Below are 55,660 nucleotides of genomic sequence, written 5' to 3' on the forward strand. Positions count from 1 at the left end.
ACCGGTCCCCGCGACCGACGCCGAAGACCTCAGAAAGGTGGACCACGCCGTGGACGCCCGCTTCACCGAACTGCTGACGCCCTACCTCCCCTACCTGGGGGACCGCGAACTGACGGCCGACACCCCGCTGCGCGAGTACGGCCTGGACTCGATGCAGGCCATCGAGCTGATGCTGTCCGTGGAGGACACCTACGGGGTGGAACTGCCGGACGAGCAGCTGACCGAGGAGACCTTCAGCACCGCGGGCAAGCTGTGGGACGCGCTCTCCGGCCAGCTCGGCGGCCAGGGCTCCGACACCGCCCCGGCGGCGGACGCCGTATGAGCGGCGCCACCGGGCAGGGCCCCCGTACGGACCTCCTCCCGGCCGTCGAACAGGTCCGCGCCCTGGCCGCGAAGCACGCCGAGGAGACCGACGAGGCCGCGCGCTTCCCGGTCGCCGTGCTGGACGAACTGCGCACCACCGGACTGCTCGGGCTGCTGGTGCCTGCCGAGTACGGCGGGCTCGGCGGCGGCCTGGACGAGCTGCTGGACATCACCATGGAGCTCGGCCGGGCCGATATGTCGGTCGCGATGATCTTCTCGATGCACTGCCAGCAGGTGGCGGGCGTCGTGCACCACGCCGGACCCCGGCTCGCGGGCGAACTGCTGCCGCTGGTCGCTGCCGGGCGGATGTACCTGGCCTCGGTGACCACCGAGGCGGGCAAGGGCGGCCATCTGCTGACCGCCACCGCCGGACTCACCGCCGAGGACGACGGGCTGGACATCGACCGGTTCGCACCGATCGTCACCGGTGGCGAGCACGCCGATGGCTTCCTCATCACCATGCGCAGCCCCGAGGCCCGCTCCGCGGGCGACGTCTCGCTCGTGTACGCCCACCGCGACCAGCTCACCATCACCCCCTCCGGCGACTGGAACCCGCTGGGCATGCGGGCCAGCCACAGCACCGCGCTCCGGCTCACCGGCCGCATCCCCGAGCACCAGGTGGTCGGCGAGCACGGGCAGTTCCGCGCGGTCGTGCTCAACACCTTCGGCCCGCTGGCCCACCTGGGCTGGGCGGCCAGCTGGCTGGGCACCGCGAGCGGCGCCCTGTCCCGGGTGCTGCGGCTGCTGCGCAGCCCGGACGGCCGCAAGGGCGCCAACCTCGACTCCGAACTGCTGATGACCCGGCTCTCGCGGTCCCGGCAGCGGCTGGAGACCGTGCACGCCCTGATGCGGCACACCGCCGAGGTCGTGACCCGGGTGCGCGCCGAGGGCGACGACCTGTCCCGGCCCCGCTACCAGATGCTGATCAACAGCCTCAAGATCACCGCATCGGAGGAGTGCCACCGGGCGGTCGAGGACCTGATCGACGCCGTCGGCCTGCGCCACGGCTACCTCAAGGGCTCGCCCACCGGCCTCGAACGGGCCCTGCGCGACCTGCGTTCGGCCGCCCTGAACTACAGCAACGACCGGCTCCACCTGGCCGACGGCAAGCTCGCGCTGCTGGACGCGGAGGTCCGCTTTGCCTGACGCGCAGACCCGGCCGCTGCCCGGCCCTCCGGCGTCCGGCCCTCCGGTGCCCGCACCCGCGGTGCCCGGCGCCGACGCCCGGCAGGCCGTGGCGGAGCTGGCCGGGGCCGGGGCGCTCACCGAGCTGTACGGGCCCCGGCCGACCGGCCGGGTGGACCCGAGGACCCTGCGGCGGCTGCTGGCCGACGCCGCCGCGCGCGGCCCGCAGGGCACGGTGCTCGCCCTGCTGGTCCAGCTCGCCACCGCCCTGCCCCTGCTGACCGAGACGGCCCAGGCCCCCACCGCCACCGCGGTGCGGGACGCCGCGCTGGGAGGCCGGGCGCTGCTCGCGCTCGCCGCCACCGACGAACAGGCCGGATCGGACCTCACCGCGCTCACCACCACCGTGGACCTCGACGGCGGCCCCGACGGCGACCAGGTGACCGTGAACGGGACCAAGCGCTGGGTCACCTCGGCCCTCACCGCCGACCACGCCCTGGTGCTGGCCCGCCACCGGCCCGGCCGCCACTTCACCAACTTCACCTGGGTGCTGGTCCCGCTCACCGCGCCCGGCGTCACCGTCCGCCCCGCCGCCACCGAGCTGTTCGAGGGCTCCGGCGTCGGCCACCTCGAGCTGTCCGGCGTCGTGCTCTCCCGCGACCACCTCCTCGGCCGCACCGGCCGCGGACTCGCCCTCTTCGCCCGCCACATGGCCGTCGAGCGGCTGGCCTCCGCGGCCTGGGCCATCGAGCTGTGCCGCGGCGCCATCGCCGACACCGACCGGCGGCTGCGCGCGCGGCAGGTGGACGACACCCCGCTGCGGGAGTCGGCGAGCGTGCGCCAGCGGCTGGCCGACTGCGCCGTCCAGGTCAGCTCGCTGCACGCACTGTGGACGGCCTCGTGCGACCGGATCGCCGACGGCCACGACGCCACCGCCGCCGCCGTCCTCAAGGCCGCCTCCGGCACCACCGTGGAACGCGTGATGACCACCTGCGCCCAGCTCCAGGGGGCCGATGGCTTCGGCACCGGGGGAATCCAGCAACTGCGCGCCGAGTCCGCCGTGTTCGCCATCGGCGGCGGCGCCACCGAGGTCGTCCTCGACACCGTCGCGGGCCGACTCGACTTGGTACTGAACGAACTGACCCCATGACCCGGGCGCCCGGCGGGGCCCGCCGCACACCGAACCACCAGGAGGCCACATGAGCGAGCCATGGGAGCTGAGCTGCTACACCGCGAACCTGGCGGCCTATCTGCGGCCCCAGGCCCCCGGCATCGCCACGGACCTCGCGGCCGCCATCCGGCTGTCGGTGCGCACCGATCCCCCCGGCGGCGGGCTCGCGTTCTCCCACCACACCCGGGTGGACATCGATGCCGACGGCCACGGCCTGGCCTACCGGGGCGCCGACGACTGGGACCAGGCGCGGGACGCGCTCGCCGCCGAACTGCGGCGCGGCGGCCGGGTGCTGGCCGTCGGCAACACCCGGCACATCCCGTGGTCACCGGCCCATGAGCAGGCCGAGACCCCGCACTGGGTGCTGCTCTGCGGCCTCTCCGACGGCAAGTGGTCCGTACGCGACGACTTCGCGGCCCTCACCCCGCACGGCGAACACGCCCCGCACGCCGGGCTGCTGGACGACCACGAGCTGCGCGGGCTGCTGACCCCGCTCGCGGACATCACCCCGGTGGCCGTCAACCGGGACCGCTACGCGCTGGGGGAGCGCACCGCCCTGCCGCCCACCACCGGCTACCGCTGGCTGGAGCACACCGCGCTGCCGCCCCGCACCGACGAGGCCGACGAGCCCGAGGGCAGCTGGATCCACGGCGTGGCCCCCGCCCTGCGCGCGGTCGCGGAGCGGGTGTGCGGCGACGACGAGGCGCTGGCCCGGCACGCCGACGACCTGTGGACGGCCGCCCGCCACCAGCGCTTCCGGCTCGCCCAGCGCACCCCCGGCGATGCCGCCGCGCGGGCCGAGGCCGCCACCGCCTGGGAGGAACTGCCGCGCGCCGCACGGTTCGCCGTGGCCTCCGCCGCCCGGGGCAGGCCCCGCCACGCCCTGGTCGACAAGGCGTTCGCCCGGCTGCTGGACACCGTCGAACGGCTCGGGGACGGGAACGATGACGACTGACCGCAGCCTGTACGCGTGGTTCGCGGACACGGCGCGGCGCCACCCCGACGCGGTGGCGCTCGAAGTGGCGGACACCGCGCACACCTACGCGGGGCTACGGGAGCTGGCCGAGCGGCTGGCGCGGCGGCTGACCGCCGAGGCCGGTGGCGCCCCGCCCGCCCGCGTCGGTCTGCTGGCGGGCCGTACCCTCACCGCGTACGCCGGATACCTCGCCGTCCAGCGTCTCGGCGCCACCGTGGTGCCCCTCGGGACCGGCTTCCCCGTCGCGCGCAACGCCGCGATCGCCGAGGCCGCCGCCCTCGACCTGGTGCTGGCCGAACCCGGGTGCGACACCGCCGGACTGCCGGTGCCGGCGGTGACCGCCGACCCGGCCGTCCTGCCGCCCGCCCCCGCCACCGGCGCCGAACCGCCGCTCCCCGAGGGCGCACCGGACCCCGAGGACATCGCCTACATCCTGTTCACCTCGGGATCGACCGGCACCCCCAAGGGCGTTCCGGTGCGCCACCGCAACGTGGCCGCCTACCTCACCCATGTGATCGACCGCTATGGGCTCGCCCCCGGCGACCGGCTGTCCCAGACCTTCGACCTCACCTTCGACCTGTCGGTGTACGACCTGTTCGCAGCCTGGGGCGCGGGCGCCACCCTCGTCGTCCCGCACGACAACGACCTGGTGGCGCCGGTGCGCTACGTCAACCGGGAGCGGATCACCCACTGGTTCTCGGTGCCCTCCGTCGTCTCGTTCGCGATGCGGCTGCGCAACCTCGCCCCCGGCAGCATGCCGACCCTGCGCCGGAGCCTGTTCTGCGGCGAACCGCTCACCGCCGCCCAGGCCCGGGCGTGGCAGGCCGCCGCCCCCGGCAGCGTGCTGGAGAACCTGTACGGGCCCACCGAACTCACCCTGAGCTGCACCCAGTACCGCTTCGACGCCACCGCGGACCTGGGGGAGGGCGACACCGTGCCCATCGGGGAGCCGTACCCGGGCCTGGACACGCTGGTGATCGACGAGGACGGCCACGCCGCCACCGAGGGCGAGCTCTGCGTACGGGGCGTCCAGCGCTTCCCCGGCTACCTCGACCCCCGGGACAACGCGGGCCGGTTCGTCGAGCACACCGGCGGCCGCGCCACCGTCGTCGCCGACTGCCCGGCACCCGGCGAGGAGCTGTGGTACCGCACCGGCGACCGGGTGCGCCGCGACCCCGCCCACGGCCTGGTCCACCTCGGACGGCTGGACCAGCAGGTCAAGGTGCGCGGCTACCGCGTCGAACTCGGCGAGATCGAGGCCGTGCTGCGCTCCCGCCCCGAAGTGCGGGACGCCGTCGTGGTCGCCGTCCCGGGCCCCCGCGGGGAGTCCCGGCTGGTGGCCGCGTTCACCGGTGACACTGCCGAGCCGGGCCCGCTGCTGGACGCGGTGCGCGGCCGCCTGCCCGGCTACATGGTCCCCGACGCCGTCACCCGCTTCGAGTCCTTCCCCCTCAACACCAACGGGAAGATCGACCGCCGCGCCATCGGCCAGGTGCTCGCGCCCGCCCGGCGCCCGGCCCGCCCCCTCACGCCCACCCACGAGTGAAGAGAGCAGCCTTGGACAGCCACGCGCCTTCCCCGGGCCCCGCCACCCCGTCACCCGCAGACACCCTTGGAGCCGACCCCACCGCAGGGGGGCCGCTCGTCCACGACCTGCTGGACGAGGCCGTGGCCCAGGCCCCCGACGCGCCCGCCGTCCGGGACGCGGTCGGCGCCTGGACCTACCGCGAACTGGCCGCGCACAGCCACGCGTTCGCCGCCTGGCTGCGCGACCAGGGCATCGGCCGCGGCGACCGGGTCCTGCTCCAGCTGCCCAGCAGCCGCGAGATGGTGGCCATGTTCCACGGCGCCGCGCGGCGCGGCGCCGTCTTCGTACCGCTGAACCCGGCCATGAAGCCGTTCCACCTGCGCTCGGTGGTGCGCGACGCGGAACCGAAACTGGTCATCGGGAACGCCGCGACGGCCGAGCAGCTGCGCGCCATCGCCGACGCCCCCGTCCACGACCTGGCCGAGCTGTGGGCCGAGGTGCGCAAGGGCTACGAGGCCGGGGCGCGCCCCGAGCCGGAGCCGGTCGAGCCCGACGACCTCGCCGCCCTGATCTACACCTCCGGGTCCACCGCCGCCCCCAAGGCCGTGATCAGCCCGCACCGCCAGGTGACGTTCGCCACCCGGGCGCTGACCGCGGCGCTGGGCTACCGGCCGGACGACGTGGTCTTCTGCCGCTTCCCGATGTCCTGGGACTACGGCCTGTACAAGGTCCTGATGACCTGCGCCGCGCGCTGCGCGATCGTGCTGGCCGACGGCGAGTCCGACTTCGTGCTGCTCAAGCGGATGCGCGAGACCGGCGTCACGGTCGTCCCCATCGTGCCCTCCCTCGCCACGATGATCGTCTCGCTGGCGGGCCGGGACCGCCGGGAGCCGCCGCCGGTGCGCATGTTCACCAACACCGGCGCCGCACTGCCCCAGGCCACCATCGACGCGCTGCGCGCACACTTCCCCGGCGCCCGGGTGGTGCGCCAGTACGGCCAGACGGAGGCCAAGCGCATCACCGTGATGCCGCCCGAGGAGGACACCGAGCGGCCGAACTCCGTCGGCCTGCCGCTGCCCGGCACCCGGGTGCTGGTCCTGGACCCCGAAGGGCAGCCGGTGCCCACCGGCGAGGTAGGCGAGATCGTCGCGGTCGGCCCCCATGTGATGGGCGGCTACTGGCGCAACCCCGAGGTCACCGCGCGCACCTTCCGCCCCGACCCGGAGACCGGCGAGCCCCGCCTGCACACCGGCGACTACGGAAGCCTCGACGCCGACGGCTACCTCTACTTCGAGGGCCGCCGCGACGACATGTTCAAGCGCAAGGGCTTCCGGATGTCCACGCTGGAGATCGAAAGCGCCGCGATGGACATCCCCGGCGTCCGCGCCGCCGCCGCACTGCCCCCGAGCGACCGGCACGACCTGGCGCTGTTCGTGGAGAGCGACCTCGACGCGCAGACCCTCACCGACGAGCTGATGCAGCGCCTGGACCACACCAGGATGCCGGCCGTCTGCCGGGTGCTCTCCGAGTTCCCCTTCACCCTGCACGGCAAGAACGCCCGCCAGGAGCTGGAGGCCCTGCTGGAGAAGGACGAGACGTGAGCCGGTACGAGACGCTGGAAGAACTCGCCGGGCGGTACGGCACCCCGCTGTACGTCTACGACCTGGACCGGATCGACGCCGCCCGGCGCGACCTGTTCGGCTGGCTGCCCGAGGGCGTCGAGGTCTACTACGCCTTCAAGGCCAACCCGCACGTCGACCTGGTGCGCGCCCTGCGCGAGGGCGACGGCCCGGCCTGCAAGGCCGAGATCAGCTCGACCGGTGAGCTGGCCGCCGCCCTGGACGGCGGATACACCGGCGCCGACATCCTCTATACCGGGCCCGGCAAGACCCCTGGGGAGCTGCGCGAGGCCATCGCCCGCGGAGTGCGGACGTTCTCCGCCGAATCGCTGGGCGACCTGGAGCACATCGGTCAGGCCGCCCTTGCCCACGGCGTGGTCGCCGACTGCCTGCTGCGCGTCAACAGCGCCACCGCGAGCGCCAGCACCGGCATCCGCATGACCGGCAAGCCCACACAGTTCGGCATCGACAGCGAGACGGTGGCCGAGCTGGCGCCGCACCTGCGCTCCGTACCCGGCACGTCCCTCGCCGGTCTGCACCTGTTCTCGCAGAGCAACGCCAAGGACGAGGACGCCCTGATCGAGGAGTTCCGGCACACCATCGAGGTGGCCGCCCAGGTCGAGGCCGACCTGGGGGTGGCCCTGCGGCTGCTGGACATCGGCGGCGGCTTCTCCGTGCCGTACGGACGCCACGGCGCCCGCGACGCCTACCCCAAGCTGCGCGGCGAGCTGGAGGCCGCCCTGGACCTGCGGTTCCCCCGCTGGCGGCAGGGAGATCTGCGGATCGCCGTGGAGTCCGGCCGCTATCTGGTCGGGGACAGCGGCACCCTGCTGGCCTCGGTGAGCAACGTCAAGACCAGCCGGGACCGCCGGTTCGTCATCCTCGACGCGGGCATCAACACCTTCGGCGGCATGTCCGGGCTCGGCCGGATCCTGCCGGTGTCGGTGCGGGTCGAGGGGGACGCCGAGGTGACCGGCAAGGGCACCCTGGCCGGACCGCTGTGCACCCCCGGCGATCTGCTGGCCCGCGAGATCGACCTGCCGGAGCTGGACGAGGGCGACGTCGTCGCCATCCCCAACACCGGCGCCTACGGGCCCACCGCGAGCCTGCTGATGTTCCTCGGCCGCCCCGCGCCCGCCGAGGCCGTGGTCCGCGGCGGCGAGGTCCTCTCCGTCTCGCGCATCGAGCACATCCGCTCCCCGCTGCCCCTGGAAGGCCGATGAGCGGGGGCGGGCCGACGAGCGGGGGCGGGCCGACGAGCGGGGGCGGGCCGACGAGCGGGGCGCCGGACACCACCGGGGGCCGGGCGCCGGACCACGCCCCCCGGACCGTCGTCGTGACCTCGATGGCCTCGGACGCGCACACCTGGAACCTGGTGTTCCTGCAACTGCTGATCGAGGAACTGGGGTACCGGGTGGTCAACCTCGGCCCCTGCGTCCCCGACGAGGTCCTGGTCGAGGAGTGCCGTGACCTCCGCCCCGCGATGGTCGTGATCAGCAGCGTCAACGGCCACGGCTACCAGGACGGCATGCGGGTCATCCGGCGGCTGCGCGCCGCCGACCCGCTCGCCACCACCCCGGTGGTGGTCGGCGGGAAGCTGGGCGTCACCGGGGACGAGGACAGCGAACGGGTCGCCGAGCTGATGGCGGCGGGCTTCGACGCGGTCTTCGACGACGGCGCCGACCCCGCCGCCGCCCTGCGCGGCTTCGTCCACTCCCTCCAGGCGGGCCCGCCCGCCCTCGCGGGCCGGGCCGCGGCCGGATGAGCGAGGGGTTCGGCGCGTTCGTCCGCGCCCACGGGGGAGACGGCCGCCTGGTGGTCCAGCCGCGCATGGGCTTCGGCGACCCGCACCGGATGCGGGAGGGCCTGGCGGCCACCAGAGCCGCCGACGCTCTCACCGTGGGAACCATCACACTCGACGCCCACACCCGGGTCGGCCACCTCCAGGCGGTCGAACGCGCGCTGCGCGACGGCAGCGACCTCAACGGCTACCCCATCGTCAGCCATGAGGAATCCGTCACCCGCTGGGTGCTCTCGGCCGCGGACGGCACCGGCTTCCCCGTCCAGGTGCGGCACGGCTCCGCCGCCCCGGCCGACATCTTCCGCACCCTGACCCGGCTGGGACTCGGCGCCAGCGAGGGCGGCCCGGTGTCGTACTGCCTGCCCTACGGACGGACCCCGCTGGCCGAGTCCGTACGGAACTGGCGGGAGAGCTGCGAGGTGTTCGCAGGGCTGCGCGAACGGGGCGTGGAACCGCACCTGGAGACCTTCGGCGGCTGCATGCTGGGCCAGCTGTGCCCGCCCAGCCAGCTCATCGCCATCAGCGTGCTGGAAGCCCTCTTCTTCATCCGGCACGGGGTGCGCAGCGTGTCCGTGAGCTACGCCCAGCAGACCCACCCCGGGCAGGACCGGGAGGCGGTGGCGGCGCTGCGCCGGCTGTGCGGCGAACTGCTGCCCACCGACGACTGGCACGTGGTGGTGTACGCCTACATGGGGCTGTACCCGGTGACCGAGCACGGCGCCTACCGCCTGCTGGGGCAGGCGGCCGAGCTGGCGGCGGCGAGCGGGGCCGAGCGGCTGATCGTCAAGACGGTGGCCGAGTCCCGGCGCATCCCCACCATCGAGGAGAACGTGGCGGCGCTGGAGTACGCGGACCGGGCGGCGGCCCTGACCGGCCGGGCGCCCGACCCCGGGGCCGACAGCCAGACCTACCGGGAGGCCGCCGCCCTCACCGAGGCGGTGCTGAACCTCCACCCGGATATAGGGGAGGCCCTGCTGCGCGCCTTCCGCGCGGGCTACCTGGACATTCCGTACTGTCTGCACCCGGACAACCGGGGCGAGACCCGCGGTCGCATCGGCGACGACGGACGGCTGTTGTGGGAGCGGACCGGGGCGCTGCCGATCGGGCGGATCGCCGGTTCGCACCGGGCCCGTCCGGTCACTTCCGCCGGGCTGCTGGAGGATCTGTCGTACATGCGCAGAAGGTTCGACGAAGTGGCCGTGGAGCACCGCACGCCCCTGCCGGTCCCCGGCACACCGGGAACCGGAGCAGGCTAGGGTGAGGTCTCCTAGGGTGTGGCCCTGATCTGCCTCGCGACGTCTGGGGAATAGGTGCGTGAATACCTGCTGACTCTGTGCATCGTGGCCGCGGTGACGTATCTGCTCACCGGGCCGGTGCGGAAGTTCGCCATCGCCGCTGGTGCGATGCCGGAGATCCGGGCCCGCGATGTGCACCGTGAGCCCACTCCGCGGCTCGGAGGCATCGCCATGTTCGGCGGTCTCTGCGCGGGGTTGCTGGTGGCCGCTCACCTCACCAACCTCAAGGACGTCTTCGAAACGTCCAACGAGCCGCGCGCGCTGCTCTCCGGCGCCGGGCTGATCTGGCTGCTCGGGGTGCTGGACGACAAGTGGGGCGTGGACGCGCTCATCAAGCTGGGCGGCCAGATGATCGCCGCCGGTGTGATGGTGCTCCAGGGTCTGACCATCCTGTGGCTGCCGGTGCCCGGTGTGGGACCGGTCTCCCTGACGCCCTGGCAGGGCACGCTGCTGACGGTGGCTCTGGTCGTCATCACCATCAACGCGGTCAACTTCGTTGACGGGCTGGACGGTTTGGCGTCCGGCATGGTGTGCATCGCCGCCGCCGCGTTCTTCATGTACGCGTACCGCATCTGGTTCGGCTACGGACTGGAGGCCGCTGCCCCCGCGACCCTGTTCGCCGCCGTCCTCATGGGCATGTGCCTGGGCTTCCTGCCGCACAACGCCCACCCCGCGCGGATCTTCATGGGGGACTCGGGCTCGATGCTCATCGGGCTGGTGCTCGCGGCGGGCGCCATCTCCATCACGGGCCAGGTGGACCCGGACGCGATGAAGCTGTTCGCCGGTTCCGAGACGGCGGCGGTGCACGCCACCGTGCCGGTCTACATCCCGCTGCTGCTGCCGCTCACCGTCATCGCGGTGCCCTTCGCGGACCTGGTGCTCGCCATCGTCCGGCGCACCTGGCGGGGCCAGTCGCCGTTCGCGGCGGACCGCGGCCATCTGCACCACCGGCTGCTGGAGATCGGCCACTCGCACAGCCGGGCCGTGCTGATCATGTACTTCTGGTCGGCGCTGATCGCCTTCGGGGCGGTCGCGTACTCGGTGAACTCGGCCGGTGTGTGGTTCGTGCTCGCGATCGTGGCGCTGAGCGCGGTGGGTCTGGTGCTGTTGCTGCTGCCGCGGTTCACCCCGCGCGTGCCGGAGTGGGCGGAGCAGTTCGTACCGCCCCGCTACCGGCGCCGGGCCGCGACCGCCCAGGCGGCCGAGCCCGTCCGGTCCGCCGAGGTTGCCCAGGCGGCCTCGCCGGAGAAGTCGGACCAGCCCGAGAAGTCCGCCCCGGAACCGCTGCCGGCCGGTCTCAACGGCGCCACCGCGATCGGCGACCGGTCGCGTTTCCCCCACCGCAGGAAGATCGGATCCCCTCAGTAGTAACGACACGGCGCGTCAAACTCATACACGCTCTGTAACTCACACGTGTGACGTGCAGCACATCAGGTGGGTAAAGACCTCATCAAATAGTTTGTGATACCGTTCACTAAACCCGGTGCTTAGAGCCGAGGGGCCGTAGTGCGACGGCTCTTCGTCGCGAGGTTCCCTCTGTCCCCGGGGATACGCTCGTCCACGACGAATCGTTGCTTCCGACTCTTGCCGGAGAAACCCTTCATGCAGTCCAACGACGCCAGAACGCTGCCCAGTTGCGCCGTGCCCACCGCCGTGGTCGGGGTGGTCGCTGTCGCCGTCAGTTCTGTGCTCGCCGGTGGAAAGGGCGCGATCGGAGCCGCCTTCGGGACGCTCCTCGTAGTCGCGGTCATGACGATCGACCTGATCGTGCTCGAGCGCACCGCGAAGTATCTTCCGCAGCTGTTCCAGATGATGGGGCTCGCCCTCTACATGGTGCAGTTCCTGCTCATCGCGGTGCTGCTGGCCGTCTTCAAGGACACCACCCTCTTCAGCACCCGGGCGTTCGCGTTCTCCCTGCTTGCTGCGACACTGACGTGGATCGCGGCGCAGACCCGGGCTCATATGAAGGCCAAGATTCTCTACGTGCAACCGGAAGCCGAGGACGAACGGAAGCCGGCGAGGGAGAAGGAGACCTCCCCAGCCGGGTCCGCATCGTGATCTGTAGGGCCGGTATAAAGGCGCCTGCGCTCACCTGCTATCGTCCGGTGCCATCTGAGGCACAGCGGGCGCAGGCGGCTGAACCCCCGGATTCCACGGGACGGAATCTGCGGCCCATGCAGCTGCTGCCCGTGAGCCCATCGGCCTTGTGTACACAAGCCGCCCCCACATTCGTAAGAACCAGTCCAGTGCCGTTCCGTGGCCATGCGCCGCGCCGACACATCGAGGTTGCCGTACCCATGCGCCACGCTGAAGGAGCTCGCGGTGAGTCCTGACCAGACGCTCGCCTTCGAGACCGATTGCCACATCTTCGACGGGTGCGGCTTCCCGGCCCCAGGGCTTCACTCGTTCACGTTCCAGCCGATCGCCACCATTGGCGGCATCGAGTTCAACAAGCCGATGCTGCTGGCTCTGCTGGGCACCGTCGTCGTGGTCGTGTTCTTCTGGGCCGCTTTCGGGAGGGCCAAGGTCGTTCCCGGCAAGCTCCAGATGGTCGGTGAGGCGGGCTACGACTTCGTGCGCCGCGGCATCGTCTACGAGGCCCTGGGGAAGAAGGAGGGCGACAAGTACGTCCCCCTCATGGTCTCCCTGTTCTTCTTCATCTGGATCATGAACCTGTGGTCCGTGATTCCGCTGGCCCAGTTCCCGGCGACGTCGATCATCGCCTTCCCGGCGGGACTCGCCGCGATCGTCTACATCCTGTGGGTGAGCCTCACCTTCAAGAAGCACGGCTTCGTCGGCGGCTGGAAGAACATCTCCGGTTACGACAAGTCGCTCGGCGGCGTCCTGCCGCTGGTCATGGTCCTGGAGCTGTTCTCCAACCTGCTCATCCGGCCGTTCACCCACGCCGTCCGGCTCTTTGCCAACATGTTCGCCGGACACGTCCTGCTGCTGATCTTCACGATCGCCAGCTGGTACCTGCTGAACGGCATCGGGATCGCGTACGCGAGCATCTCGTTCGTGATGGTCATCCTGCTGACCGCCTTCGAGCTCTTCATTCAGGCCCTTCAGGCATACGTCTTCGTCCTGCTGGCCTGTAGCTACATTCAGGGCGCTCTCGCCGAGCACCACTGAGCACCCTGTCCCAGTCCGCAAGACATCCGGTGGCCAACCCCCACCGGCCCATGAAACAGAAGGAAGAACCGGCATGTCCGCTCTCCAGTCCCTGGCTGCTGAAACTGTGCACGGCTCCGTCGGCTCGATCGGCTACGGCCTCGCCGCCATCGGCCCGGGCGTCGGCGTCGGCATCATCTTCGGTAACGGCACCCAGGCCATGGCCCGCCAGCCCGAGGCGGCCGGTCTGATCCGTGCCAACCAGATCCTCGGCTTCGTGCTCTGTGAGGCGCTCGCCCTGATCGGTCTGGTCATGCCGTTCGTCTACGGCCCGTGATCACCTGCCGATAGCTGTTGCGACGAAAGGTACTGATGTGAACGCCCTGGACTTCCTGGCAGAGGAGGAGCAGAACCCGCTCCTCCCGCCGCTCCCAGAGCTTGTCATCGGCCTGATCGCCTTCGCCATCGTTTTCATCTTCTTCGCCAAGAAGCTGCTCCCGAACATCAACCGTGTTCTGGATGAGCGCCGCGCGGCGATCGAGGGCGGAATGGAGAAGGCCGAGGCAACTCAGGCCGAGGCCCAGCAGGTCCTCGAGGACTACCGCGCCCAGCTGGCGGACGCCCGCCACGAGGCCGCGCGACTGCGCCAGGAGGCGCAGGAGCAGGGCGCCGCGCTCATCGCGGAGATGCGTGCGGAGGGGCAGCGGCAGCGCGAGGAGATCATCGCGGCCGGTCACGCCCAGATCGAGGCCGAGCGCAAGCAGGCCGGTACGGCGCTGCGCCAGGACGTGGGCAAGCTCGCCACCGACCTGGCCGGCAAGATCGTCGGCGAGTCCCTGGAGGACGTCGCCCGGCAGAGCCGCACCATCGACCGCTTCCTCGACGACCTCGAGGCCAAGGCGGCCGACGGCTCGAAGGCCGAGGCCGGACGATGAACGGAGCGAGCAGGGAGGCACTGGCTGCCGCGCGCGAGCGCTTCGACGCGCTGACGGACAACACGTCCGTCGATGCGGCGAAGCTCGCCGACGAGCTGGCCGCCGTCACCGCGCTGCTCGACCGTGAGGTCTCGCTGCGCCGGGTGCTCACCGACCCGGCGCAGCCCGGCGAGGCCAAGGCCGAGCTGGCCCAGCGCCTGCTGAGCGGGCAGGTCGGCGGCGAGGTCCTGGACCTGGTCTCCGGCATGGTCCGCTCCCGCTGGTCGCGCTCGCGCGACCTGGCGGACGCGGTCGAGGAGCTGGCGAGCAGCGCCGACCTGGTGGCGGCCCAGCGGGTCGGCACCCTGGACAACGTAGAGGACGAGCTGTTCCGGTTCGGCCGGATCATCTCCTCCTCGTCCGAGCTGCGGTCGGCGCTGGCCGACCGGCGCGCGAACGGCACGGCCAAGGCCGGGCTGGTCCGCGAGCTGCTGGGCGGCCGGGCCGACCGGGTGACCGAGCGGCTCGTCGTGCGTCTTGTGACCCAGCCGCGCGGACGTAGCCTGGAGGCGGGTCTCGACGAGCTGTCGAAGCTCGCCGCGGCGCGCCGGGACCGGATGGTCGCGGTCGTCACCTCGGCGGTGCCGCTCAGCGACCGGCAGAAGGAGCGCCTCGGCGCCGCCCTCGCCTCGCTGTACGGACACCAGGTGCACCTCAACCTCGACGTGGACCCGGAGGTCCTCGGCGGGGTCGTGGTACGCATCGGCGACGAGGTCGTCAACGGGACCATCGCGGACCGTCTCGAAGAGGCGAGCCGACGGATGGCCGGCTGACCCAGCCACCAACTCAACAAGCATGTAAGCGGCCCGAGTTGGGCCGTAGTCACTTACTTCGGGCCCAACAAGGAGAGCAGGGAACCCAGATGGCGGAGCTCACGATCCGGCCGGAGGAGATCCGGGACGCGCTGGAGAACTTTGTCCAGGCGTACAAGCCGGACGCGGCCTCGCGCGAGGAGGTCGGTACGGTCAGCGTTGCCGGCGACGGCATCGCGAGGGTCGAGGGTCTTCCCTCGGCCATGGCGAACGAACTGCTGAAGTTCGAGGACGGCACCCTCGGCCTCGCCCTCAACCTCGAGGAGCGCGAGATCGGTGCCGTTGTCCTCGGCGAGTTCAGCGGCATCGAGGAGGGCCAGCAGGTGCACCGCACCGGCGAGGTTCTCTCGGTGGCTGTCGGCGAGGGCTACCTCGGCCGTGTCGTCGACCCGCTGGGCAACCCGATCGACGGCCTCGGCGAGATCGAGACCGAGGGCCGCCGCGCCCTCGAGCTTCAGGCCCCCACGGTCATGCAGCGCAAGTCGGTGCACGAGCCGATGGAGACCGGCTACAAGGCCGTCGACGCCATGACCCCGATCGGCCGCGGCCAGCGTCAGCTGGTCATCGGCGACCGGCAGACCGGCAAGACCGCGCTGTGCGTCGACACGATCATCAACCAGCGTGACAACTGGCGCTCCGGCGACCCGAAGAAGCAGGTCCGCTGCATCTACGTCGCCGTCGGCCAGAAGGGCTCCACCATCGCGTCCGTGCGCGGCGCGCTGGAGGAGGCCGGTGCGCTGGAGTACACGACGATCGTCGCCGCCCCGGCGTCCGACCCGGCGGGCTTCAAGTACCTCGCGCCCTACACCGGCTCGGCCATCGGCCAGCACTGGATGTACGAGGGCAAGCACGTCCTGATCGTCTTCGACGACCTGTCCAAGCAGGCCGACGCGTACCGCGCCGTGTCGCTGCTGCTGCGCCGCCCGCCGGGCCGTGAGGCCTACCCGGGTGACGTCTTCTACCTGCACTCCCGGCTGCTGGAGCGCTGCGCCAAGCTCTCCGACGAGATGGGCTCCGGCTCGATGACCGGTCTGCCGATCGTCGAGACCAAGGCGAACGACGTGTCGGCGTTCATTCCGACCAACGTCATCTCCATCACCGACGGTCAGTGCTTCCTCGAGTCCGACCTGTTCAACGCCAACCAGCGGCCGGCCCTCAACGTCGGTATCTCGGTCTCCCGAGTCGGTGGTTCCGCCCAGCACAAGGCGATGCGCCAGGTCTCCGGCCGACTCCGCGTGGACCTCGCCCAGTACCGCGAGCTGGAGGCGTTCGCCGCCTTCGGTTCCGACCTGGACGCGGCCTCGAAGGCGTCGCTGGAGCGCGGTGCGCGCATGGTCGAGCTGCTGAAGCAGGGCCAGTACGCCCCGTACTCCACCGAGGACGAGATCGTCTCCATCTGGTCCGGCACCAACGGCAAGATGGACGACGTGCCCGTCGAGGACGTCCGCCGCTTCGAGCGTGAGCTGCTGGACTACCTCCACCGTGAGCACAAGGGGCTGCTGACCAGCATCGTCGAGGGCGGCAAGATGTCCGACGACACGATCGCGGCGCTGGGCGAGGCCGTCGACAGCTTCAAGAAGCAGTTCGAGACCTCGGACGGCAAGCTGCTGGGCGAGGGCTGAGTATGGGTGCCCAGGTCAAGGTCTACAAGAGGCGGATCAAGTCCGTCTCCGCGACCAAGAAGATCACCAAGGCGATGGAGATGATCGCCGCCTCGCGCGTCGTCAAGGCGCAGCGCCAGGTGGCCGCGTCGACTCCGTACGCCACCGAGCTGACCCGTGCGGTGGGCGCGGTGGCCAAGGGCTCCACCACCCAGCACGCGCTGACCACGGAGGCCAAGAACCCGACCCGCGCCGCGGTGCTGCTCATCACGAGCGACCGCGGGCTCGCGGGCGGCTACTCCTCCAACGTCATCAAGGCGGCCGAGCAGCTCACCGAGCGGCTCACCGGCGAGGGCAAGGAGGTCGACACCTACCTCGTCGGCCGCAAGGGCGTCGCCTACTACACCTTCCGTGAGCGCAAGGTCACGGAGTCGTGGACGGGCTTCACCGACAACCCGACCTACGCCGACGCCAAGAAGATCGCCGGACCGCTGATCGAGGCCGTGCTCCAGGAGACGGCCGACGGCGGCGTGGACGAGCTGCACATCGTGTTCACCGAGTTCGTCTCGATGCTGACGCAGACCCCGGTCCAGGACCGGCTGCTGCCGCTCAGCCTCGAGGAGAAGGCGGAGGAGCAGGAGAAGAAGGGCGAGATCCTCCCGCTCTTCGAGTTCGAGCCGTCCGCCGAGGACGTCCTGGACGCCCTGCTGCCGCGGTACGTCGAGGCTCGTATCTACAACGCCCTGCTCCAGGCCGCCGCCTCCAAGCACGCGGCCACCCGGCGGGCGATGAAGTCGGCGACCGACAATGCCGATGAGCTCATCAAGTCGCTCACGCGGCTTGCCAACGCGGCCCGCCAGGCCGACATCACCCAGGAAATCAGCGAGATCGTCGGTGGCGCGAGCGCTCTGGCCGACGCCTCTGCGGGGAGTGACTGACAACTATGACCACCACTGTTGAGACGGCCACGGCGACGGGCCGCGTCGCGCGGGTCATCGGCCCGGTCGTCGACGTGGAGTTCCCCGTCGACGCGATGCCGGAGATCTACAACGCCCTCACCGTCGAGGTCGCCGACCCGTCCGAGGACGGGGCGAAGAAGACCCTGACCCTCGAGGTCGCGCAGCACCTGGGCGAGGGCCTGGTGCGCTCCATCTCCATGCAGCCCACCGACGGCCTGGTCCGCCAGGCCCCGGTGACCGACACCGGCGCCGGTATCACCGTGCCCGTCGGCGACGTCACCAAGGGCCGTGTGTTCAACACCCTCGGCGAGATCCTGAACGAGCCCGAGGCCGAGTCCGAGGTCACCGAGCGCTGGTCCATCCACCGCAAGGCCCCGGCGTTCGACCAGCTCGAGTCCAAGACCGAGATGTTCGAGACCGGCCTGAAGGTCGTCGACCTGCTGACCCCGTACGTCAAGGGCGGCAAGATCGGTCTGTTCGGCGGCGCGGGCGTCGGCAAGACCGTCCTCATCCAGGAAATGATCATGCGTGTGGCCAAGCTGCACGAGGGCGTTTCCGTGTTCGCCGGTGTCGGCGAGCGCACCCGTGAGGGCAACGACCTGATCGAGGAGATGGCCGAGTCCGGCGTGCTCCCGCAGACCGCGCTGGTCTTCGGCCAGATGGACGAGCCCCCGGGCACCCGTCTGCGCGTCGCCCTGGCCGGTCTGACCATGGCGGAGTACTTCCGCGATGTGCAGAAGCAGGACGTGCTGTTCTTCATCGACAACATCTTCCGCTTCACCCAGGCCGGTTCCGAGGTCTCGACCCTGCTCGGCCGCATGCCCTCCGCGGTGGGCTACCAGCCGAACCTGGCCGACGAGATGGGCATCCTCCAGGAGCGCATCACCTCGACCCGCGGTCACTCGATCACCTCGATGCAGGCGATCTACGTCCCCGCGGACGACCTCACCGACCCGGCCCCGGCGACCACCTTCGCGCACCTCGACGCGACCACGGTGCTCTCCCGGCCGATCTCGGAGAAGGGCATCTACCCGGCGGTGGACCCGCTGGACTCGACGTCCCGGATCCTGGACCCGCGCTACATCTCGCAGGACCACTACGACTGCGCCTCGCGCGTGAAGTCGATCCTCCAGAAGTACAAGGACCTCCAGGACATCATCAATATCCTGGGCATCGACGAGCTCGGCGAGGAGGACAAGCTCACCGTCTTCCGCGCCCGCCGCATCGAGCGCTTCCTGTCGCAGAACACCCACGCGGCGAAGCAGTTCACCGGTCTCGACGGATCGGACGTGCCGCTGGACGAGTCGATCGCCGCGTTCAACGCGATCGCCGACGGTGAGTACGACCACTTCCCGGAGCAGGCGTTCTTCATGTGCGGTGGCCTGGACGACCTGAAGGCCAAGGCCAAGGAGCTGGGCGTCTCCTGAGCTCCGTAGCTTAAGGAGAGGGGTGGGCCCGGTCCCGCCCCTCTCCGCACGCCCGTTATTCTTTGACGAAAGCCCTGTCGTTCCCGGCAGGTTTCAGACCCGAGGAGCCACGTTGGCTGCTGAGCTGCACGTCGAGATGGTCGCGGCGGACCGTAGTGTCTGGTCCGGCACGGCCACCTTGGTCATCGCGCGCACCACATCGGGTGACATCGGCGTCATGCCCGGCCACCAGCCGCTGCTCGGTGTGCTGGAGTCCGGCCCGGTGACCATCCGTACGAGCGACGGCGGGACGGTCGTCGCCGCGGTGCACGGCGGGTTCATCTCGTTCTCGGATGACAAGCTCTCGCTGCTGGCCGAGGTCGCGGAGCTGTCCGACGAGATCGATGTCAAGCGCGCGGAGCGGGCGCTGGAGCGTGCCAAGTCGGAGGCGGACGCCGCCGCCGAGCGGCGCGCCGACGTCCGGCTGCGTGCGGTGGCGGGAGTGCACTGAGCCTGTCACGTTACGGTCGTAAAGCCTCAGCCGCGGACCTCGCTGGAGTTCCTCTTCAGCGGTCCGCGGCTGAGGCGATGCAGGTGCGGTTTTTCCGGATGAGGCGAGGAGGTCGGTGAAGATGGTCCTCGCTCTGCTCGTGAGCGGCGTGGTCGTCGCGCTGGTGGTGGCGGGACTCTTCGTCTTCGGACTGCGGCGGCGGCTGATCCAGCGGTCCGGCGGCACCTTCGACTGTTCGATGCGCTGGGGCGCGCCCGGACCCGAGGCGGAGCCCAGCGGCAAGGGGTGGGTGTACGGGATCGCCCGCTACGACGGTGACCGGATCGAGTGGTTCCGGGTCTTCTCGTACGCGTTCCGCCCCCGACGGACCCTGGAGCGCGCCTCGATCGAGGTGCTGGAGCGGCGTACGCCCAAGGGCGAGGAAGAGCTGGCCCTGCTCTCCGACGCGGTGATCCTGGCCTGTCGGCACAGCGGTACGCGGCTGGAGCTGGCGATGAGCGACGACGCCCTCACCGGCTTCCTGGCCTGGCTGGAGGCCGCCCCGCCCGGCCAGCGCGTCAACGTCGCATAGCGGCGCCTTTTTTATATCCGCAGCCGTACGCGCCCCCAGCCTTACCCCCAGCCTTTGCCCCCTGGCTCTTATACGCCCAACTCCTGCGCCAGGACGGCCGCCTGGACCCGGCTGCGCAGCTCCAGCTTGCCGAGCAGCCGGCTGACATGGGTCTTCACCGTCGCCTCCGCCATCGTCAGATGCGTCGCGATCTGTGCGTTCGACATCCCCTGGCCCAGACAGCCCAGCACCTCCCGCTCGCGCGGGGTGAGCGCGGCGAGCACCGACGGATCGGCCGCCGTCGCGGCCCCCGACCGGGCGAACTCCGCGATCAGCCGACGGGTCACCGCGGGCGCGATCTGCCCCTCGCCGCGCGCGACCGTGCGCACCGCCTCGACCAGCCGTGCCGCGTCGCTGTCCTTGAGCAGAAACCCGGCCGCCCCGGCGCGCAGCGCCCCGAAGACGTACTCGTCCAGGTCGAAGGTGGTCAGCACCAGCACATCGGCCAGCCCCTCGGCGACCACCTGCCGGGTCGCGGAGACCCCGTCGAGCCGGGGCATCTGCACGTCCATCAGCACCACGTCGGGCCGCAGCGCCCGGGCCCGCTCCACGGCCTGCTCGCCGTCGGCGGCCTCGCCGACCACCTCGATGCCGGGCGCCGACCGCAGGATGAGCACGAGCCCGGAACGCACCGAGGCCTGGTCCTCGGCGACGAGCACCCGGATGGGCGCGGGCGTCGTCTCCGGCGTGGGCTGTCGCTGGTGCACCGCGGCTCCTGTGGGGGCTGTGTCGGTCATGGCTGTCAGGCCCCGTCACCCAGCGGCAGGGCGGCCCGGACCCGCCACACCGTGCCGGAGGGACCGGGGACGGGGCCCGCGTCGAGGGTGCCGCCGAGCAGCGTGACGCGCTCCCGCATCCCGATCAGCCCGGTCCCGGACCCGGGCACCGGCGGGGTGGGGCGGTCGCCGCCGTACGGGCTGGTCACGCTGACCTCCAGCGCGCCGTCCGCACCGCCCGTGGGGTGCGTCAGCGTCACGTCCACCCGGCCGGGCCCGGCGTGCTTGAGGGCGTTGGTCAGGGACTCCTGGACGATGCGGTACGCGGCGAGTTCGACCGGCGCGGGCAGCGGGGCGGAGCCCGCCGGGCGCTCGTCGTACAGGACGAAGTCCTGGCCGCCGGGCCCGCTGCTGCTCCTGGCCTGCTCCAGCAGGGAGTCCAGGGCGCCGAGGGTGGGCGCGGCGTACGGCTGCTCCTCGTCCCGCGCGTCGCGCAGCAGCCCGATCAGCCGCCGCATCTCGGCGAGCCCGCGCACGCTGTTCTCCCGGATGACCCCGAGCGCCTCCTCCGTCGCGGCCGGGTCCTTGAGGGACTGGGCGGCGGTGGAGTGGATGGCGATCGCGGAGAGGTGGTTGGCCACCATGTCGTGCAGCTCGCGCGCCATCCGGGCCCGCTCGGCGGTGACCGCCTCCCGGCGGTCCAGCTCGGCCAGCAGCGCGACGCGTTCGGCCTCCAGACGGGCGGCCGCGGCCTCCTCGCGGTGGTTGCGGACCAGCACGCCGGTCCATGCCGGGCTGATGGTGAACACCGCGACGAGCATGCCGACCAGCAGCGCCCAGGGCTCGCGCACGACCGCCAGCGGCACCGCCGTCGCCACCGCCGTGACCAGCACGCACAGCCGGGGGAGACGGCGGGCGGTGGCGGGGCTGCCGTACATGACGCACGCGTAGATCAGGTCCGTGTACATCAGGAGCGTCGCGGCGAGCCCGCCGCTGCACAGGTCCAGGGCCACCGCGGCGGTCCCGATGCCGAGCCCCGTGACCGGCGCCGTACGCCGCAGCAGCTCCGCCCCCGAGATGACGACCAGGGCGACCAGCCCCAGCCACTGGGGCGTACCGAAGAACGGCGGATTGTTGTGCAGCCCCAGCGTCCACAGCAGGGCCCCGCCGAGCACCCCGGCGAGGCCGATCAGCACGTCGTCGCGGTGGGGGCGCGGCAGGCGGGACGGGCGGGACGGCATGCCCCCATCACAGCACGCGGCACGGGGTGCGGACCTCCCCTCCGGGTCGGTCCTTCCGGTGCGGGGCGTACATCGAAGGATGCAGCCGGGTTTCGTCGCCCGCGACGAGGCGGGCGCCCGGATCGCACGGAACGGTGAGGGAGGAGAAACCGAGAGGAGCGAACCGTGATCGTCACGCTGATCATCGCCTGTGAGGTCGGCTTCTGGGTGCTGCTGGCCGTGGGGCTCGCGCTGCGGTACGTGGCGAAGATGCCGCGCGCGGGCGTCGCCGTGCTGCTGTGCGAACCCGTGCTGGAGCTGGTCCTGTTCGTGGCGACCGCGATCGACCTCAAGAACGGTGCCGAGCCGGACATGAAGCACGGGATCGCCGCGGCCTACATCGGCTTCTCGGTCGCCCTGGGCCATCAGACGATCAAGTGGGTCGACGCCCGCGTGGCCCACCGGTTCTTCGGCGGGCCACCGCCGGTCAAGCCGCCGAAGTACGGCGTGGCGCGAGCGATACACGAGTGGAAGACCGCCGCCCGCTGGGTGCTGGCGGCGGTCATCGCGATGGCGCTGCTCCAGGGAGCCATCTGGTACGTCGGCGACGACGGCGACATCGGCTCGCTGCGCGAGTGGCAGACGAGGATGCTGTTCATGATCGGCATCAACGTCGTCATCGCGCTGAGCTACACGCTCTGGCCGAAGCGCGAGCCCTCCGGCTCCGCCACGCGGTAGCCCCCACCCCGCCCCTCCCCGAACCGGGGGAAACCCCCGGCCCCCGGGGTCTGGCAGGGCTGCGCCCCGGCCTCCCGCTCTGGGGCTGCGCCCCCGGTTTCCGGGGCCTGGTTGGGTCTCGCCCCAGGGCCCCGGCAGGGCTGCGCTGCGCCTCGGGCCCCGCTGGGGTGGCGTTTCCGGGGCACGGTTGGGGTTTCGCCCCCGGCCCCGCTGGGGCTTTGCCCCGGGCCCCGGCGGGGGCTGTGCCCCGGGGCCTCGGGTCCGGTCGCGCTTTCGAGTCGCCGCTGGCGCTGCGCCGCCCGCGCAGGTGTGCAGCGGCCTCGTTCCGGGGTCCGGGGCCGGCCCCGGTTCGGGAAGGGGCGGGGTGGGGAAAGGCCCGCGTCAGCGGTTCTCGCCGGGCACCCACAGCACGTCGCCGACCTCCTTGTTGGCCGAGCGGGCCAGGATGAAGAGCAGGTCGGACAGGCGGTTGAGGTAGGTCGCGGTGAGCGGGTTCATGGAGTCGCCGTGCTCGGCGAAGGCCGCCCACGTCGCGCGCTCGGCACGCCGTACGACCGTGCACGCCTGGTGCAGCAGGGCCGCGCCCGGTGTGCCGCCGGGGAGGATGAAGCTGCGCAGCTTCTCCAGGTCCTCAAGGAAGCGGTCGCAGTCCGCCTCCAGCTTGTCGATGTAGCCCTGCTCGACCCGCAGCGGCGGATGCTCGGGGTTCTCGACCACCGGCGTGGACAGGTCGGCGCCCACGTCGAACAGGTCGTTCTGGACCCGGACCAGGACGTCGGTGATCTCGGCCGGCAGCGAGCCCAGCGCGATGGCCACGCCGATCGCCGCGTTCGCCTCGTTCGCGTCGGCGTACGCGGCGATCCGCAGGTCGGTCTTGTCGGTGCGGCTCATGTCGCCGAGGGACGTGGTGCCCTTGTCCCCGGTACGCGTGTAGATGCGGGTGAGATTGACCATGGGTCCGAGCCTACGCGCAGCGGCTAGGGGTGACTTTCGGATCAGCCCGCGAGCCCGGCATGATCCGGGAGCCACCCCTTACGCCCCGGCCTGCCGGAAGAGCCGGGTGCCGAGGGTGACGGCGACGGCGGCGAGCCCGGTGGCGACCAGGCAGGCGAGCCCGATCTTGCCGTCCCCGTAGTCCCCGGCGAAGGCGGCCCGTACGCCGTCCACGAGGTAGCGGAACGGCACGAAGTGCGAGGTGATGTCGAGCCAGCGCGGGCCGAGCGACATCGGCAGCAGGATGCCGGAGAGCAGCATCGCGGGCATGGTGACGGAGTTGATGACGGGGGCGAAGCCCTGCGGCGACTCCACGCGCATGGCCAGCGCGTACGAGAGCGAGGCCAGGGAGACGGTGAGCGCGGCGACGAAGCCGAAGCCGATCAGGATGCCCGGCAGCGGCGCGCGCAGCCCCATGGCGACGGCGACGAGCACGACCACCACGGACTGGAGCAGCAGCTGGACGACGTCCTTGAGCACCCGGCCCATGAGCAGGGCCAGTCGGCTGACCGGGGTGACCCGCATCCGTTCGATGACGCCCATGCGCTTTTCGAAGATGATGCCGATCCCGGCGAACGAGGCGCTGAACATGCCGAGCTGGACGAGGATGCCGGGGACGATGGTCTGCCAGGAGTCGCCCTCGCCGCCCAGCGGTATGTCGGTGAGCAGCGGGCCGAAGAAGACCAGGAACAGCAGCGGCTGGACGAGGCCGAAGACCATGGCGGGCTTGGAGCGCAGGGTCTGGCGGAGGTGGCGGCGGAAGATCAGGGCCGTATCGGCGATGACGTGGGGCATGGGGGCTCCTTCCGGGTTCAGACGGTGAGCGGGGCGGGGTCGCGCGGCGCGGTGCGGCGCCCGGTGACGGCGATGAAGGTGTCCTGGAGTGTGGCGTCCGGCGAGCCGCCGTACTCGGTCTTGAGCCGCTCCGCCGTGCCCTCGGCGGCGACCCGGCCCTGGTCGACGATGACGAGCCGGTCGGCGAGCGCGTCGGCCTCGTCGAGGTAGTGGGTGGTCAGGAAGACGGTCATGCCGTGCTCGGCGCGCAGCCTCCGGATCAGCTCCCACAGGTCCGCGCGCCCGGCCGGGTCAAGACCGGTCGTCGGCTCGTCCAGGAACAGGATCTCGGGCCGGTGGACGAGGCCCAGCGCGATGTCCAGCCGCCGCCGCTGCCCGCCGGAGAGGGCGGCGCAGGGGCGGTCCAGCAGCTCGGTCAGGTCCAGCTCGCGGGCCAGTTCGTCGGCGCGGGCCAGCGCCTCGGGCTGGGGGAGCCGGTAGAGCCGCCCCTGGGTGACGAGTTCCTCCCGTACGGAGACGGTGGGGTCGACCCCGCCGGACTGGGCGACGTACCCGATGCGGCGGCGCACCCCGGCCGGGTCGGCGGCGAGGTCGTGGCCCGCGACGGTCGCGGTGCCGCCGGTGGGCGGGAGCAGCGTGGTGAGCATGCGGAGCGTGGTGGTCTTGCCCGCCCCGTTGGGGCCCAGGAAGCCCAGGATCTCCCCGGCTTCGACGGTCAGGTCGATGCCGCGGACGGCTTCCACGGGGCCGTGCTTGGTCCGGAAGGTGCGGGTGAGCCCGCTCGTGGTGATGACTGGCATGCCCCCAAGAAAAGCAGGGTCACTTAATTTTTGCAATGACCCCAAAGATTAAGCTGGTCCAGCGAAGCTAGGATGAGGACATGGCGGAAGGGCTCAGGGAGCGGAAGAAGCGGCAGACCAGGCAGCACATCTCGGATGTCGCGACCGGGCTGTTCATGGCGCGCGGCTTCGAGGCGGTCACGATCGCGGAGATCGCCGAGGCGGCCGAGGTCTCCGTGAACACGGTCTACAACTACTTCCCGACCAAGGAGGACCTCTTCGTCGACCGCGAGGAGGAGATCGTCGACCGCCCCTCCCGGCTCGTACGGGAGCGTGCTGTCGGCCAGTCGGCGGCGCGGGCGATCGTGGAGCAGTTGCGCCATGACATCCGGGAGCGGCACGCGTATGTCGGGCTGAGCGAGGGCTACGACCGGTTCCGCCAGGTCATGACCGACTCGCCCACCCTGATGGCCAGGCTGTTCACCATCCAGGGCAAGGCGGTCAACCAGCTCGGTGTCACGCTGCGCGAGGAGGCGGCCGCGGCTCCGGAGGACCCGACCCCCGAGTTCGTCGCCCACCAACTGGTCGGCCTTCAGAACGCCGTTCAGCGGTGCGTCATCCGCGGTCTCGCGGAGGGCGGTGGCGTGGACGAGGTCGCCGAGGACACCCTCCGGAAAGTCGACGTCATGGAGTCGCTCCTCAGCGATACGGTCCTCAACTATGCGGTGAAGAACACACCGTGACGCGCCTTACTAGGGGCTGCCCCAAGGGGTGAACGGGCGTTAAGGTCCACGCACACCGAACGTCGACGAAAGGGTGTGTGTCGTGGCCAAGAAGCTCGCGGTCATCGGAGCCGGACTCATGGGGTCCGGTATCGCGCAGGTCTCCGCCCAGGCGGGCTGGGACGTCGTGCTGCGCGATGTGACCGATGAGGCGTTGCGGCGCGGCACCGACGGCATCCGCGCCTCGTACGAGAAGTTCGTCTCCAAGGGCAAGCTGGACGCCGCGGAGGCCGAGCAGGCGCTCGCCCGCATCACCACCACGACCGACCTCGACGCCGCCGCCGACGCGGATGTCGTGGTGGAGGCCGTCTTCGAGAGGATCGACGTCAAGCGGGAGATCTTCCGCACCCTCGACGGACTGGTCAAGGACGACACCATCCTCGCGTCCAACACCTCCGCCATCCCGATCACCAAGATCGCCTCCGCCACGAAGCGCCCGGAGCGGGTCGTGGGCACCCACTTCTTCTCGCCCGTCCCGATGATGCAGCTGTGCGAACTGGTGCGCGGCTACAAGACGAGCGACGAAACGCTCGCCACGGCACGGGAGTTCGCGGAGGGTGTGGGCAAGACCTGTATTGTCGTCAACCGTGATGTCGCGGGCTTCGTCACCACGCGCCTGATCTCGGCACTCGTGGTCGAGGCCGCCAAGCTCTACGAGTCCGGGGTCGCCACGGCCGAGGACATCGACATCGCCTGCAAGCTGGGCTTCGGCCACGCGATGGGACCCCTCGCGACGGCCGACCTCACCGGCGTGGACATCCTGCTGCACGCCACCGACAACATTTACACCGAGTCCCAGGACGAGAAGTTCGCGCCACCGGAGATCATGCGCCGGATGGTCGACGCGGGTGACATCGGCCGCAAGAGCGGTGGGGGCTTTTACCGCTACTGAGGGCCCTGGTGCGGCGCCAGGCCCGTAACTCACCCTCCCGGGTGAATTCGGTATCGGTTCGCTTACAGACGGCAACTTCCTCGGGTGAGAGGCAGTCAGTTCTGTAGAGAGAAATGGCGCATTGACGACACGACGACGCACCATCCAGGGGAGCGCATATGCACATCAGGGGCGACCACGCCGAGCTGGTCGTCGGGGGCCGCCTGGACGTCCGAAGCGCGGCGGACGCCCGTACGGCCCTGCATACCGCCGTTGACTCCGGCGGAGGGGATCTCGTACTCGACCTGACCGAGCTGGACTCCTGGGACGCCACCGGGCTCGGCGTGATCATGGGGGCGCACCGGAGGGCGGGCCGGGCGGGTCGGCGGCTCGTCCTGCGCGGGGTGCCGCCCCAGATGCAGCGGCTGCTGGTGGCCACCCGACTGCACCGCATCCTGGCGATCGAGGGCGGGCTCGAGGCGGAGACGCTGCCGCGCGTCTGAATCCCCCGGGGCGCGGGCCGTTCCGGGGGCCCGAATCCCCGGGGTGGCGCGGGCCGTTCCGGGGCCGGTGGATACTGTGACGAGGTCTTGTCCGGCACTCGCCGGACATCATCCCTACGGCGGCACACACGGCGCGCCACGCATCTGGGGGGCACAGGGCCATGGAGCAGCACAACCGCGCAGCGCACGAGCACGGCCACGACGATCCGAGCCCGCGTTCCGCGGACGCCGCCGCCGCGCCGCAGCCACCGCGGGACGCGGACGTGCCCGCCCGGCCCGCCGTGCCCGCCCTGCCCGCCCGGGGCGCCTTGCCCGCGCGGGGCGGCTCGGGAGCGGCCGAGGGCACCGCGGAGCCTGGACCCGTCCGTACCGTACGCATCGTCACCGGCGATCACCTGCTGACCGTCAACCCGGTCGACGGCAGCGAGATAGAGCCCTGCCCGCCCGGTGAGCGGCGCGCCCGGCCCGAGCGGCACACCCCCGACCAGCGCGCCGAGCTGCGCCGGGCCGCGGCCCCGCCCCGGCCGTCCGGCACGGTGGTGCCCGACCTGCCGATGCTGGAGCGGGACGAGGAGCGCGAGCGGCTGGCCCGGCTGCTGGCCCGCGGCCGCTCCGTACGGGTCACCGGGCCGTCCGGCGCCGGGCGCAGCGTGCTGCTGGAGGCCGTCGCCGCGGACTGCGAACGCCTGGCGCCCGACGGCGTCGTACGGCTCTCCGGCTATCGCCGCACCCCCACCGATCTGCTGTACGACCTCTACGCCGCCGTCTACCGCGCCCCGCTGTACCGGCCCGAGCGGGGCGAACTGCTGGAGGCGGTGCAGGAGATCGGCGCGGTCGTCGTCCTGGACGACATCGAGTTCGGCGGCACCGCGCTCGACGAGTTCCTCGACGCGACGCCCGAATGCGCCTTCCTGATCTCCGCCACGCCGGACGTCGCGGCCCCGTCCGCCGATTCGCACCTCGAAGAGGTCTTCCTCTCCGGGCTGAGCCGCACCGCCGGTCTGGAGCTGCTGGAACGGGCCCTGCGGCGCCCGCTGGAGGAGGACGAGGCGAGCTGGGCGGCGGACCTGTGGTTCGAGTCGGAGGGGCTGCCGCTGCGGTTCGTACAGGCGGGTGCGTTGCTGCGGCAGCGCGAGGCGGCGGTGGCGGCTGCCGCCGCTGACGCCGGGCCGCGGGACGCGGCGCCGCAGGACATGGCGCGCCAGGAGGTGGCGCCGCAGGAGGTGGCGCCGCAGGAGGTGGCGCCGCTGCCCTCGATCCCCGAGGCCGCGGCCCCGGCCGCGCTGCTCGCCGCGGGGCTGGGCGAAGCCGCCCGCGACGCCCTGCGGTTCGCGGTCGCACTCGGCGGCGAATGCCCGCACCAGGCCCATCTGCCCGCCCTCACCGAGGACCACCCGCACGCCGACGCCGCCCTCGGCGAACTGCTCGCCCACGGCCTGGTCACCACCGTCGGCCCGCACTACCGGCTGGCGGCCGGGGTGGCGGCCCAGCTCGCGGCGGACGGGTACGCGGGTGACGCGGCCGAGTCCGCCGGGCGGGCGCACACCGTGGCCCAGCACTACACCTGGTGGGCCGGTCACCCCTCGGTGGCGCCCGAGCGCGTCGCCGTCGAGGCGGACGCGATACTCGCCGCGATGGCCGCCCTGGTCGCCGACCGGGAAGCCGGTCACGCCGACACCGCCGTGGATCTGGCCCGGGCCGCCGCCCCCGCCTTCGCCGCGGCGCTGCACTGGGGCGCCTGGGAACGCGCCGTGCGGCACGGCCAGGAGGCGGCGCGGCTGGCCGGACAGGTCGCCGACGAGGCGTACTTCCACCACGAGCTGGGCGTCCTCGCCCTGTGCACCGGCAACCTCGACCGGGCCCGCGCCGAACTGGAGGCGTCCATCGGGCTGCGCGGCGCGCTCGCCGACAAGCGCGGCACGGTGGCGGGCCGCCGGGCGCTGGCGCTGGTGAGCGACCGTAAGGGCGCGGCGATGGCCAACGCGTTCGGGCCGGGCGTCGTACGACCGCGTACGGAGGAGCCGACGCCGACGCCGACCCCCGCCCCGGGGGAGAACGCGACCACGACCATCACCCCGGTGGTGGACGAGACGACGAAGATACCCCCGGTGTCCCCGGTGACCTCGGTGTCCCCGGTGGCCGCCACGGCGGCGCTGCCGAAGCAGCCCGCCAAGCGCGGTCCGAAGGGTCTGCGCGGGCTGGCGCTGACCGGAGCGCGGCGCAATCTGGCCGCCGCGGGTGCGGGGGCGCTGCTGGTGGCCGTCCTCGGCACCGTGGTGACCCTCGGCGCCCTCGGCGACGACGACGGCAAGGACTCGCCCGACCGGGTCAAGCCGCGGGAGTCGGCCTCGCAGCAGGACGACGACAAGGACCTGACGGCCGACGAGCCGTCGGACACCCCCGGTCAGGGAACGCCCCAGCCGGGGCTGAGCAACGTGCCGTTGTCGTCGCCGTCCTCGTCGCCGTCGAGCAGCGGGTCCCCGAGCGGGTCGAGCGGGCCGACCGATCCGTCGACGAGCGGTGGTCCGTCGCAGCCGCAGAGCCCGACGGCGCCGTCGTCGCCGCCGACGACGAACGAGCCCACGCACGAGCCGACGAACACGCCGACGACCCGGCCCACGCCCCCCACGACGCCCCCGACCCACCCCCCGACGAACACGCCGACGACGGCGCCCACGTCTCCCACGAACACCGCATCGAACACGGCCGGCGGCCCACCCCCGAGCAACGAGGCGTCCACACCGCCGTCGACGGCCGCCACGGCGTAAGTTCCCCCACCCCGCCCCTTCCCGAAACCGGGTGCTGCGCCCCGGACCCCGCTCGGGGCTCCGCCCCGAACCCCGCGCCGGGACGGTGCCCCGCAGCCCGCAGCCCGCAGCCCGCGGCCCGCGGGCCACGGCCCACGACCCGCGCACGGGTCGCGCCCCGGGCCCGGGTCTCATCGGCGCTCCGCGCCCCGCCCCCGCCGGGGACTCCGCCGTTGGCCCCGTCCTCACGCTGCCCCGGCTACCGCCGGGAGTCCCCCCGGGCGGGCTGGGGATCCAGCCCGCCCGGGGTTTGAGGACGTGCCTGGGGGGCCGGGGGCGCAGCCTCCGGTTTCGGGAAGGGGCGGGGTGGGGGACAGGCACCGAAAACCGGCCGGAGGGCGCGGGGCCCGGGTGGCCGGAATGGGTGGGTCCGGGCTCAGAAGAGGCGGAGCTTGTCGTCCTCGATGCCGCGCAGCGCGTCGTAGTCCAGGACGACGCACCCGATGCCGCGGTCGGTGGCGAGCACCCGCGCCTGCGGCTTGATCTCCTGCGCCGCGAACACGCCCTTCACCGGCGCCAGGTGCGGATCCCGGTTGAGCAGTTCGAGATAGCGCGTGAGCTGCTCGACGCCGTCGATCTCGCCCCGCCGCTTGATCTCGACGGCCACCGTCGTGCCGTCCGCGTCACGGCAGAGAATGTCCACGGGGCCAATGGCAGTGGGGTATTCACGCCGAATAAGCGTCCAGCCATCGCCCAGTGTCTCGATACGATCGGCGAGCAGCTCCTGAAGGTGGGCCTCGACGCCGTCCTTGATCAACCCGGGGTCGACACCGAGTTCGTGCGAGGAATCATGGAGAACGTCCTCCATGGTGATGATGAGCTTCTCGCCCGCCTTGTTCACGACCGTCCACACATTGTCATCGCCTTCCTTCAGCGTGCACGGCGGAGACATCCAGTTGAGGGGTTTGTAGGCCCTGTCGTCCGCGTGAATGGACACACTGCCGTCGGCCTTGACGAGGATCAGGCGGGGTGCCGAGGGAAGGTGGGCGGTGAGGCGGCCGGCGTAGTCCACGGAGCACCGGGCGATGACGAGACGCATGGTCGGCAACGCTACTCGACCACGGAGGCTCCACGCGATTCGTCCGGCGATGGACCCGTTCAGCATTGGCTGGTTGTGTGCCCATTCTGGTGGTGCGGGCACAGGGGCCGGAATACCTTTGAAGCGGGCGGTCGCCGGACGGGTACGCTGCGTCGCCGTCCGCCCATCCCATCCCTGAGACCCCGCATCCGGGGTCGCGAGAGGAGAACCCATGTCGCTCGACGTCTCACCGGCCCTGCTCGAACAGGCCGAGCGAGGCGAGGTCGACGAAGCCGAATTCGTCGACTGCGTCCGGAACTCCCTACCGTACGCATGGGAGATGATCAGCTCTCTGGTGGCCCAGCTGAAGGTCGACGGCGGGGAGTTCGCCGACAACCAGACGCCGCCGCCGGACGAGCAGGCCCGCGGACAGCTGCTCCGCGCGCTGGCGAGTGACGCGATACGTGGCGCGCTCCAGCGTCACTTCGGGGTGCGGCTGGCCTTCCAGAACTGCCATCGGGTGGCGGTCTTCCCGCTCGACGCGTCGGCCGACGACCGCCTGGCCCGCTTCACCTCGATCCGGGGCCAGCTGCTGAACCAGTCGCCCGAGCTGCGCGACTGCTGACGCGATGTCGCTGCCGCTCCACCAGGGGGAGGTGTGTCAGAGCAGGAGCGGCAGCACTTCACCACCGAGACGCCGTACGTTCTGCTCGGTGGCGGCCAGATCGCCCGACCCCTCCACCATCAGCGCGAAGCGCGTGATGCCGGTGCGCTCGGCGGTGGCCGCCAGCCGGTCGGCGCACAGCCGGGGCGGGCCCACCGGATGCAGTTCGCACAGCAGCTCCGCGTAGCCGACCGGGTCGCGCATCCGGCGCTCCCGGCCGTCGACCGTGACATGGGCGCCCAGGCCCTGGCGTAACCAGCCGGGCATCGCCTTGGTCAGGGTCTCCGTCGCCGCGGGGCGCGCGTCCTCGATCTGCACCACCCCGGCCGAGACGTGCTCCGCGGCCACCGCCGCGACCTCGTCGGGGGAACGGCCCGCGGCCAGCGCGGACTTCTTCCACAGCCCGACCGCCTCGGCCTTCTCCTCGTCCCCGCAGTGCATGCCGAGCAGCATGGGCAGCCCGCGCTCGGCGGCCAGCCGCACACTGGCGGGCGAGGTGCACGCCATGATCACGGGCGGGGTGCCGGTCGTGCCCGGGTCGTCCGGGCGCGGTACGACGGGGACCTCACGGAAGCTGAACCGCTCGCCGTCCGCCCCCACCCGGGGCTCCCGCAGCCAGCGCAGCAGCAGATCGAGCGACTCGGGGAAGCCGTGCTCGTACGCCCCCAGCCCGGCGCCGAAGACCTCCAGGTCCACCCAGGGCCCGCCGCGGCCGACACCGAGGGTGAACCGGCCGCCGGAGCTGAGATGGAGCAGTGCCGCTTGCTCACCCAGAGCGACGGGGTGTGCCGTTGGAAGTACGCTCACCGCAGTACCGACGCCTATGCGCCGGGTACGTCCCAGCAGCAGGGCGGCGAGGGTGACGGCGGACGGGCAGACGCCGTACGGCACGAAGTGGTGCTCGGCCAGCCACACCGAGTCCAGCCCGGCGTCCTCGGCGAGTTCGGCCGAGCGGACCGCCCGGTGCAGCGCCTCCTCCTGTCCTTGGCCGGGAAATTGAGCGGCCAGTACGAAAGCCCCCACACGCATCGCCATCTGCCTCCTTGTCGCGGCTCCATCGCCGACGCGGGCATCCCCCTTACTGGCATTAACGTCTGACACGTGCCAAGGGCACGGCCTGGCAAGTATTTTTCATGATGATCTGAGAGTGGCTGTGGACGACGGCTTACCAGGTGCGTGACCGTAGCGCGTACGCTGGTCACAGTCAGTAGCTCCCAGCCCTGTCGAGGTGCCCCGTGTCTCCACGCCGAAACCGCCCCCAAGGTGGCGAGAAGCCCGTCGACCGCATGGGCACGGACCGTTACGGCCTGGAGCGCACCGAGACCTGGCAGGGGGAGGAGTGGGTGGTGCGGCTGGTGGGCGGCGGGGGCGCCGCCAAGCACTACCGCTGCCCCGGATGCGACCAGGAGATCCCTCCCGGGGTGCCCCATGTGGTGGCCTGGCAGCAGCACATGGGCGTGGACGACCGGCGCCACTGGCACAAGTCCTGCTGGAACGCGCGAGACCGCCGGAGCGCCAAGCTCCAGCGGTCCCGTAACGCCCCGCGGTACTGAGGCCGCGGGTTCCGAGCGCGGGCGTTACACGTCGCGCTTCTCCAGCAGTGCGTACGCCGCGACGAGGGCCGCCGCGGTGATGCCCCCCAGCACGCCCAGCTGCGACCAGCCGGAGCCCACCGAGTCGTCGATCTGGAAGAGCGCGGCCAGCGCGAATGGCGAGGAGTACTTCTGCATCTGCACGCCCAGGTCCGCCAGGCTGGGCGACATCATCAGGAACGCCGGGAGGATCGACGGGAGCAGCACCACACCCAGCATCGTGGTGATCGCACCGGCCGAGTGCCGCAGCATGCTGCCGACGGCGAGCGAGAGCAGCCCGAGCAGCGAGACATAGAGCCCCACACCGAGGGTCGCGCCGATCAGCTGGTCGTTGCTCGGTTCCATGACCTCCGGGCCGCTGTGCATCCCGGAGCTGATGAACGTCACGAGGGCGAGCGAGAGGGTCGTGGTGACGAACGCGAGCGTGAAGAAGACCAGCGCCTTGGCGGTCAGCACGCGGGAGCGGGCCGGGGAGGCGGTGAAGGTGGTGCGGATCATGCCGGTGCCGTATTCGGACGAGATCACCAGCACGCCGAGGGTGACGACGCACAGCTGGCCGAGCAGGGCGCCGAAGAACCCGGGGAGGGTGGTGGGGGCGCTGGTGTAGTCGCTGTCGTTGGTGCTCGCCGACGTCAGGAACCCGATCCCGACGACCAGCGCGGCCATGACGCTCAGCGTCCAGATCGTCGAGCGCACCGACTTGATCTTGGTCCACTCGGAGGCGATGGCGTTCCCGAGGTGGGTGCGCTGGATCGGGATCGGCGAGGTGTAGGTGCCCACGGCGGCGTACGGCTGCGCGGGCGCGCCGGGCGGCGGCGACACGTACCCGGGCGGGATATGCGGCGCCTGGTGCTGGGGGGCCACCGGCTGCGGCTGTTGCGCGTGAGGTGGCTGCTGCGGTGCCTGCGGCGGAGTCTGCGGCGGGACGGGCGCCTGGCCCTGCTGCTGGTACGGCGTCGTCATCGGGCGTCCTCGTTGTCGCGCTTGGTCAGGTCGGCGGGTGCGGAGGCCGGCGGCTGGGCCGGGGCGGCGGGCGGCTGGACCGGGGGCGCGGCCGGCGGCTGCGCGGGCGCGGCGACGGGCGGCACCGGAGCGGCACCCTGCGCGGGCGCGGCACCGTGCGCCGGAGCGGCGCCCTGCGGCGGGGCGGGCGGCTCGGCGTACCCCGGCATCACGGTCCCGGGCGGGTACGGCCCGGGCGGCTGCCCTGGTACGCCCGGTGCGCCCGGCGCGTAGCCGTACGCCCCGCCCTGCGGGCCGTACGCACCGGCCGCCTGCTGGAGCCCGGCCCGCTGGTCGGCCGTCGAGCGGTAGTCCACGGCGCCCTGCGTCATCCGCATGTACGCCTCCTCCAGCGATGCCTGGTGCGGGGACAGCTCCCACAGCCGGACGTCCGCCGTGTGGGCCAGGTCGCTGATGCGCGGCAGCGGCAGCCCGGTGACCCGCAGGGCGCCGTCCTGCTCCGGCAGCACCTGGCCCCCGGCCTCGCTCAGCGCGGCGGTCAGCTTCTCGCGCTGCTGCGGTTCGCCGTCGGGGGTGCGGACCCGGGCGAAGTCCGCCGAGTTGTACGAGATGAAGTCCTTGACGCTCATGTCGGCGAGCAGCTGTCCGCGGCCGATCACGATCAGCTGGTCGGCGGTGAGCGCCATCTCGCTCATGAGGTGGCTGGAGACGAAGACCGTGCGGCCCTCGGAGGCCAGCTGCTTCATGAGGTTGCGGACCCACAGGATGCCCTCGGGGTCCAGACCGTTGACCGGCTCGTCGAAGAGCAGCACCTGCGGGTCGCCGAGCAGCGCGGCCGCGATGCCCAGGCGCTGGCCCATGCCGAGCGAGAAGCCCTTGGAGCGCTTGCGGGCGACGTTCTGGAGCCCGACCACGCCCAGTACCTCGTCCACCCGGCGGGCCGGGATGCCGGACAGCTGGGCGAGGCACAGCAGGTGCTGGCGGGCGCTGCGGCCGCCGTGCACGGCCTTGGCGTCGAGCAGCGCGCCGACCTGGCGCGGGGCGTTGGGCAGCTTGCGGAAGGGATATCCGCCGACCGTGACGTGTCCCGCGGTGGGTTCGTCGAGCCCGAGGATCATGCGCATCGTCGTCGACTTGCCGGAGCCGTTCGGACCCAGGAAGCCGGTGACGGCGCCCGGCAGCACCTGGAACGACAGGTTGTACACGGCCGTCTTGTCGCCGTAGCGTTTTGTCAGGCCGACTGCCTCGATCATGCTCCGCCCCTCGTGCGAATGGGTCGGGGCGCCTCGCCCCCGTGAGACTTAGGAGCTTAACGGCCTGGTTACGGTTCCCGTGACAGCAGGGTTGAGAGCGGATCGTGACCCCGGGGCCGGGCCCAGCCCTCGTCGTGGAACAGCCGGGTGCCCGTGGTCCGCACTGCCGCGTCGGCGCCCGCCCGGCCGATCCAGGCGGCGGGGTCGGGGCCGAGGAGGTCCCGCAGCCGCGCGGAGGAGGCGAGTAGCCGGGCCAGCAGCGCGCTCTGGTCGCCGCCGCCCGGCAGGGGCCGCCCGCCGTCGCCGGGCGCGGTGAGCACGCCGTGCGTGCTGACGTAGAGGTACGCCGCGTCCAGCCGCTCCCCGGACGGCAGCACCATCGGGAACTCCGCACCGGGCAGCCGGACCCGCTGGTAGTTGGGCACCTCGGTGCGGTCCACGGCGTCGAGCTGCGCGTCGTCGAGCCAGCTGACGACGAGGGGTGTGCGGGCGGCGGGGTCGCCGTACGGGGCGGAGGCGACGTACCCGTAGCGCCCGATGTGCGCCGAGCAGCCGACCGCGATGCCGTGCACCAGCACCGGAACCATGGGCACGGTGGCGGGGTTCCCGGGCCGGCTGAGCTTGTAGTGCAGCTGGGCGGGGGAGGCGTTGGACCCCACCGCGATGACCGGGTGCCGCTGCCGGTACCGCTCCAGCAGCGTCAGGTCGAGGGGGTGCAGCTCGCCGCCGGTGAGGAGCGTGGGCGTGGTGACGGGCCGCCCGGGGTAGGTGAGCGGCGCTTCGGCGGGCACGTCGCCGAACCCGAGTGCGGCGAGGCTGAGGTCATCCACCCTGCCGAGGCTACGCGAGCGGCAGGTGCCCATCAGCGGCGGGCGTGGTCCCTCGCCGCGGGCCGACGCACCGCATGCGCGTACGCGGCACACCGCGCCGTACGCCGAGGGGCGCGCCCCTCGACCGGTGCCAACGGCGCAGCAGTGCGGGGCACCACATGCGCGTGCCCCGCGCCGCAAACTTTCGCGGCACGGGGCACGGAGCGCTAAGCCGTGACCGAGCGTCACCGGGTCTGCTGGGCCGGGACGCCGCGGTTGACGGCCTCTTCCTCGCCCGGGTTCCCGGCCGCGGCCACCGCGGCACCGGTCAGCGTGGCCAGCATCTCGCGGACGTTGGTCAGCTGGGCGTTGATGCTGTCGCGGCGGTTGGTCAGCGCCGCCAGCTCGCGCTCGGACTCGCTGCGGATGCGGTCCGCCTTGGCGTTCGCGTCGGCCACGATGTCCTCGGCCTGGCGCTGGGCGGTCTCCACCGTCTGGCGGGCCCGGCGCTCGGCGTCGGTGCGCAGCTTCTCGGCCTCTAGGCGCAGCTGCTCGGCGCGGTGCTCGATCTCCGCGAGCCGCTTCTCGGCCTTGGCCTGACGGGAAGCCAGGTCGCGCTCGGACTGCTCGCGGCGCTTGGCCAGGTTCGTCTCGAAGTCGGCGGCGGCCTGCGCGGCCTTGGCGCGGGTCTCCTCGAAGAGGGAGTCCGCCTCCTCGCGCTTGGACTGGGCGTCCTTCTGCGCCTCCTGACGCAGCGTGGTGGCTTCGCCCTTCGCCTTCTCGACGATCCGCGCGCCCTCGTCCTCGGCCTTGGCCTTGCGGTCGGCGGCGAACGCCTCGGCGTCGTTGCGGACCTGCTGGGCGGACGACTCGGCCAGCTCGCGGTGCTGTTCGGCGGCCCGGCGGGCCTCCTCGCGCAGGTCCTTCGCCTCTTCCTCGGCGAGGCGGAGGATCTTCTCGACCCGGGCGCCGAGTCCCGCGTAGGACGGCTCCGCGTCGTTGATCTGGGCCTGAGCGTTCTGCGTTTCGAGGTGCAGCTCCTCGATGCGCTTCTCGAGCGAGGTGATGCGGGACAGTGCGCTGTCACGGTCGGCGATGAGCTTGGTAATGCGGTCGTCCACCTGACCGCGGTCGTACCCACGCCGCACGAGCTCGAAGCCGAAGGGGGAGGAAGTGTCGCTCATGGGGTTCCTGTCGAAAGAGACCGGTGAGGTGATAGAGCAAATCCTAGGGGGCCGAACGGCGTGTCATCGAGTCAACGTCCGTTTGATCTGGAGAATGTCCAGCCTTTTGAGTGGACGTAAGACGGAGACCTTGTCACTCGTCGGGATGATACGGACACGACACGCCCTGTGCAGCTAGCCGTCGGACCGTGTTCCCCTACCCATCGGACCGCTTTCCACTCGACCGGGTCGCTCCCGCTCCCGCCGCCGTCTTCACTCCGCCGTTCTCCTTGCCGCCCGCGCCGCCCGACGCGGGGGTCTCGAAAGACTCCAACGCCTCCAGCACGTCCTGGACACGGGTGATTTCCGCATTGATGTCCTCGCGGCGGCGCTTGAGCAGCTCCAGCTCGCGCTTGCCCTCGTCGACGATTTCCTTCGCCTCCGACGTCGCCTCGGACTTGGTGCGCTCGGCATCCTTCTCGGCCTCGAGCCGCTTCTGTTCGGCCTCCTTCAGCAGCCCCTCGGCCTTCTTCACGGCCTGGATCCGCACCCGGCTCGCCTCGGTCTCGGCTTCCGAGACGAGCGACTTCGCCTTCTCCTCGGCCTTCATCAGCTGCGCGGTCGCCGCCGCGACGAGCTTGTCGACCCGCTCGCCGGTCGCCTTCATCTGCTCCGCCGACTCCCGGCGGGCCCGCTCGTGCAGCTCCTCCACCTCGGCCGCGGTCGTCGCTCGCAGCTCCTCGGCGCGCTCCCGGATGGCCGTCGCGTCACCGCGGGCCTCGCTCAGCATCGTGTCGGAGTCCGTACGGGCCTTCTCCACCAGGCCATTGGCCTGCGCGGTGGCCTCGGCCACCAGCCGCTCGGCCTCCTGGCGGGCCGCGCCCACCATGGCGTCCGCCTGCTCCTCGGCCGCGGCCGTCGCCTGGAGCGCGGACTCCTGGGCCTCCGCGGTGAGCCGCTCGGCCTCCGCCGCGGACTCGGTGACCAGCCGGTCCGCCTGCTCGGCCGCGTCGGAGCGGCGCTTGTTGGCGTCCTCGCGCGCCTGGTCGACCAGCCGGTCGGCCTCGTTCTGCGCCTCGGTGCGGATGCGCTCCGCCTCGGCCGCCGCGTCGGCGGCGATCCGCTCGGACTCGGCGCGGGTGCGCTGCGCGTGCTGCTGCGCCGAACCGACCGTCTCCGCGGCCTCGGTGCGCAGCCGCTCGGCCTCGGTGCCGGCCTCCGAGAGCAGCCGGTCCGCCTCGTTCGACGCCTCGGTGACCAGCCGGTCGGCCTGGGCCGCCGCCTCCGAGCGGATGTTGTTGGCGTCGCTGCGGGCCTGCGCCCGGGTGCGCGCCGCGTCCTGCTCCGCGGTCGCCCGCGCGTCCGCCGCCTCCGTACGCAGCGCCTGCGACCGCGCGGTGGCCTCGGCGACGATCCGCTGGGCCTCCTCCGTCGCGCCGCTGACCAGCGTGTCGGCCTGCTCGGCGGCCTCCGCGCGGGTCTTGTTGGCGCTCCTGCGCGCCTCGTCCAGCGTCTCGTTGGCCTCCGCGCGCAGCCGCTCGGCCTCGTGGTTCGCCTCGCCGAGCAGCCGGTCCGCCTGCTCCGCGGCCTCGGAGCGGCGCCGGTTGGCGTCGTCGCGCGAGCGCGCGCCCAACTGCTCCGCCTCGGCGATCGCCTCCGCGACGGTGCGCTCCGCGAGCGACTTGGCGGCCTCCGCCTCCTCGTGCGCCGCACGCCGCACCCGCGAGGCGTCGACCGAGGCGCGCTCCCGCTCCGCGTACGCGTCCGCGCGGACCCGGTCTGCCTCCTCCTGGGCGTCGGTCCGGGTGCGCTCCGCCGCGTGCTCGGCCGCCTGCCGCAGCCCGGTGATCTCCGACTCGGCCTGCTCGTGCAGCCCCGCGACCGAGTCCCGTACGGACTGGGCGTGTTGCTCGGCGGCCGACACCAGGTCCGCCGCGTGCTGTTCGGCCTCCTCGACCAGCCGCTGCGCCTCGGCCTGCGCCTCGCTGACCCGGGTCCGGGCCGCGGCCAGCAGCTCCTCGCCCTGCTCGCGCGCCGCCGTACGCTCCTGCTGCGCCTCCTCGCGGGCGTCGCTCAGCAGCTCCTCGGCCTCGCGGCGGCGGCGTGCCGCCTCCTCCTGGGAGGCCGCCAGGGCCTCCGCGGCCTCGGCGCCGATGCGCTCGGCGGCGCTCGCCGCCTCCGCCCGCACCCGGTCCGCGGTCTCCTGCGCCTCGCTCCGCAGCCGCTCGGCCTCCGCGGCGGCCTCGCTCCGCAGCCGCACCGCCACCGACTCGCCCTCGGCGCGCGCGTTGGACGCGTCCGCGGCGGCCTCGTCGCGCAGCCGGTCGGCTTCTTCCTCGGCCTGCTGCCGCAGGGCGTCAAGCCGCTCCGTGGACTCGGCGCGCTGCCGCTCGACCTCCTCGGCGGCTTCCCGGCGCAGCCGCTCGGCCTCGGTCCGCGCGTCGTTCAGCTCCTGCTCGGCGGAGCTGAACCGCGCTTCCGCCTCCTCGTGCCGCCGGGTCAGCTCGGCCTCGGCCTCGCTGCGCCGTGCCTCGGCCGCCTGCTCGGCCTCCTCGCGCAGCTCCTCGGCGGTACGGGCCGCCTCCTCCTTGACCCGCCCGGCCTGCTCCTCGGCCGAGGTCACCAGCTCCTCGGCCTCGCTGCGGGCCCGCTTCAGCAGCTCGTCGGCCTGGCGGCGGAGCGCGTTCGCCCGCTCGATCGCCTCGGTGCGGACCCGCTCGCTCTCGGTGGTCGCGCCCGAACGCGTCTCCTCCGCGTCCTGCTTGGCCTTCGTCAGCAGGTCCTCGGCGGTGCTGGCCGCCTCCTCGATCTGCTCGACCGCCTCGCGGCGCGCCTCGGCCCGGATCCGCTCGCCCTCGGCGACCGCGTCCGACCGCTGCTGCTCGGCCTCGCCGCGCAGCCGGCGCGCCTCCTCCTGGAGCTCGGCGGTCTTGGCGCGGTACTCCTTGGTGTCGTCCTTCGCCGCGCCCTTGAGCTGGTTGGCGGTGTCGTGCGCCTCCGAGCGCAGCCGGTCGGCCTCCGCCTCGGCCTCGCGCCGGATCCGCTCCGCTTCCTCGGCCGCCGCCTTGGTGGTGGCCTGCGCCTTCTCCGAGGCGCGGGACAGCACCTCCTCGGCGCTCCGCGCCGCCTTGGCCAGCTGCGCCGCCGAGTCCTCGGCGACCCTGGCCCGGGCGTCGTCACCGGCCTCGGAGATCAGCCGCTCGGCCTCGGCGCGGGCGTCGTCCCGCAGCTGCTCGGCCTCGGCGCGGATCGCCTCGGCCTCCTTGGTGGCCTCGCCGACCAGCCGGGCGACCTCCGCCTTGGCGGTGCGGGCGCGCTGCTCGTTGTCCGATTCGGTGGCCGAAAGCCGCTTGGCCGCCGCGTCCTTCGCCTCGCCGAGCACCTTCTCGGCCTCGGCGCGCGCCTCCCGCAGCGCCGTCTCGGCCTCCAGCATCCGCGCCTCCGCGGCGCGGGTCTGCTCGGCGGCGTGCCGACGGGCCTGGTCCGACTCCTGGGCGGTGGAGGTGCGCAGCTGCTCGGCGTGCTCGGTGGCCTCCTGGGCCTGGGCGCCCGCCTTGTTCAGCAGCCGCTCGGCATCCGCACGGGCGCGGCGCAGGATCGCCTCGGCCTCGGCGCGGGCGGTCTCCGCCTCCGAACCCAGCCGCTCCCTGGCCTGGTCGGCGAGGCGCTGCGCCTCGGCGCGGGCGGCGGTGAGCGCCTGCTCGGCCTCGGCCCGGGACTCGTCCAGCAGCCTGCGGGCCTGCGCCTCGGTGCGGGCGCGCAGTTGCTCGGCCCAGGCGACGTTCTCGTTGACGTGCGACTCGACCGTGGCACGGCGCTCGGCCAGCTCCTGGTCCAGCCGCTGACGGCGGGCCACGGCCTCGGCGTGCAGCTCGGCTTCGAGCCGGGCCTGCTGCTCGGCCTGCTCCTGGAGCAGCCGCTGGGTCTGGGCGCGCGTCTGCCGCAGCTCGCGCTCGGCGTCGGCGCGCACCTGCTCCGCCTGGAGCTGCGCGTCCCGCAGCAACTGCTCTGCCTGGTAGCCGACGTTGGCACTGTCGTAGGCAGGACGGCTCGCCAGCGCGCGCCGCACCTCGTGCAGCTTGGCGCGCAGCACCTCGACCTGGTAGCCGAGGTCGTCGGCGTGCTGGACGGCCTTCTCCCGCTCGTTCTTCAGCCGCTCCATCTCGGCCTCGAACTTCGAGAGGTGATCGTCAGGCTCGTAGCGGTCGTAGCCCCGCACTGCGCGGTCCCATCCGTCCCCTGGTCGCGTTGGCGGCCGGCTCCGTACCGCGCGGTTCCTGGCAGTCCCTTGCGGTCCCTCGCGGCCCCGACCCGGCGTGATGCGTGCCGGGCGGACCGGAGCTGGCCCTTCCGAAGAAATGGTGTCAGATCATCGGCTCAGCCCGGGCCGGACCCCGATCCCTTCGATTCCCGTACCCCGGCCGAGCCTGCACTCTACCGGCCGGGGAAGGGGTAGGTCAGTGGTCCGCTTCAGTGGTCCGCTTCACCGGGTGTTGCCGCGGTCACGAGTTCGGTCAGCACACCGTGGCAGTCCTTGGGGTGGAGGAACGTGATGCGCGAGTCCATCGACCCACGTCGGGGCTGTTCGTACAGCACCCGCACCCCCTTGTCGCGGATGGCCTCGGAGTCGGCGTCGACGTCGGCGGTGCCGAACGCGATGTGATGGACGCCCTCACCGTTCTTCGCCAGCCACTTGCCGACCGCGGAGTCCTCCCGGGTCGGCTCCAGCAGCTGGAGGTACGAGGCCCCGCCGTCAGAGGTCTCGTTGATCTTCAGCATGGCCTCACGGACGCCCTGCTCCTCGTTGACCTCGGAGTGGAACACCTCGAAGCCGTACGTGGCACGGTAGAACTCGACGGTCTTGTCCAGGTCGAAGCAGGCGATCCCGATGTGGTCGATTCTCGTCAGCATGGGCTTAGTGCACCGCTACACGGCCGGTTACGCAACGTGCGCGCGATCACACTGATGGGGCGGTGACCGGGCGGGTACTCGTCAGTACATTGACGATAACCCTCGTTAACTTCCTTCTCCCCGCGGAGGACGCACCATGACTCGTACGACATCTGTGATTGTGGCGGGAGCCCGTACCCCCATGGGCCGCCTCCTCGGCAGCCTGCGCTCGTTCTCCGGCGCCGACCTGGGCGGCTTCGCGATCAAGGCCGCGCTGGAGCGGGCCGGGGTCACCGGTGACCAGGTGCAGTACGTGATCATGGGGCAGGTGCTCCAGGCCGGTGCCGGGCAGATTCCCGCACGTCAGGCGGCCGTCAAGGCCGGGATCCCGATGAGCGTCCCCGCCCTCACCGTCAACAAGGTGTGCCTGTCTGGACTGGACGCCATCGCGCTGGCCGACCAGCTGATCCGGGCCGGGGAGTTCGACATCGTGGTGGCCGGCGGCCAGGAGTCCATGACCAACGCGCCCCATCTGCTCCCGGGCTCCCGCGACGGCCACAAGTACGGCGCGATCCAGATGCTCGACGCCATGGCCCACGACGGTCTGACCGACGCCTTCGAGAACGTCGCCATGGGCGAGTCCACCGAAGCGCACAACACCCGGCTCGGCATCGGCCGCCCCGAGCAGGACGAGATCGCCGCCCGCTCCCACCAGCGCGCCGCCGCCGCCCAGAAGAACGGCCTGTTCGACGCCGAGATCACCCCGGTGGAGATCCCGCAGCGCAAGGGCGACCCGGTCGTCTTCGCCAAGGACGAGGGCATCCGCGGCGAGACCACCGTGGAGTCGCTGGCCAAGCTGCGCCCGGCCTTCGCGCGCGACGGGAACGGGACGATCACGGCCGGATCGTCCTCGCAGATCTCGGACGGGGCGGCCGCCGTCGTCGTCATGAGCAAGGAGAAGGCCGAGGAGCTGGGCCTGGAGTGGATCGCAGAGATCGGCGCCCACGGCAATGTGGCCGGACCCGACAACTCGCTCCAGTCCCAGCCGTCCAACGCGATCGCGCACGCGCTGGGCAAGGAGGGGCTGACGGCGGACGATCTCGACCTGATCGAGATCAACGAGGCGTTCGCCGCGGTCGCCGTGCAGTCGATGAAGGACCTGGGTCTTTCCTCCGAAAAGGTGAACGTGAACGGCGGCGCGATCGCCCTCGGCCACCCCATCGGCATGTCCGGCGCCCGCATCGTGCTCCACCTGGCGCTGGAGCTCCAGCGGCGCGGCGGCGGCGTCGGAGCCGCGGCGCTGTGCGGCGGGGGCGGCCAGGGCGATGCGCTGATCGTCCGCGTCCCCGGGGCCTGACGGGGCCGGATCCGGTCCGTCCGTACGAGTGATGAGGAGCGCGGCACCCATGGCTGACGCTGATGTGCCCACGCTGGTGGAGCAGGCCCGGCAGGGGCGGCCGCGCGCGGTCGCCCGGCTCATCTCGCTGATCGAGGGCGACTCCCCGCGGCTGCGCGAGGTGATGGCCGCGCTGGCGCCGCTGGCGCAGGGTGCGTACGTGGTCGGGGTGACCGGTTCGCCGGGGGTCGGCAAGTCCACGTCGACCTCCGCGCTCGTCTCCGCGTACCGGAGGGCGGGGAAGCGGGTCGGGGTGCTCGCCGTCGACCCGTCCTCGCCCTTCTCGGGCGGCGCGCTCCTCGGTGACCGGATCCGGATGTCCGAGCACGCCTCGGACCCCGGCGTCTACATCCGCTCCATGGCCACCCGCGGGCATCTGGGCGGCCTCGCCTGGGCCGCCCCGCAGGCCATCCGGGTACTGGACGTGGCCGGATGCGACGTGGTGATCGTGGAGACGGTCGGCGTCGGCCAGTCCGAGGTGGAGATCGCCGCCCAGGCCGACACGACCATGGTGTTGCTCGCCCCGGGCATGGGCGACGGCATCCAGGCGGCCAAGGCCGGGATCCTGGAGATCGGCGATGTGTACGTGGTCAACAAGGCCGACCGGGAGGGCGCCGACGCCACCGCCCGCGAGCTGAACCACATGCTGGGCCTGGGCGAGGCCCGGGCGCCGGGGGACTGGCGGCCGCCGATCGTGAAGACCGTCGCGGCGCGCGGCGAGGGCACCGACGAGGTCGTGCAGGCCCTGGAGAAGCACCGGGCGTGGATGGAGGAGCACGGCGTGCTGGCCGAGCGCCGGATGCGGCGCGCGGCGGGCGAGGTCGAGACGATCGCGGTGACCGCGCTGCGGGCCCGCATCGGCGATCTGCACGGCGACCGCCGCCTGGGCGTGCTGGCGGAGCGGGTCGTGGCGGGCGAGCTGGACCCGTACGCGGCGGCGGACGAGCTGGTGGCGGGAGTCACCGAGGGGGCGTAGGGACGCAGGTCCGCGGCCCACCTGAAGGATCCTTCAGGTGGGCTCTGCCACGCTTGGGCCCATGCGTTTGCTGATTGTGGAGGACGAGCGGCGGCTCGCCCTGTCGCTGGCCAAGGGGCTGCGGGCCGAGGGGTTCGCGGTCGACGTGGTGCACGACGGACGGGAAGGGCTGCACCGGGCCCAGGAGGGCGCGTACGACCTGATCGTCCTCGACATCATGCTGCCGGGGATGAACGGCTACCGCGTCTGCGGCGCCCTGCGGGCGGCCGGGAGCGAGGTGCCGATCCTGATGCTCACGGCGAAGGACGGCGAGTACGACGAGGCGGAGGGGCTGGACACCGGCGCCGACGACTATCTGACCAAGCCGTTCTCGTACGTCGTGCTGGTCGCCCGGGTGCGGGCGCTGCTGCGGCGGCGCGGCGCCGGGGCCTCGCCCGTGGTGCGGGTGGGGGCGCTCGCGGTGGACCGGGGCGCACGCCGGGTGGAGCGGGACGGGGACGAGGTGTCCTTGACCGCCAAGGAGTTCTCGGTGCTGGAGCACCTGGCGATGAACGGCGGGGACGTCTGCTCCAAGGCGGACATCCTGGAGCACGTGTGGGACTTCGCGTACGACGGCGACCCCAACATCGTCGAGGTGTACGTGAGCGCGCTGCGCCGCAAGCTGGGGCCCGGCTTCATCGAGACCGTGCGGGGAGCGGGGTACCGGCTCCGTGGGTAGGGCATTCGGTTCGGTACGGGCGCGGGCCGCGCTGGGCGCGACCGTGGTGGTGGCCGTGGCGCTGGTGGCCGCGGGGCTCGCGGTGCTGCGGGTGCTCCAGGGCAACCTGGCGGACCAGGCCGGGCTGCACGCCCAGGTGGAGGCGCGCGAGGTGGCGTCGAAGATAGCCGCGGGGACCGGTTACCGCGGTCTGGACCTGGACGACGACACCCCGGTGCAGGTCGTGGACGACAAGCGCCGGGTGCGGGCGGTCAGCGAGGACCTGGAGGCCGTGACGGGGACGGCGAGCACGTCGGTGCGCCCCGTGTCGGTGGCGCCGGACGGCGAGCGCGAGGAGGGCGAGGTCGACGGCGACGTGCGGTACGTCAACGGCTCCGCCCGGATCGACGGCACGACCGCCGACTACCGCTGGGCGGCCGTGGAGGCCACCAGCCCGCAGGGCGACGAGGTCACCGTCTACGCGGGAGCCCCGCTGGCCACCGAGCGCGACGCGGTCGGCACGGTGCGGCAGGCGATGCTGATCGGGCTGCCGCTGCTGCTGCTCGTGGTCGCCGGGGTGACGTGGCTGGTGACGCGGCGCGCGCTGCGGCCGGTGGAGGGCATCCGGCAGGAGATGTCCGCGATCACGGCGAGCACGGACCTGTCCCGGCGGGTGCCGGAGCCGGACTCGCACGACGAGGTGGCGCGGCTGGCCCGGACCACCAACGAGACCCTCACCGCGCTGGAGGCGGCGGTGGAGCGGCAGCGCGCGTTCGTGGCCGACGCCTCGCACGAGCTGCGCTCCCCGGTGGCCTCGCTCCGTACCCAGCTGGAGGTGGGCGTGGCCCACCCCGAACTGCTGGACCTGCCGGGCGCGGTCGAGGACGTGGTGCGGCTCCAGCGGCTGGCGGCCGATCTGCTGCTGCTGGCCCGGCTGGACGCGGGGGAGCGCCCCCGCGCGGACAGCAGGGTGGAGCTGGACAAGCTGGTGCGGGAGACGGTGGAGCAGCGGACCGGGGACCGGGTGCCGGTGCGCACCGACCTGGCGACGGTGGCCGCCACCGGGTCCCGCGGGCAGCTCACCCAGGTGCTGGGCAATCTGGTCGACAACGCGCAGCGGCACGCGCGCGGCGAGGTGCGGGTGTCGGTGCGGGCGGACGGCGCCGAGGGCGTGGTCGCGGTCGCCGACGACGGCGCCGGGGTGCCGGAGTCCGAACGGGAGCGGATCTTCGAGCGGTTCGTACGGCTCGACGACGCCCGCAGCCGCGACGATGGCGGGGCCGGGCTCGGCCTCGCCATCGCGCGGGACGTGGTGCTGCGGCACGGCGGCACGCTGACCGTGGGTGAGGCGCCGGGCGGCGGCGCGCTGTTCGAGGTGCGGCTGCCGCTGGTCTGAGCCGGACGGGACCTACACGCGGCCGCGCTGGGTGCGCAGATGGTCGGCGACGGGCACCAGCGACCCGTACAGCGCCTCCAGGTCGGCCGGGGAGAGCAGGTCGATGAAGTGCTTGCGCACCGATTCGACGTGGTGGGGTGCGACCTTGCGCATGGTGTCCCAGCCGTGTTCCGTGAGGACGGCGTAGAGCCCGCGCCGGTCGGATTCGCAGTTCTCGCGGCGGACCAGCCCGGCGTTCTCCATCCGGGTGATCTGATGGGAGAGACGGCTCTTGGACTGGAGCGTCGCGGACGCGAGGTCGCTCATCCGCATCCGGTGCTCTTCCGACTCCGAGAGGTTGACCAGGATCTCGTAGTCGTTCATGGTCAGGCCGAACGGCTGGAGGTCTCGTTCGAGCTGGTAGGTCAGCAGCCGGCTGACGTCCAGGTGGGTGCGCCAGGCGCGCTGTTCCTCATCGCTGAGCCAGCGTGTGCCGTTCTCGGTCTCCATGGGATGTATTCTACCTATAGAAGTTGAATTCCGAACCAATGGATGTATCGGGCTAGAGGTCACCTGTTCGACGTTACACTCCGCATGTTCACGCTCACGAACCGGTACCCCCCGTCGCGCCGACGGCTATCTCCTCCATCAGCTCCTCCGTGGACTGGAGCAGCACGGTCCCGGCGCCCACGAACTCGAACTGGTGCTCCTCGCCCGATGTGCCCCCGAGTCCGGTGTGCGCCCGGATGCCGCCCATGACCCCGCGCAGGTACTCGTGGTCGTAGTGGTGGTTGGGGGTGGGGCAGTCCGCCCAGCCGACCAGCGCCTGCGGATCGACCCGGATCGGCGGCTCCATGAAGACCACGGGCCCGTTGGACGCCGCCACGAACTTCCCCGTCCCGATGAGCGTCAGGAAGCCCGGCACGATCGACTGCTTCAGCGCCAGCGACGGCTGGTAGGCGAGCAGATTGCCCGACCGGATGGTGAGGTTCCCGTCGTCCAGGTCATAGGAGTTGACGTCGAAGGCGCGGTCCGCGAGCACCATCTTGCCCTTGCCCTCGGCCACCACCCACTCGGCGGCGTGCAGGGGTGAGTGGAAGCTGCCCGCGACGAGCCGGTCGAGCCGCCCGAGCCCGATGCCCTGGAAGCCGATCTGCCCGTAGTAGGCGACCATCTTCCCCTTCTGGAGGAACCACTGCCCGTCCAGCTCCACGCTGAAGGCGTACGGATTGACGTTGTCGTCGGCGGGCAGCGTGTGCGCGTCGTGGATGACGGGGCCGTTCACAGCTTCTCCTCCGATGCCTGGACATAGACCGTGCCGGTGCCGGACAGCTCCAGCTGGAAGGCCTCCCCCGAGCCGCGGCCCACCATGTCGCGCCAGCCGAGGGCCGTCGAGAGCTTATTGCGAACATCACCCCGGTGGGCTACATATGCCTGCGGATCGACGTGGACCGGACGCCCCGGCTGGATCGGCAGCTCGATCACCCCGCCGTGCGCCATCACCGCGGCCGAACCCTGCCCCTCCAGCGTGGTGGTGAACAGCCCCTGGCCGGTCACCTGGCCGCGCACCATGCCCATCACCCCGCCCTGCGACCCCAGGAACATCGTGCCCTGGCGCAGCGAGCCGTCGAACGCCAGCAGCCGGTCCGACTCCACGTACAGCGTGTCGCCGACCAGGTCGATCACCTGCACATGGTGTCCGCCGTGCCCGAACATCACGGTGCCCTGGCCCTCTATGGTCATCAGCGGCGTCGCCTCGTTCGCGACCCGCCGCCCGATCATGCCCATCACCCCGCGCTGGCCGCCGGTGATGCTCGGCGTGAACCGCACCTGGCCGCGGTACGCCAGCATCGCGCCGCGCTGGCTGAACAGCGTCTGGCCGGGCATCACCTGGGCCTCCACCATGCGGGAGGTGAGATTGGTGAACGGCATCAGATCTCGCCCCCGATCGTGTTGCGCTCGCTGGGCTGCACGTACACCAGTCCCTCGCCCTCGAAGCGGATCTGGAAGGCCTCGCCCCCGCTCTCGCCTATCAGCGCGCGGAAGTTCACGCCCGACTGGAAGTGCTGCTTGAGGTTGCCGGTGTGGGCCACGTACGCGCCCGGGTCGACCTGGAGCGGGGTCTGCGGGGTCACGCGCAGCACGATCGCCGCGCCGTGCGAGACGATCGCCGCCTGGCCGGTGCCCTCCACGGTCGTGGTGAACAGCCCGTTGCCCTGCGCGGAGCCGCGCAGCCCGGTGAAGGAGGTGCCGGTGCGCAGGGCCGCGTCCGTGCACAGCAGATTGCCCGCCTCCACGTACAGCTTCTCGCCGTGCAGCGACACCAGGTTGATCTCGCTCGCCCGGTCGGCGAAGTAGCACGTGCCGTGCCCCTTCACCTCCATGACCTCCATCTGCTCGCCGGTGAGCCGCCGCGTCACCATGCCGCGCAGCCCGTCACCGCCGCCCGTCCTCTTCTTGAAGGTCATGTCCCCCTCGTACGCGACCATCGCGCCGTTCTTCGCCTTCACGGAGTCGCCGGTCAGGTCGACGGCGAGCACCCTGGATCCCTGGAGCCGAAAGTGAGCCACGGAACCGACGGTATCGGTCCCGCCACCCGGGAGAAATGATCGCCGGTGGGGCTGCGACAATAGGAGCGCTTGTGCATGGCTTCACAAGCACCCTGTTCCGATCCGTTGTCCGTGTCTCCTCATGCGAAGGTGCTCTCGTGGACTTCAAGACCGCCACCGCGCTGCGCCGGCTCCGCCTGGTCTCCGCGCCCGAGGCCGTGTCCTTCCTGCTGCTGCTCGTCTCTTCGGTGCTCAAGCGCACGACTGACTTCAACGCGGTGCCGGTGATGGGGTGGGTGCACGCCGCCCTCTTCATCCTCTACCTGGTCTTCTGGGCGGACGCCTGGAACCGCACCAAGTGGGGCTGGAAGACCGCCGCGCTCTACTTCGTCCTCGGTGTCCTGCCCACCGGCGGCTTCTTCGCCGAGCGCAAGCTCAAGCGCGAGGCCGAGGCCGGTGTGATCGCGGCGCGGGCCCGCCGCGAGGGCGTGGTCAACGTATGATCGTCGCCTTCTCGGTGACCCCGCTGGGCGTCGGCGAGGACGTGGGGGAGTACGTCGCGGACGCGGTGCGGGTGGTGCGCGAGTCGGGGCTGCCGAACCGTACGGACGCGATGTTCACCTCGATCGAGGGCGAGTGGGACGAGGTCATGGCCGTGGTCAAGCGCGCCGTGGCGGCGGTGGAGGCGCGCGCCCCGCGCGTCTCCGTCGTCCTGAAGGCCGACATCCGCCAGGGCGTGACGGACGGCCTCACCTCGAAGGTGGACACGGTGGAGCGCCACCTCTCGGCGTAACGCCCTCTGGAGCGGGGCCGCCGGCGCGGGCAGGCTGAGCACATGCCGACGTCCTCTGGGTCCGGGGCCACGGACCCGGCCGCGTTACGCCCCGGCCCCGGTCACCCCGCCCCCGTACCCGAACCCGCGGCCACCGCGCGCGCCGGGTACGGCGCCGTCTTCGCCTTCCCCGAGTTCCGCACGGTCTTCGCCGCGCACCTCATCTCGATGCTCGGCGAGACGGCGGGCGGCATCGCGCTGTCCGTCCTCGTCTACCGGCTCACCGGGTCGCCGCTCCTCAGCGCCCTCACCTTCGCGACCGCGCTGCTGCCGTACGTGGTCGGCGGCACCCTGCTGTCCTCCGTCGCCGACCGCTACCCGGCCCGCCGGGTCCTCGTCGTGTGCGATCTGCTGCACGCGGGCTGTGTGGCCGCCATGACGGTGCCCGGGATGCCGGTGGCCGTGCTGCTCGCGTTGCGCTGCGTGCCCGCGGCGATCTCGCCCGTGTTCAGCGGCACCCGGGCGGCCACGCTCGGCGACATCGTCGGCGAGGGCGATCTGTTCGTGCTGGGCCGCTCGGTCATCCGCATCACCGCGCAGAGCGCCCAGCTGACCGGGTTCGCGGCGGGCGGGCTGCTGCTGGCCGCCGTGTCGCCGCGCACCGTCCTCGCGATCACGGCCGCGGCGCTGTGCTGCTCGGCGCTGCTGCTCCGCTTCGGCACCCGCCACCGCCCCGCGCGCCGCACGTCCGGGAAAGGGGCGGGCGGGGCGCTGCTCGGGGACTCGCTGCGCGGCGTCCGGCAGCTGTTCGCCGACCGCCGGATCCGGGCGCTGCTGCTGCTGTCCTGGGTGCCGCCGATGTTCGTGGTGATGCCGGAGGCGCTGCTGACCCCGTACGCGGACGCCCAGGGGCTGGGCTCGGTCGGGCTCGGGCTGCTGATGTGCGGGATGCCGGTCGGCGCGGTCGTGAGCGAGGTCCTGGCGGGCTCCCTGCTGGGGCCGCGCGGACGGGCCCGGCTGACGCTGCCGGTGGGGGTGCTCGCGGCGCTGCCCGCCGTCGGGTACGCCGCGGATCCCTCGTTCGGATGGGCGCTGGCCCTCCAGGTGGTGACGGGCTTCGGGATCGCGTACACCCTCGGCCTCGACCAGTGGTTCCTGGTGGCCGTGCCGGAGGAGCTGCGGGGCCGGGCGATGACCGTGCTGACGGCCGGGCTGATGACCGCGCAGGGCCTGGGGATGGCGGTGTCGGGGGCGGTCGCGGAGTTCGTGCCGGTGCACGCTGTGGCGGCGCTGGCGGGCGGCTGCGGCGCGCTGTGCTCGCTCCTGGTGGCGCTGGAGGTGCGGCGTACGGCCCGGAGGGGCGGGCCGGGGCCGGGTCCGGCCGGGTTCGAAGGGTGAGACCGTGCTGACCGCGATATGACCGGCCGGTAGGGTCGGTACCGTGCCGAAGCCGCTCAGCCTCCCGTTCGACCCCATCGCCCGCGCCGATGAGCGCTGGAAGCAGCGATGGGGGTCCGTGCCGTCGATGGCCGCGATCACTTCGATCATGCGGGCCCACCAGATCCTGCTCGGTCAGGTCGACGCGGTGGTCAAGCCGTACGGGCTGACCTTCGCGCGCTATGAGGCGCTGGTGCTGCTCACCTTCTCCAAGTCCGGTGAGCTGCCCATGTCCAAGATCGGCGAGCGGTTGATGGTGCACCCGACCTCGGTCACCAACACGGTGGACCGCCTGGTCAAGTCGGGTCTGGTCGACAAGCGGCCCAACCCGGCCGACGGCCGCGGCACCCTCGCCACCATCACCGACCGGGGCCGTGAGGTGGTCGAGTCGGCCACCCGCGACCTGATGGCGATGGACTTCGGGCTCGGGGTGTACGACGCCGAGGAGTGCGGGGAGATCTTCCGGATGCTGCGCCCGCTGCGGATCGCCGCGGAGGACTTCGAGGAAGAGTGACGCCATCGCGATCGGTCGTTGGTCGGAGCAGCCCGCGAGGCCCCCGCTCCGCGGGGATGATCCACGAAGCGTCCTGAGCCGTTACCGGGCGATGGCGTCGGCCCCGCCTCCGCGGGGGTTTTCCGGGGGCGTTACGCTCATCCGCATGAAGAAGAGCGTTTTGCGTCGCTACCAGGTGATGGCCTACGTCACCGGTGTGCTGCTGATCCTGTTGACGCTCGGCGTGATCGCCAAGTATCTGCTGGACGTGAGCGGCGCGGCCGGGTTCACCAGCGTCGTCGGCATCGCGCACGGCTGGCTGTACGTCCTCTACCTGGTCTTCGCCTTCGACCTGGGCTCCAAGGCGAAGTGGCCGTTCGGCAAGCTGGCCTGGGTGCTGCTCGCGGGCACCATCCCGACCGCGGCCTTCTTCGTCGAGCGCAAGATCTCCCGCGAGCTGGAGCCGCTGGTCAGCGGATCCGAGCCCGAGACCGCGAAGGCCTGAGCCGCTCTTCCCCCTCCGACCTGCGGGAACGGGTCGGCCGGACACCCGGTCGGCCCGACACGGGCAGTCAGCCGTCGACAATTAGTTGGACGTCCTAGTAAATTTGACGTATGGACGCCGAAGGCATTGAGGCAGGCCGCCGCCGCTGGCAGGCCCGGTATGACGCGGCGCACAAGCGCGACGCCGACTTCACCACCCTGTCCGGGGACCCGGTGGAGCCGGTCTACGGGCCCGCGCCGGGTGACACGGTCGAGGGATTCGAGCGGATCGGCTGGCCCGGTGAGTTCCCGTACACCCGGGGTCTCTACGCCACCGGCTACCGCGGCCGCGCCTGGACCATCCGCCAGTTCGCGGGCTTCGGCAACGCCGAGCAGACCAACGAGCGCTACAAGATGATCCTCAAGGCGGGCGGCGGCGGGCTGTCGGTCGCCTTCGACATGCCGACGCTCATGGGCCGCGACTCCGACGATCCGCGCTCGCTCGGCGAGGTCGGCCACTGCGGTGTCGCGATCGACTCCGCGGCCGACATGGAGATCCTCTTCAAGGACATCCCGCTCGGCGACGTCACCACCTCGATGACGATCAGCGGCCCGGCCGTCCCGATCTTCTGCATGTACCTGGTCGCCGCCGAGCGCCAGGGCGTGGACCACGCGGTGCTCAACGGCACGCTCCAGACCGACATCTTCAAGGAGTACATCGCGCAGAAGGAGTGGCTCTTCCCGCCCGAGCCCCATCTGCGGCTGATCGGCGACCTGATGGAGTACTGCGCGCGCGGCATCCCCGCGTACAAGCCGCTCTCGGTCTCCGGCTACCACATCCGCGAGGCGGGGGCGACGGCCGCGCAGGAGCTGGCGTACACCCTCGCCGACGGCTTCGGCTACGTCGAACTGGGCCTCTCCCGCGGCCTGGACGTCAACGCCTTCGCGCCCGGCCTGTCCTTCTTCTTCGACGCCCACCTCGACTTCTTCGAGGAGATCGCCAAGTTCCGCGCGGCCCGCCGCATCTGGGCCCGCTGGATGCGCGACGTCTACGGGGCGACGTCCGAGAAGGCGCAGTGGCTGCGCTTCCACACCCAGACCGCCGGGGTCTCGCTCACCGCCCAGCAGCCCTACAACAACGTCGTTCGGACCGCCGTGGAGGCGCTGTCCGCCGTGCTCGGCGGCACCAACTCGCTGCACACCAACGCCCTGGACGAGACCCTCGCGCTGCCCAGCGAGCAGGCCGCCGAGATCGCCCTGCGCACCCAGCAGGTGCTGATGGAGGAGACCGGCATCCTCAACGTGGCCGACCCGCTGGGCGGCTCCTGGTACGTCGAGGCGCTCACCGACCGGATCGAGGCCGACGCCGAGAAGATCTTCGAGCAGATCAAGGAGCGCGGCCGCCGGGCGGTCCCCGAAGGGCGGCACCCCATCGGGCCGATCACCTCCGGCATCCTGCGCGGCATCGAGGACGGCTGGTTCACCGGCGAGATCGCCGAGTCCGCCTTCACCTACCAGCGGGCGCTGGAGAAGGGGGACAAGAAGGTCGTCGGCGTCAACTGCCACCACGGCTCGGTCACCGGCGATCTGGAGATCCTGCGGGTCAGCCACGAGGTCGAGCGCGAGCAGGTGCGGATCCTGGGCGCCCGTAGGACCGGGCGGGACGAAGCCACGGTCGCCGAGGGGCTGAAGGCGCTGGTGGCGGCCGCCCGGGACGGCTCCAACATGATCGAGCCGATGCTGGAGGCGGTGCGCGCCGAGGCGACGCTCGGCGAGATCTGTGACGCGCTGCGCGGGGAGTGGGGGATCTACACCGAGCCCGCCGGGTTCTGACCGCCCCGGCCGTTTTCCGGCGCGCTTCCCGGCGGGGCGCCCGCGCCGCCGGGTGCGTCGCCGGGGTGCGCCGTCGCGGCCAGCCCGTGCAGCAGCAGCGTCGAGAAGCCCTGGGCCCACTCCGCGTCCACCGGCTCGGCGCTGACCAGCAGCCGGTGGACCACCGAGCCCGCGATCACGTCGAAGATCAGGTCCGCGTTGCGGGCCGCCGCGCCCGGATCGTCCTCGCGGGGCAGTTCGCCGCGCAGCTGCGCGCGCTCCCGGCCGATCAGCACCAGCCGCTTCTGCCGGTCCACGATCGCGGACCGGACCCGGGCCCCCAGCGCCTCGTCCTGGGTGGCCTCGGCGACCACGGCCATCAGCGCCGTCTTGGTCTCGGGCAGCTCCAGCAGCTCGGCGAAGCGCACCACCACGTTCTCGATGTCCGCCCGCAGGCTGCCGCAGTCGGCCGACATCAGGTGTTCGTCGAAGACCGCGGCGACCGCGTCCACGACCAGTTCGCTCTTGCCCGCCCAGCGGCGGTAGAGGGTCGTCTTGGCGACTCCGGCGCGTGCCGCGACGTCGCCCATCGTGAGCTTTCCCCAGCCCAGCTCGACCAGGGCGGCACGCGTCGCGCCGAGGATGGCACGGTCGGCCTCGACGCTGCGGGGGCGCCCTGTGCGCCTGCTGGGCGGGCTCATGGCGCATGACCCTACTCGCAGGTAGACGCGGGTGTCCCGGCCGGTTACGCTACGGCTCGTAGCGTAAGACCGGCCTGTCCGCGGATCGGCTGATGCGCTTTTCCATTCACCGCGTCGAGAGGGGAGGATAGGACCATGCAGCCACGGAACATGTCCATGAGTGGAGTGGTCGACCTCGCCGCGGTGAAGGCGGCCGGGGAAGCGAAGCAGAAGGCGGAGAAGGCGCGGGCCGACGCCGCCCGCACGGGCGCGCCCGCGCCCACGCGCCTGGTCTTCGACGTCGACGAGGCGGGTTTTCAGCAGGAGGTCCTCCAGCGCTCCACCGAAGTACCGGTCGTCATCGACTTCTGGGCTGAGTGGTGCGAGCCGTGCAAGCAGCTCGGACCGATCCTGGAGAAGCTGGCCGGGGAGTACGCGGGGAAGTTCGTCCTCGCGAAGATCGACGTCGATGCCAACCAGATGCTCTTCCAGCAGTTCGGCGTGCAGGGGATCCCCGCGGTGTTCGCGGTGGTCGCCGGGCAGCCGGTGCCGCTGTTCCAGGGCGCGGCGCC

At 72.0% G+C, this 55,660-nt stretch carries 57 protein-coding genes (2 of these 57 only partly in view); 39 read left to right on the top strand and 18 right to left on the bottom strand.

Annotated elements, in window-relative coordinates:
• The 21 genes from HYQ63_RS28890 to HYQ63_RS28990 all read left to right on the top strand — a co-directional run.
• Position 1, top strand: a 1-nt sliver of a protein-coding gene (locus HYQ63_RS28890) for an acyl carrier protein (RefSeq protein ID WP_218929585.1). 1,184 nt of this gene lie to the left of the window's left edge; only 1 of the gene's 1,185 nt is visible here; its start codon lies beyond the left edge, outside the window; the stop codon is cut by the window's left edge — 1 of its three bases falls inside, at position 1.
• A gap of 48 nt (positions 2-49) precedes the next feature.
• Positions 50-322 carry an acyl carrier protein gene (locus HYQ63_RS28895; protein ID WP_009715027.1) on the top strand — a complete coding sequence of 91 codons (273 nt, stop codon included), beginning with the start codon at positions 50-52 and terminating at the stop codon, positions 320-322.
• The gene (locus tag HYQ63_RS28900) at positions 319-1,509 is read left to right on the top strand and encodes an acyl-CoA dehydrogenase family protein (protein WP_179936784.1); all 1,191 of its coding nucleotides are present in this window, start codon (positions 319-321) and stop codon (positions 1,507-1,509) included. Before HYQ63_RS28895 ends, HYQ63_RS28900 begins: the two co-directional genes overlap by 4 nt.
• On the top strand, positions 1,502-2,638 hold the full coding sequence (locus HYQ63_RS45690) for an acyl-CoA dehydrogenase family protein (protein ID WP_179936785.1): 1,137 nt from the start codon (positions 1,502-1,504) through the stop codon (positions 2,636-2,638). The genes HYQ63_RS28900 and HYQ63_RS45690 overlap by 8 nt, the downstream gene beginning before the upstream one ends.
• Before the next feature lie 49 nt (positions 2,639-2,687).
• Entirely contained in the window at positions 2,688-3,614 is a 927-nt protein-coding gene (locus tag HYQ63_RS28910) for a hypothetical protein (protein ID WP_179936786.1), read from the top strand.
• Positions 3,604-5,181, top strand: coding sequence for an amino acid adenylation domain-containing protein (locus HYQ63_RS28915; RefSeq protein ID WP_179936787.1), 1,578 nt, complete (start codon positions 3,604-3,606; stop codon positions 5,179-5,181). Before HYQ63_RS28910 ends, HYQ63_RS28915 begins: the two co-directional genes overlap by 11 nt.
• Before the next feature lie 107 nt (positions 5,182-5,288).
• The gene (locus tag HYQ63_RS28920; RefSeq protein WP_179940623.1) at positions 5,289-6,764 is read left to right on the top strand and encodes an AMP-binding protein; all 1,476 of its coding nucleotides are present in this window, start codon (positions 5,289-5,291) and stop codon (positions 6,762-6,764) included.
• Positions 6,761-8,005 carry a type III PLP-dependent enzyme gene (locus tag HYQ63_RS28925; protein WP_179936788.1) on the top strand — a complete coding sequence of 415 codons (1,245 nt, stop codon included), beginning with the start codon at positions 6,761-6,763 and terminating at the stop codon, positions 8,003-8,005. Before HYQ63_RS28920 ends, HYQ63_RS28925 begins: the two co-directional genes overlap by 4 nt.
• On the top strand, positions 8,002-8,547 hold the full coding sequence (locus tag HYQ63_RS28930) for a cobalamin B12-binding domain-containing protein (RefSeq protein WP_179936789.1): 546 nt from the start codon (positions 8,002-8,004) through the stop codon (positions 8,545-8,547). Before HYQ63_RS28925 ends, HYQ63_RS28930 begins: the two co-directional genes overlap by 4 nt.
• A complete protein-coding gene (locus HYQ63_RS28935; protein ID WP_179936790.1) occupies positions 8,544-9,839 on the top strand; it encodes a methylaspartate mutase in 1,296 nt (431 codons plus the stop codon). The genes HYQ63_RS28930 and HYQ63_RS28935 overlap by 4 nt, the downstream gene beginning before the upstream one ends.
• A gap of 54 nt (positions 9,840-9,893) precedes the next feature.
• A complete protein-coding gene (locus tag HYQ63_RS28940; RefSeq protein WP_179936791.1) occupies positions 9,894-11,246 on the top strand; it encodes an MraY family glycosyltransferase in 1,353 nt (450 codons plus the stop codon).
• Between the two features lie 234 nt (positions 11,247-11,480).
• Positions 11,481-11,936 (top strand): hypothetical protein, encoded by a 456-nt coding sequence (locus HYQ63_RS28945; RefSeq protein ID WP_179936792.1) that lies wholly within the window; start codon positions 11,481-11,483, stop codon positions 11,934-11,936.
• Between the two features lie 204 nt (positions 11,937-12,140).
• Positions 12,141-13,010, top strand: coding sequence for a F0F1 ATP synthase subunit A (gene atpB, locus HYQ63_RS28950; protein ID WP_257232664.1), 870 nt, complete (start codon positions 12,141-12,143; stop codon positions 13,008-13,010).
• A 73-nt stretch (positions 13,011-13,083) separates the two neighbouring features.
• Positions 13,084-13,326, top strand: a complete 243-nt coding sequence (gene atpE / locus HYQ63_RS28955; RefSeq protein ID WP_123099795.1) for an ATP synthase F0 subunit C — start codon at positions 13,084-13,086, stop codon at positions 13,324-13,326.
• A 37-nt stretch (positions 13,327-13,363) separates the two neighbouring features.
• Positions 13,364-13,924, top strand: coding sequence for a F0F1 ATP synthase subunit B (locus tag HYQ63_RS28960; protein WP_179936794.1), 561 nt, complete (start codon positions 13,364-13,366; stop codon positions 13,922-13,924).
• Positions 13,921-14,736 (top strand): F0F1 ATP synthase subunit delta, encoded by an 816-nt coding sequence (locus HYQ63_RS28965; RefSeq protein ID WP_179936795.1) that lies wholly within the window; start codon positions 13,921-13,923, stop codon positions 14,734-14,736. The genes HYQ63_RS28960 and HYQ63_RS28965 overlap by 4 nt, the downstream gene beginning before the upstream one ends.
• Before the next feature lie 89 nt (positions 14,737-14,825).
• A complete protein-coding gene (gene atpA / locus HYQ63_RS28970) occupies positions 14,826-16,397 on the top strand; it encodes a F0F1 ATP synthase subunit alpha (RefSeq protein WP_179936796.1) in 1,572 nt (523 codons plus the stop codon).
• A 2-nt stretch (positions 16,398-16,399) separates the two neighbouring features.
• On the top strand, positions 16,400-17,314 hold the full coding sequence (locus HYQ63_RS28975; RefSeq protein WP_179936797.1) for a F0F1 ATP synthase subunit gamma: 915 nt from the start codon (positions 16,400-16,402) through the stop codon (positions 17,312-17,314).
• 5 nt (positions 17,315-17,319) lie between these two features.
• Positions 17,320-18,762, top strand: coding sequence for a F0F1 ATP synthase subunit beta (atpD, locus tag HYQ63_RS28980; protein ID WP_123099790.1), 1,443 nt, complete (start codon positions 17,320-17,322; stop codon positions 18,760-18,762).
• Between the two features lie 112 nt (positions 18,763-18,874).
• The gene (locus HYQ63_RS28985; protein ID WP_009715009.1) at positions 18,875-19,252 is read left to right on the top strand and encodes a F0F1 ATP synthase subunit epsilon; all 378 of its coding nucleotides are present in this window, start codon (positions 18,875-18,877) and stop codon (positions 19,250-19,252) included.
• Positions 19,253-19,373: 121 nt separating this feature from the next.
• Positions 19,374-19,823: a DUF2550 domain-containing protein gene (locus tag HYQ63_RS28990; RefSeq protein ID WP_009715008.1), complete on the top strand. Its 450-nt coding sequence runs from the start codon at positions 19,374-19,376 to the stop codon at positions 19,821-19,823.
• Positions 19,824-19,891: 68 nt separating this feature from the next.
• Here HYQ63_RS28990 and HYQ63_RS28995 read toward each other — a convergent pair whose 3' ends face one another.
• Both HYQ63_RS28995 and HYQ63_RS29000 read right to left on the bottom strand, forming a co-directional pair.
• Entirely contained in the window at positions 19,892-20,599 is a 708-nt protein-coding gene (locus HYQ63_RS28995; protein ID WP_257232229.1) for a response regulator transcription factor, read from the bottom strand.
• Positions 20,600-20,604: 5 nt separating this feature from the next.
• A complete protein-coding gene (locus tag HYQ63_RS29000; RefSeq protein WP_179936798.1) occupies positions 20,605-21,819 on the bottom strand; it encodes a sensor histidine kinase in 1,215 nt (404 codons plus the stop codon).
• Between the two features lie 165 nt (positions 21,820-21,984).
• Here HYQ63_RS29000 and HYQ63_RS29005 point away from each other — a divergent pair, with 165 nt between their 5' ends.
• Entirely contained in the window at positions 21,985-22,536 is a 552-nt protein-coding gene (locus HYQ63_RS29005) for a hypothetical protein (RefSeq protein ID WP_179936799.1), read from the top strand.
• A 381-nt stretch (positions 22,537-22,917) separates the two neighbouring features.
• Here HYQ63_RS29005 and HYQ63_RS29010 read toward each other — a convergent pair whose 3' ends face one another.
• From HYQ63_RS29010 to HYQ63_RS29020, 3 genes are all read right to left on the bottom strand, one after another.
• Complete coding sequence (locus tag HYQ63_RS29010; RefSeq protein WP_179936800.1) at positions 22,918-23,490, bottom strand: cob(I)yrinic acid a,c-diamide adenosyltransferase; 573 nt, start codon at positions 23,488-23,490, stop codon at positions 22,918-22,920.
• 78 nt (positions 23,491-23,568) lie between these two features.
• A complete protein-coding gene (locus HYQ63_RS29015) occupies positions 23,569-24,324 on the bottom strand; it encodes an ABC transporter permease (protein ID WP_179936801.1) in 756 nt (251 codons plus the stop codon).
• Between the two features lie 17 nt (positions 24,325-24,341).
• Positions 24,342-25,124: an ABC transporter ATP-binding protein gene (locus HYQ63_RS29020; RefSeq protein WP_179936802.1), complete on the bottom strand. Its 783-nt coding sequence runs from the start codon at positions 25,122-25,124 to the stop codon at positions 24,342-24,344.
• Positions 25,125-25,204: 80 nt separating this feature from the next.
• Between HYQ63_RS29020 and HYQ63_RS29025 the strand changes: the two genes are divergently transcribed.
• From HYQ63_RS29025 to HYQ63_RS29040, 4 genes are all read left to right on the top strand, one after another.
• Positions 25,205-25,846 carry a TetR/AcrR family transcriptional regulator gene (locus HYQ63_RS29025; RefSeq protein WP_179936803.1) on the top strand — a complete coding sequence of 214 codons (642 nt, stop codon included), beginning with the start codon at positions 25,205-25,207 and terminating at the stop codon, positions 25,844-25,846.
• An 82-nt stretch (positions 25,847-25,928) separates the two neighbouring features.
• A complete protein-coding gene (locus HYQ63_RS29030; RefSeq protein ID WP_179936804.1) occupies positions 25,929-26,777 on the top strand; it encodes a 3-hydroxyacyl-CoA dehydrogenase family protein in 849 nt (282 codons plus the stop codon).
• 158 nt (positions 26,778-26,935) lie between these two features.
• Positions 26,936-27,259 (top strand): STAS domain-containing protein, encoded by a 324-nt coding sequence (locus HYQ63_RS29035; protein ID WP_009714998.1) that lies wholly within the window; start codon positions 26,936-26,938, stop codon positions 27,257-27,259.
• A gap of 161 nt (positions 27,260-27,420) precedes the next feature.
• The gene (locus tag HYQ63_RS29040) at positions 27,421-30,027 is read left to right on the top strand and encodes an ATP-binding protein (RefSeq protein WP_179936805.1); all 2,607 of its coding nucleotides are present in this window, start codon (positions 27,421-27,423) and stop codon (positions 30,025-30,027) included.
• A gap of 415 nt (positions 30,028-30,442) precedes the next feature.
• Here the strand turns inward: HYQ63_RS29040 and nucS are convergent, their stop codons facing one another.
• Positions 30,443-31,105 (bottom strand): endonuclease NucS, encoded by a 663-nt coding sequence (nucS, locus tag HYQ63_RS29045; protein WP_179936806.1) that lies wholly within the window; start codon positions 31,103-31,105, stop codon positions 30,443-30,445.
• Positions 31,106-31,316: 211 nt separating this feature from the next.
• On the opposite strand from nucS, the gene HYQ63_RS29050 reads away from it, so the two are divergent.
• Positions 31,317-31,709, top strand: coding sequence for an SCO5389 family protein (locus HYQ63_RS29050; RefSeq protein ID WP_179936807.1), 393 nt, complete (start codon positions 31,317-31,319; stop codon positions 31,707-31,709).
• A 36-nt stretch (positions 31,710-31,745) separates the two neighbouring features.
• Here the strand turns inward: HYQ63_RS29050 and HYQ63_RS29055 are convergent, their stop codons facing one another.
• Entirely contained in the window at positions 31,746-32,777 is a 1,032-nt protein-coding gene (locus tag HYQ63_RS29055) for an LLM class flavin-dependent oxidoreductase (protein ID WP_179940627.1), read from the bottom strand.
• Between the two features lie 206 nt (positions 32,778-32,983).
• Between HYQ63_RS29055 and HYQ63_RS29060 the strand changes: the two genes are divergently transcribed.
• Complete coding sequence (locus HYQ63_RS29060) at positions 32,984-33,301, top strand: ATP/GTP-binding protein (RefSeq protein ID WP_179936808.1); 318 nt, start codon at positions 32,984-32,986, stop codon at positions 33,299-33,301.
• Positions 33,302-33,325: 24 nt separating this feature from the next.
• Here HYQ63_RS29060 and HYQ63_RS29065 read toward each other — a convergent pair whose 3' ends face one another.
• From HYQ63_RS29065 to mce, 6 genes are all read right to left on the bottom strand, one after another.
• Positions 33,326-34,303 (bottom strand): ABC transporter permease subunit, encoded by a 978-nt coding sequence (locus tag HYQ63_RS29065; protein ID WP_179936809.1) that lies wholly within the window; start codon positions 34,301-34,303, stop codon positions 33,326-33,328.
• Positions 34,300-35,556, bottom strand: coding sequence for an ABC transporter ATP-binding protein (locus HYQ63_RS29070; RefSeq protein WP_179936810.1), 1,257 nt, complete (start codon positions 35,554-35,556; stop codon positions 34,300-34,302). Before HYQ63_RS29070 ends, HYQ63_RS29065 begins: the two co-directional genes overlap by 4 nt.
• 68 nt (positions 35,557-35,624) lie before the next feature.
• Positions 35,625-36,386: a hypothetical protein gene (locus HYQ63_RS29075; RefSeq protein WP_179936811.1), complete on the bottom strand. Its 762-nt coding sequence runs from the start codon at positions 36,384-36,386 to the stop codon at positions 35,625-35,627.
• A 224-nt stretch (positions 36,387-36,610) separates the two neighbouring features.
• Positions 36,611-37,549, bottom strand: a complete 939-nt coding sequence (locus HYQ63_RS29080) for a cellulose-binding protein (protein ID WP_123105948.1) — start codon at positions 37,547-37,549, stop codon at positions 36,611-36,613.
• A 196-nt stretch (positions 37,550-37,745) separates the two neighbouring features.
• Entirely contained in the window at positions 37,746-41,747 is a 4,002-nt protein-coding gene (gene scy / locus HYQ63_RS29085) for a polarized growth protein Scy (protein WP_179936812.1), read from the bottom strand.
• A 251-nt stretch (positions 41,748-41,998) separates the two neighbouring features.
• On the bottom strand, positions 41,999-42,439 hold the full coding sequence (mce, locus tag HYQ63_RS29090) for a methylmalonyl-CoA epimerase (protein WP_009714985.1): 441 nt from the start codon (positions 42,437-42,439) through the stop codon (positions 41,999-42,001).
• Between the two features lie 154 nt (positions 42,440-42,593).
• Here mce and HYQ63_RS29095 point away from each other — a divergent pair, with 154 nt between their 5' ends.
• From HYQ63_RS29095 to HYQ63_RS29110, 4 genes are all read left to right on the top strand, one after another.
• Positions 42,594-43,775 (top strand): acetyl-CoA C-acetyltransferase, encoded by a 1,182-nt coding sequence (locus HYQ63_RS29095; protein ID WP_179940629.1) that lies wholly within the window; start codon positions 42,594-42,596, stop codon positions 43,773-43,775.
• Between the two features lie 49 nt (positions 43,776-43,824).
• On the top strand, positions 43,825-44,790 hold the full coding sequence (meaB, locus tag HYQ63_RS29100) for a methylmalonyl Co-A mutase-associated GTPase MeaB (RefSeq protein WP_063727928.1): 966 nt from the start codon (positions 43,825-43,827) through the stop codon (positions 44,788-44,790).
• A gap of 61 nt (positions 44,791-44,851) precedes the next feature.
• Complete coding sequence (locus tag HYQ63_RS29105) at positions 44,852-45,508, top strand: response regulator transcription factor (RefSeq protein WP_179936813.1); 657 nt, start codon at positions 44,852-44,854, stop codon at positions 45,506-45,508.
• Complete coding sequence (locus HYQ63_RS29110; protein ID WP_179936814.1) at positions 45,501-46,883, top strand: cell wall metabolism sensor histidine kinase WalK; 1,383 nt, start codon at positions 45,501-45,503, stop codon at positions 46,881-46,883. The genes HYQ63_RS29105 and HYQ63_RS29110 overlap by 8 nt, the downstream gene beginning before the upstream one ends.
• A 12-nt stretch (positions 46,884-46,895) precedes the next feature.
• Here the strand turns inward: HYQ63_RS29110 and HYQ63_RS29115 are convergent, their stop codons facing one another.
• From HYQ63_RS29115 to HYQ63_RS29130, 4 genes are all read right to left on the bottom strand, one after another.
• On the bottom strand, positions 46,896-47,372 hold the full coding sequence (locus HYQ63_RS29115; protein WP_179936815.1) for a MarR family winged helix-turn-helix transcriptional regulator: 477 nt from the start codon (positions 47,370-47,372) through the stop codon (positions 46,896-46,898).
• 94 nt (positions 47,373-47,466) lie between these two features.
• Complete coding sequence (locus tag HYQ63_RS29120; protein ID WP_179936816.1) at positions 47,467-48,147, bottom strand: AIM24 family protein; 681 nt, start codon at positions 48,145-48,147, stop codon at positions 47,467-47,469.
• The gene (locus HYQ63_RS29125) at positions 48,144-48,794 is read right to left on the bottom strand and encodes an AIM24 family protein (protein ID WP_123100116.1); all 651 of its coding nucleotides are present in this window, start codon (positions 48,792-48,794) and stop codon (positions 48,144-48,146) included. Before HYQ63_RS29125 ends, HYQ63_RS29120 begins: the two co-directional genes overlap by 4 nt.
• Positions 48,794-49,432: an AIM24 family protein gene (locus tag HYQ63_RS29130; protein WP_179936817.1), complete on the bottom strand. Its 639-nt coding sequence runs from the start codon at positions 49,430-49,432 to the stop codon at positions 48,794-48,796. Before HYQ63_RS29130 ends, HYQ63_RS29125 begins: the two co-directional genes overlap by 1 nt.
• A gap of 137 nt (positions 49,433-49,569) precedes the next feature.
• Between HYQ63_RS29130 and HYQ63_RS29135 the strand changes: the two genes are divergently transcribed.
• The 6 genes from HYQ63_RS29135 to HYQ63_RS29160 all read left to right on the top strand — a co-directional run bounded on the left by HYQ63_RS29135 (position 49,570) and on the right by HYQ63_RS29160 (position 54,429).
• A complete protein-coding gene (locus tag HYQ63_RS29135; RefSeq protein ID WP_179936818.1) occupies positions 49,570-49,914 on the top strand; it encodes a DUF3817 domain-containing protein in 345 nt (114 codons plus the stop codon).
• Complete coding sequence (locus HYQ63_RS29140) at positions 49,911-50,204, top strand: MTH1187 family thiamine-binding protein (protein ID WP_179936819.1); 294 nt, start codon at positions 49,911-49,913, stop codon at positions 50,202-50,204. The genes HYQ63_RS29135 and HYQ63_RS29140 overlap by 4 nt, the downstream gene beginning before the upstream one ends.
• 42 nt (positions 50,205-50,246) lie before the next feature.
• On the top strand, positions 50,247-51,581 hold the full coding sequence (locus HYQ63_RS29145) for an MFS transporter (RefSeq protein WP_179936820.1): 1,335 nt from the start codon (positions 50,247-50,249) through the stop codon (positions 51,579-51,581).
• Positions 51,582-51,624: 43 nt separating this feature from the next.
• A complete protein-coding gene (locus tag HYQ63_RS29150; RefSeq protein ID WP_179936821.1) occupies positions 51,625-52,134 on the top strand; it encodes a MarR family winged helix-turn-helix transcriptional regulator in 510 nt (169 codons plus the stop codon).
• 145 nt (positions 52,135-52,279) lie between these two features.
• Positions 52,280-52,618, top strand: a complete 339-nt coding sequence (locus HYQ63_RS29155; protein ID WP_179936822.1) for a DUF3817 domain-containing protein — start codon at positions 52,280-52,282, stop codon at positions 52,616-52,618.
• Between the two features lie 110 nt (positions 52,619-52,728).
• Complete coding sequence (locus HYQ63_RS29160) at positions 52,729-54,429, top strand: methylmalonyl-CoA mutase (protein WP_179936823.1); 1,701 nt, start codon at positions 52,729-52,731, stop codon at positions 54,427-54,429.
• On the opposite strand, the gene HYQ63_RS29165 is transcribed toward HYQ63_RS29160, so the two are convergent.
• Positions 54,405-55,109 carry a TetR/AcrR family transcriptional regulator gene (locus tag HYQ63_RS29165; protein WP_179936824.1) on the bottom strand — a complete coding sequence of 235 codons (705 nt, stop codon included), beginning with the start codon at positions 55,107-55,109 and terminating at the stop codon, positions 54,405-54,407. The genes HYQ63_RS29160 and HYQ63_RS29165 overlap by 25 nt on opposite strands.
• Before the next feature lie 135 nt (positions 55,110-55,244).
• Between HYQ63_RS29165 and HYQ63_RS29170 the strand changes: the two genes are divergently transcribed.
• Positions 55,245-55,660: the beginning of a tetratricopeptide repeat protein gene (locus HYQ63_RS29170; RefSeq protein WP_179936825.1), read on the top strand. It continues 547 nt past the right edge of the window; only the first 416 of its 963 coding nucleotides appear in the window; its start codon is at positions 55,245-55,247; the stop codon falls past the right edge of the window.

The organism is Streptomyces sp. Rer75 (genome assembly GCF_013414305.1).
Lineage (GTDB): Bacteria > Actinomycetota > Actinomycetes > Streptomycetales > Streptomycetaceae > Streptomyces > Streptomyces himastatinicus.

Bases quoted from the DNA above. Each gene is read 5' to 3' on its own strand.
- HYQ63_RS28900 (WP_179936784.1), top strand. From the start codon at position 319: ATGAGCGGCGCCACCGGGCAGGGCCCCCGTACGGACCTCCTCCCGGCC.
- HYQ63_RS28910 (WP_179936786.1), top strand. From the start codon at position 2,688: ATGAGCGAGCCATGGGAGCTGAGCTGCTACACCGCGAACCTGGCGGCC.
- HYQ63_RS28915 (WP_179936787.1), top strand. From the start codon at position 3,604: ATGACGACTGACCGCAGCCTGTACGCGTGGTTCGCGGACACGGCGCGG.
- HYQ63_RS28930 (WP_179936789.1), top strand. From the start codon at position 8,002: ATGAGCGGGGGCGGGCCGACGAGCGGGGGCGGGCCGACGAGCGGGGGC.
- HYQ63_RS28935 (WP_179936790.1), top strand. From the start codon at position 8,544: ATGAGCGAGGGGTTCGGCGCGTTCGTCCGCGCCCACGGGGGAGACGGC.
- HYQ63_RS28945 (WP_179936792.1), top strand. From the start codon at position 11,481: ATGCAGTCCAACGACGCCAGAACGCTGCCCAGTTGCGCCGTGCCCACC.
- atpB (WP_257232664.1), top strand. From the start codon at position 12,141: ATGCGCCGCGCCGACACATCGAGGTTGCCGTACCCATGCGCCACGCTG.
- atpE (WP_123099795.1), top strand. From the start codon at position 13,084: ATGTCCGCTCTCCAGTCCCTGGCTGCTGAAACTGTGCACGGCTCCGTC.
- HYQ63_RS28965 (WP_179936795.1), top strand. From the start codon at position 13,921: ATGAACGGAGCGAGCAGGGAGGCACTGGCTGCCGCGCGCGAGCGCTTC.
- atpA (WP_179936796.1), top strand. From the start codon at position 14,826: ATGGCGGAGCTCACGATCCGGCCGGAGGAGATCCGGGACGCGCTGGAG.
- HYQ63_RS28975 (WP_179936797.1), top strand. From the start codon at position 16,400: ATGGGTGCCCAGGTCAAGGTCTACAAGAGGCGGATCAAGTCCGTCTCC.
- atpD (WP_123099790.1), top strand. From the start codon at position 17,320: ATGACCACCACTGTTGAGACGGCCACGGCGACGGGCCGCGTCGCGCGG.
- HYQ63_RS28990 (WP_009715008.1), top strand. From the start codon at position 19,374: ATGGTCCTCGCTCTGCTCGTGAGCGGCGTGGTCGTCGCGCTGGTGGTG.
- HYQ63_RS28995 (WP_257232229.1), bottom strand. From the start codon at position 20,599: ATGACCGACACAGCCCCCACAGGAGCCGCGGTGCACCAGCGACAGCCC.
- HYQ63_RS29000 (WP_179936798.1), bottom strand. From the start codon at position 21,819: ATGCCGTCCCGCCCGTCCCGCCTGCCGCGCCCCCACCGCGACGACGTG.
- HYQ63_RS29010 (WP_179936800.1), bottom strand. From the start codon at position 23,490: ATGGTCAATCTCACCCGCATCTACACGCGTACCGGGGACAAGGGCACC.
- HYQ63_RS29015 (WP_179936801.1), bottom strand. From the start codon at position 24,324: ATGCCCCACGTCATCGCCGATACGGCCCTGATCTTCCGCCGCCACCTC.
- HYQ63_RS29020 (WP_179936802.1), bottom strand. From the start codon at position 25,124: ATGCCAGTCATCACCACGAGCGGGCTCACCCGCACCTTCCGGACCAAG.
- HYQ63_RS29025 (WP_179936803.1), top strand. From the start codon at position 25,205: ATGGCGGAAGGGCTCAGGGAGCGGAAGAAGCGGCAGACCAGGCAGCAC.
- HYQ63_RS29035 (WP_009714998.1), top strand. From the start codon at position 26,936: ATGCACATCAGGGGCGACCACGCCGAGCTGGTCGTCGGGGGCCGCCTG.
- HYQ63_RS29040 (WP_179936805.1), top strand. From the start codon at position 27,421: ATGGAGCAGCACAACCGCGCAGCGCACGAGCACGGCCACGACGATCCG.
- nucS (WP_179936806.1), bottom strand. From the start codon at position 31,105: ATGCGTCTCGTCATCGCCCGGTGCTCCGTGGACTACGCCGGCCGCCTC.
- HYQ63_RS29050 (WP_179936807.1), top strand. From the start codon at position 31,317: ATGTCGCTCGACGTCTCACCGGCCCTGCTCGAACAGGCCGAGCGAGGC.
- HYQ63_RS29055 (WP_179940627.1), bottom strand. From the start codon at position 32,777: ATGCGTGTGGGGGCTTTCGTACTGGCCGCTCAATTTCCCGGCCAAGGA.
- HYQ63_RS29065 (WP_179936809.1), bottom strand. From the start codon at position 34,303: ATGACGACGCCGTACCAGCAGCAGGGCCAGGCGCCCGTCCCGCCGCAG.
- HYQ63_RS29070 (WP_179936810.1), bottom strand. From the start codon at position 35,556: ATGATCGAGGCAGTCGGCCTGACAAAACGCTACGGCGACAAGACGGCC.
- HYQ63_RS29080 (WP_123105948.1), bottom strand. From the start codon at position 37,549: ATGAGCGACACTTCCTCCCCCTTCGGCTTCGAGCTCGTGCGGCGTGGG.
- mce (WP_009714985.1), bottom strand. From the start codon at position 42,439: ATGCTGACGAGAATCGACCACATCGGGATCGCCTGCTTCGACCTGGAC.
- meaB (WP_063727928.1), top strand. From the start codon at position 43,825: ATGGCTGACGCTGATGTGCCCACGCTGGTGGAGCAGGCCCGGCAGGGG.
- HYQ63_RS29105 (WP_179936813.1), top strand. From the start codon at position 44,852: ATGCGTTTGCTGATTGTGGAGGACGAGCGGCGGCTCGCCCTGTCGCTG.
- HYQ63_RS29115 (WP_179936815.1), bottom strand. From the start codon at position 47,372: ATGGAGACCGAGAACGGCACACGCTGGCTCAGCGATGAGGAACAGCGC.
- HYQ63_RS29125 (WP_123100116.1), bottom strand. From the start codon at position 48,794: ATGCCGTTCACCAATCTCACCTCCCGCATGGTGGAGGCCCAGGTGATG.
- HYQ63_RS29140 (WP_179936819.1), top strand. From the start codon at position 49,911: ATGATCGTCGCCTTCTCGGTGACCCCGCTGGGCGTCGGCGAGGACGTG.
- HYQ63_RS29145 (WP_179936820.1), top strand. From the start codon at position 50,247: ATGCCGACGTCCTCTGGGTCCGGGGCCACGGACCCGGCCGCGTTACGC.
- HYQ63_RS29155 (WP_179936822.1), top strand. From the start codon at position 52,280: ATGAAGAAGAGCGTTTTGCGTCGCTACCAGGTGATGGCCTACGTCACC.
- HYQ63_RS29160 (WP_179936823.1), top strand. From the start codon at position 52,729: ATGGACGCCGAAGGCATTGAGGCAGGCCGCCGCCGCTGGCAGGCCCGG.
- HYQ63_RS29165 (WP_179936824.1), bottom strand. From the start codon at position 55,109: ATGAGCCCGCCCAGCAGGCGCACAGGGCGCCCCCGCAGCGTCGAGGCC.